At 71.9% G+C, this 56,244-nt stretch carries 52 protein-coding genes (1 of these 52 only partly in view); 24 read left to right on the forward strand and 28 right to left on the reverse strand.

Translation table 11 applies throughout. From position 1 onward, the window contains the following. Positions 1-344, forward strand: a 344-nt coding sequence (locus tag ACIRR8_RS15750) for a nucleotide disphospho-sugar-binding domain-containing protein (RefSeq protein WP_404064367.1), incomplete at its 5' end; no start/stop codon positions are given. A 523-nt stretch (positions 345-867) separates the two neighbouring features. Here ACIRR8_RS15750 and lanKC read toward each other — a convergent pair. Together lanKC and ACIRR8_RS15760 are read right to left on the reverse strand one after the other, a co-directional pair. Then, positions 868-3,525 (reverse strand): class III lanthionine synthetase LanKC, encoded by a 2,658-nt coding sequence (gene lanKC, locus ACIRR8_RS15755; protein ID WP_404064369.1) that lies wholly within the window; start codon positions 3,523-3,525, stop codon positions 868-870. Positions 3,526-3,577: 52 nt separating this feature from the next. Then, positions 3,578-4,273, reverse strand: coding sequence for a GNAT family N-acetyltransferase (locus tag ACIRR8_RS15760; protein ID WP_404065470.1), 696 nt, complete (start codon positions 4,271-4,273; stop codon positions 3,578-3,580). Positions 4,274-4,502: 229 nt separating this feature from the next. Here ACIRR8_RS15760 and ACIRR8_RS15765 point away from each other — a divergent pair, with 229 nt between their 5' ends. Next, positions 4,503-5,282, forward strand: a complete 780-nt coding sequence (locus ACIRR8_RS15765; RefSeq protein WP_404064372.1) for a TylF/MycF family methyltransferase — start codon at positions 4,503-4,505, stop codon at positions 5,280-5,282. Positions 5,283-5,485: 203 nt separating this feature from the next. Here the strand turns inward: ACIRR8_RS15765 and ACIRR8_RS15770 are convergent, their stop codons facing one another. The 5 genes from ACIRR8_RS15770 to ACIRR8_RS15790 form a co-directional block, all read right to left on the reverse strand. Then, positions 5,486-7,234, reverse strand: coding sequence for a fatty acyl-AMP ligase (locus ACIRR8_RS15770; RefSeq protein WP_404064375.1), 1,749 nt, complete (start codon positions 7,232-7,234; stop codon positions 5,486-5,488). Continuing rightward, the gene (locus ACIRR8_RS15775) at positions 7,231-9,135 is read right to left on the reverse strand and encodes an ABC transporter ATP-binding protein (protein ID WP_404064378.1); all 1,905 of its coding nucleotides are present in this window, start codon (positions 9,133-9,135) and stop codon (positions 7,231-7,233) included. Before ACIRR8_RS15775 ends, ACIRR8_RS15770 begins: the two co-directional genes overlap by 4 nt. Next, positions 9,116-10,648: an aromatic amino acid lyase gene (locus ACIRR8_RS15780; protein WP_404064381.1), complete on the reverse strand. Its 1,533-nt coding sequence runs from the start codon at positions 10,646-10,648 to the stop codon at positions 9,116-9,118. The genes ACIRR8_RS15775 and ACIRR8_RS15780 overlap by 20 nt, the downstream gene beginning before the upstream one ends. A 1-nt stretch (position 10,649) precedes the next feature. Next, positions 10,650-11,765, reverse strand: coding sequence for a hypothetical protein (locus tag ACIRR8_RS15785; RefSeq protein ID WP_404064383.1), 1,116 nt, complete (start codon positions 11,763-11,765; stop codon positions 10,650-10,652). Between the two features lie 73 nt (positions 11,766-11,838). Continuing rightward, complete coding sequence (locus ACIRR8_RS15790; protein WP_404064386.1) at positions 11,839-12,096, reverse strand: acyl carrier protein; 258 nt, start codon at positions 12,094-12,096, stop codon at positions 11,839-11,841. Positions 12,097-12,751: 655 nt separating this feature from the next. Between ACIRR8_RS15790 and ACIRR8_RS15795 the strand changes: the two genes are divergently transcribed. The 5 genes from ACIRR8_RS15795 to ACIRR8_RS15815 all read left to right on the forward strand — a co-directional run bounded on the left by ACIRR8_RS15795 (position 12,752) and on the right by ACIRR8_RS15815 (position 17,552). Next, entirely contained in the window at positions 12,752-13,312 is a 561-nt protein-coding gene (locus ACIRR8_RS15795; RefSeq protein ID WP_404064389.1) for an LmbU family transcriptional regulator, read from the forward strand. After that, on the forward strand, positions 13,309-14,418 hold the full coding sequence (locus tag ACIRR8_RS15800; RefSeq protein ID WP_404064392.1) for a DegT/DnrJ/EryC1/StrS family aminotransferase: 1,110 nt from the start codon (positions 13,309-13,311) through the stop codon (positions 14,416-14,418). Before ACIRR8_RS15795 ends, ACIRR8_RS15800 begins: the two co-directional genes overlap by 4 nt. 52 nt (positions 14,419-14,470) lie before the next feature. Beyond that, positions 14,471-15,811 carry an NDP-hexose 2,3-dehydratase family protein gene (locus ACIRR8_RS15805; protein WP_404064395.1) on the forward strand — a complete coding sequence of 447 codons (1,341 nt, stop codon included), beginning with the start codon at positions 14,471-14,473 and terminating at the stop codon, positions 15,809-15,811. Between the two features lie 71 nt (positions 15,812-15,882). Further along, positions 15,883-16,518, forward strand: coding sequence for a dTDP-4-dehydrorhamnose 3,5-epimerase family protein (locus tag ACIRR8_RS15810; RefSeq protein ID WP_404064398.1), 636 nt, complete (start codon positions 15,883-15,885; stop codon positions 16,516-16,518). Further along, a complete protein-coding gene (locus ACIRR8_RS15815; RefSeq protein ID WP_404064401.1) occupies positions 16,515-17,552 on the forward strand; it encodes an NAD-dependent epimerase/dehydratase family protein in 1,038 nt (345 codons plus the stop codon). Before ACIRR8_RS15810 ends, ACIRR8_RS15815 begins: the two co-directional genes overlap by 4 nt. An 18-nt stretch (positions 17,553-17,570) precedes the next feature. Here ACIRR8_RS15815 and ACIRR8_RS15820 read toward each other — a convergent pair whose 3' ends face one another. From ACIRR8_RS15820 to ACIRR8_RS15830, 3 genes are all read right to left on the reverse strand, one after another. Then, the gene (locus ACIRR8_RS15820) at positions 17,571-18,275 is read right to left on the reverse strand and encodes a beta-ketoacyl-ACP reductase (RefSeq protein ID WP_404064404.1); all 705 of its coding nucleotides are present in this window, start codon (positions 18,273-18,275) and stop codon (positions 17,571-17,573) included. Positions 18,276-18,493: 218 nt separating this feature from the next. After that, positions 18,494-19,075 carry a hypothetical protein gene (locus ACIRR8_RS15825; protein WP_404064406.1) on the reverse strand — a complete coding sequence of 194 codons (582 nt, stop codon included), beginning with the start codon at positions 19,073-19,075 and terminating at the stop codon, positions 18,494-18,496. Between the two features lie 175 nt (positions 19,076-19,250). Further along, positions 19,251-20,861: a family 20 glycosylhydrolase gene (locus tag ACIRR8_RS15830; RefSeq protein WP_404064408.1), complete on the reverse strand. Its 1,611-nt coding sequence runs from the start codon at positions 20,859-20,861 to the stop codon at positions 19,251-19,253. A gap of 406 nt (positions 20,862-21,267) precedes the next feature. On the opposite strand from ACIRR8_RS15830, the gene ACIRR8_RS15835 reads away from it, so the two are divergent. The 10 genes from ACIRR8_RS15835 to ACIRR8_RS15880 all read left to right on the forward strand — a co-directional run bounded on the left by ACIRR8_RS15835 (position 21,268) and on the right by ACIRR8_RS15880 (position 29,000). Further along, a complete protein-coding gene (locus ACIRR8_RS15835) occupies positions 21,268-21,891 on the forward strand; it encodes a 2-oxo-4-hydroxy-4-carboxy-5-ureidoimidazoline decarboxylase (RefSeq protein WP_404064411.1) in 624 nt (207 codons plus the stop codon). Positions 21,892-22,189: 298 nt separating this feature from the next. Continuing rightward, positions 22,190-22,570, forward strand: coding sequence for a succinate dehydrogenase, cytochrome b556 subunit (gene sdhC / locus ACIRR8_RS15840; RefSeq protein ID WP_078625614.1), 381 nt, complete (start codon positions 22,190-22,192; stop codon positions 22,568-22,570). A gap of 5 nt (positions 22,571-22,575) precedes the next feature. Next, complete coding sequence (locus ACIRR8_RS15845) at positions 22,576-23,058, forward strand: succinate dehydrogenase hydrophobic membrane anchor subunit (RefSeq protein ID WP_404064415.1); 483 nt, start codon at positions 22,576-22,578, stop codon at positions 23,056-23,058. Between the two features lie 30 nt (positions 23,059-23,088). Next, positions 23,089-24,843: a succinate dehydrogenase flavoprotein subunit gene (sdhA, locus tag ACIRR8_RS15850; protein ID WP_404064418.1), complete on the forward strand. Its 1,755-nt coding sequence runs from the start codon at positions 23,089-23,091 to the stop codon at positions 24,841-24,843. Next, entirely contained in the window at positions 24,843-25,610 is a 768-nt protein-coding gene (locus ACIRR8_RS15855) for a succinate dehydrogenase iron-sulfur subunit (protein WP_364784215.1), read from the forward strand. The genes sdhA and ACIRR8_RS15855 overlap by 1 nt, the downstream gene beginning before the upstream one ends. A gap of 149 nt (positions 25,611-25,759) precedes the next feature. Continuing rightward, a complete protein-coding gene (locus ACIRR8_RS15860) occupies positions 25,760-26,398 on the forward strand; it encodes a hypothetical protein (protein ID WP_404064421.1) in 639 nt (212 codons plus the stop codon). Between the two features lie 16 nt (positions 26,399-26,414). Beyond that, complete coding sequence (locus tag ACIRR8_RS15865; protein ID WP_404064424.1) at positions 26,415-27,236, forward strand: hypothetical protein; 822 nt, start codon at positions 26,415-26,417, stop codon at positions 27,234-27,236. A gap of 93 nt (positions 27,237-27,329) precedes the next feature. Further along, a complete protein-coding gene (locus tag ACIRR8_RS15870; RefSeq protein ID WP_404064427.1) occupies positions 27,330-27,770 on the forward strand; it encodes a hypothetical protein in 441 nt (146 codons plus the stop codon). After that, positions 27,767-28,198, forward strand: coding sequence for a thiol-disulfide oxidoreductase DCC family protein (locus ACIRR8_RS15875; protein WP_404064429.1), 432 nt, complete (start codon positions 27,767-27,769; stop codon positions 28,196-28,198). The genes ACIRR8_RS15870 and ACIRR8_RS15875 overlap by 4 nt, the downstream gene beginning before the upstream one ends. 10 nt (positions 28,199-28,208) lie before the next feature. After that, a complete protein-coding gene (locus tag ACIRR8_RS15880; protein ID WP_404064430.1) occupies positions 28,209-29,000 on the forward strand; it encodes a TetR/AcrR family transcriptional regulator in 792 nt (263 codons plus the stop codon). 22 nt (positions 29,001-29,022) lie between these two features. Here the strand turns inward: ACIRR8_RS15880 and ACIRR8_RS15885 are convergent, their stop codons facing one another. The 3 genes from ACIRR8_RS15885 to ACIRR8_RS15895 all read right to left on the reverse strand — a co-directional run bounded on the left by ACIRR8_RS15885 (position 29,023) and on the right by ACIRR8_RS15895 (position 32,476). Next, entirely contained in the window at positions 29,023-30,576 is a 1,554-nt protein-coding gene (locus ACIRR8_RS15885) for an ABC transporter substrate-binding protein (protein ID WP_404064431.1), read from the reverse strand. Positions 30,577-30,853: 277 nt separating this feature from the next. Then, positions 30,854-32,197: a metallophosphoesterase gene (locus ACIRR8_RS15890; protein ID WP_404065473.1), complete on the reverse strand. Its 1,344-nt coding sequence runs from the start codon at positions 32,195-32,197 to the stop codon at positions 30,854-30,856. A gap of 30 nt (positions 32,198-32,227) precedes the next feature. After that, a complete protein-coding gene (locus tag ACIRR8_RS15895) occupies positions 32,228-32,476 on the reverse strand; it encodes an SCO4848 family membrane protein (protein WP_404064434.1) in 249 nt (82 codons plus the stop codon). A 133-nt stretch (positions 32,477-32,609) separates the two neighbouring features. Here ACIRR8_RS15895 and ACIRR8_RS15900 point away from each other — a divergent pair, with 133 nt between their 5' ends. Beyond that, on the forward strand, positions 32,610-33,872 hold the full coding sequence (locus ACIRR8_RS15900) for a D-alanyl-D-alanine carboxypeptidase family protein (RefSeq protein ID WP_404064436.1): 1,263 nt from the start codon (positions 32,610-32,612) through the stop codon (positions 33,870-33,872). A 12-nt stretch (positions 33,873-33,884) separates the two neighbouring features. On the opposite strand, the gene ACIRR8_RS15905 is transcribed toward ACIRR8_RS15900, so the two are convergent. Further along, positions 33,885-34,826, reverse strand: a complete 942-nt coding sequence (locus tag ACIRR8_RS15905) for a YihY/virulence factor BrkB family protein (RefSeq protein ID WP_404064439.1) — start codon at positions 34,824-34,826, stop codon at positions 33,885-33,887. Positions 34,827-35,012: 186 nt separating this feature from the next. On the opposite strand from ACIRR8_RS15905, the gene ACIRR8_RS15910 reads away from it, so the two are divergent. Both ACIRR8_RS15910 and ACIRR8_RS15915 read left to right on the forward strand, forming a co-directional pair. Beyond that, positions 35,013-36,362 (forward strand): FAD-binding protein, encoded by a 1,350-nt coding sequence (locus ACIRR8_RS15910; RefSeq protein WP_404064442.1) that lies wholly within the window; start codon positions 35,013-35,015, stop codon positions 36,360-36,362. A 36-nt stretch (positions 36,363-36,398) separates the two neighbouring features. Continuing rightward, positions 36,399-37,154: a decaprenylphospho-beta-D-erythro-pentofuranosid-2-ulose 2-reductase gene (locus tag ACIRR8_RS15915; RefSeq protein ID WP_404064444.1), complete on the forward strand. Its 756-nt coding sequence runs from the start codon at positions 36,399-36,401 to the stop codon at positions 37,152-37,154. Positions 37,155-37,170: 16 nt separating this feature from the next. Here the strand turns inward: ACIRR8_RS15915 and ACIRR8_RS15920 are convergent, their stop codons facing one another. Both ACIRR8_RS15920 and trpS read right to left on the reverse strand, forming a co-directional pair. Continuing rightward, positions 37,171-37,761, reverse strand: a complete 591-nt coding sequence (locus ACIRR8_RS15920) for a 2'-5' RNA ligase family protein (protein WP_404064447.1) — start codon at positions 37,759-37,761, stop codon at positions 37,171-37,173. A gap of 102 nt (positions 37,762-37,863) precedes the next feature. After that, positions 37,864-38,856, reverse strand: coding sequence for a tryptophan--tRNA ligase (gene trpS / locus ACIRR8_RS15925; protein ID WP_404065476.1), 993 nt, complete (start codon positions 38,854-38,856; stop codon positions 37,864-37,866). Between the two features lie 322 nt (positions 38,857-39,178). Here trpS and rocD point away from each other — a divergent pair, with 322 nt between their 5' ends. Then, a complete protein-coding gene (gene rocD, locus ACIRR8_RS15930; RefSeq protein WP_404064449.1) occupies positions 39,179-40,384 on the forward strand; it encodes an ornithine--oxo-acid transaminase in 1,206 nt (401 codons plus the stop codon). A 15-nt stretch (positions 40,385-40,399) separates the two neighbouring features. On the opposite strand, the gene ACIRR8_RS15935 is transcribed toward rocD, so the two are convergent. Beyond that, entirely contained in the window at positions 40,400-41,587 is a 1,188-nt protein-coding gene (locus ACIRR8_RS15935; protein WP_404064453.1) for a glutathionylspermidine synthase family protein, read from the reverse strand. Positions 41,588-41,592: 5 nt separating this feature from the next. Beyond that, positions 41,593-41,868: a hypothetical protein gene (locus ACIRR8_RS15940; protein WP_404064456.1), complete on the reverse strand. Its 276-nt coding sequence runs from the start codon at positions 41,866-41,868 to the stop codon at positions 41,593-41,595. A 143-nt stretch (positions 41,869-42,011) separates the two neighbouring features. Between ACIRR8_RS15940 and ACIRR8_RS15945 the strand changes: the two genes are divergently transcribed. After that, complete coding sequence (locus ACIRR8_RS15945; protein WP_404065479.1) at positions 42,012-42,845, forward strand: hypothetical protein; 834 nt, start codon at positions 42,012-42,014, stop codon at positions 42,843-42,845. A gap of 30 nt (positions 42,846-42,875) precedes the next feature. Here the strand turns inward: ACIRR8_RS15945 and ACIRR8_RS15950 are convergent, their stop codons facing one another. Beyond that, positions 42,876-44,279, reverse strand: a complete 1,404-nt coding sequence (locus tag ACIRR8_RS15950) for a PLP-dependent aminotransferase family protein (protein ID WP_404064459.1) — start codon at positions 44,277-44,279, stop codon at positions 42,876-42,878. A gap of 47 nt (positions 44,280-44,326) precedes the next feature. Here ACIRR8_RS15950 and ACIRR8_RS15955 point away from each other — a divergent pair, with 47 nt between their 5' ends. Further along, on the forward strand, positions 44,327-44,851 hold the full coding sequence (locus ACIRR8_RS15955) for a carboxymuconolactone decarboxylase family protein (RefSeq protein ID WP_404064461.1): 525 nt from the start codon (positions 44,327-44,329) through the stop codon (positions 44,849-44,851). A gap of 31 nt (positions 44,852-44,882) precedes the next feature. On the opposite strand, the gene ACIRR8_RS15960 is transcribed toward ACIRR8_RS15955, so the two are convergent. From ACIRR8_RS15960 to ACIRR8_RS15990, 7 genes are all read right to left on the reverse strand, one after another. Next, positions 44,883-45,815: a serine/arginine repetitive matrix protein 2 gene (locus tag ACIRR8_RS15960; RefSeq protein WP_404064463.1), complete on the reverse strand. Its 933-nt coding sequence runs from the start codon at positions 45,813-45,815 to the stop codon at positions 44,883-44,885. A gap of 3 nt (positions 45,816-45,818) precedes the next feature. Next, the gene (locus ACIRR8_RS15965; RefSeq protein ID WP_404064465.1) at positions 45,819-46,229 is read right to left on the reverse strand and encodes a hypothetical protein; all 411 of its coding nucleotides are present in this window, start codon (positions 46,227-46,229) and stop codon (positions 45,819-45,821) included. After that, the gene (locus ACIRR8_RS15970) at positions 46,226-48,085 is read right to left on the reverse strand and encodes a hypothetical protein (RefSeq protein ID WP_404064468.1); all 1,860 of its coding nucleotides are present in this window, start codon (positions 48,083-48,085) and stop codon (positions 46,226-46,228) included. Before ACIRR8_RS15970 ends, ACIRR8_RS15965 begins: the two co-directional genes overlap by 4 nt. A gap of 266 nt (positions 48,086-48,351) precedes the next feature. Further along, positions 48,352-49,341, reverse strand: coding sequence for a malate dehydrogenase (locus ACIRR8_RS15975; RefSeq protein ID WP_404064470.1), 990 nt, complete (start codon positions 49,339-49,341; stop codon positions 48,352-48,354). Positions 49,342-49,562: 221 nt separating this feature from the next. Then, positions 49,563-50,864 (reverse strand): helix-turn-helix domain-containing protein, encoded by a 1,302-nt coding sequence (locus ACIRR8_RS15980; protein ID WP_404064472.1) that lies wholly within the window; start codon positions 50,862-50,864, stop codon positions 49,563-49,565. A gap of 406 nt (positions 50,865-51,270) precedes the next feature. Then, positions 51,271-51,906, reverse strand: coding sequence for a DUF3017 domain-containing protein (locus ACIRR8_RS15985; RefSeq protein WP_404064475.1), 636 nt, complete (start codon positions 51,904-51,906; stop codon positions 51,271-51,273). A 23-nt stretch (positions 51,907-51,929) separates the two neighbouring features. After that, positions 51,930-52,811: a bifunctional methylenetetrahydrofolate dehydrogenase/methenyltetrahydrofolate cyclohydrolase gene (locus tag ACIRR8_RS15990; RefSeq protein ID WP_030561694.1), complete on the reverse strand. Its 882-nt coding sequence runs from the start codon at positions 52,809-52,811 to the stop codon at positions 51,930-51,932. A 219-nt stretch (positions 52,812-53,030) separates the two neighbouring features. On the opposite strand from ACIRR8_RS15990, the gene ACIRR8_RS15995 reads away from it, so the two are divergent. Beyond that, on the forward strand, positions 53,031-53,663 hold the full coding sequence (locus tag ACIRR8_RS15995; RefSeq protein ID WP_404064478.1) for an RDD family protein: 633 nt from the start codon (positions 53,031-53,033) through the stop codon (positions 53,661-53,663). A gap of 73 nt (positions 53,664-53,736) precedes the next feature. Here the strand turns inward: ACIRR8_RS15995 and ACIRR8_RS16000 are convergent, their stop codons facing one another. Further along, on the reverse strand, positions 53,737-55,263 hold the full coding sequence (locus ACIRR8_RS16000) for a DUF2079 domain-containing protein (protein WP_404064481.1): 1,527 nt from the start codon (positions 55,261-55,263) through the stop codon (positions 53,737-53,739). A gap of 196 nt (positions 55,264-55,459) precedes the next feature. Then, positions 55,460-56,244: the 3' portion of a bifunctional phosphoribosylaminoimidazolecarboxamide formyltransferase/IMP cyclohydrolase gene (gene purH / locus ACIRR8_RS16005; protein ID WP_404064484.1), read on the reverse strand. It continues 769 nt past the right edge of the window; 785 of the gene's 1,554 nt are visible here — the last part of the coding sequence; the start codon falls outside the window, past its right edge — the gene reads right to left on this strand; it ends in the stop codon at positions 55,460-55,462.

Below are 56,244 nucleotides of genomic sequence, written 5' to 3' on the forward strand. Positions count from 1 at the left end.
TGCCGCTGGCCGCGCTGGTCCCGACCTGCCGGGTGATGGTCCATCACGGCGGGTTCGGCACGATCGGCACCACCGCACTCCACGCCACCCCCCAGCTCCTTCTCGCCGAGGAACTCGACGCCCCGATCCTCGCGAGCCGGGTGGCCGCGTACGGGGCGGGGATCAGCCTGCCGGTGGAGGGGGTGTCGGGGAAGGCGGTCGTGGCGGGGGTGGAGCAGCTGCTGGAGGACCCCTCGTTCACGGTCGGGGCCCGGCGGCTCCAGGCGGACCTGCACGCGATGCCCTCCCCGGCCGACGCGGTCGGCCGCCTCGTCGAACTCACCGCACGACACCGCGGACGCTGAACGGCGGGTGGGGGAGCCCTTCAGCGGGCTCCCCCACACCTCCGGGGCGGACGATCTCCCCGGTTGGCGGCCGCGGTCTCTACCGTTCGGCCCTGTCGGTCGGACGGGGGGTGGTTCTCAGGGGTCAGCAGCCGTTGCTGACGGTGCTGATGAGCAGCTCGGCGTCGGGCGCCGGCGTCCCCATCTCCTGAAGGTCCAGAACGTTCATCACGAATCACCTCCCCTCAACTCGTTCACCTGCGGATACGCGATCCCGGCAGTCTCCCGCCGGGACAACCCGGGTCAGCAGCCGTTGCTGACGGTGCTGATGAGCAGCTCGGCGTCGGGCGCCGGCGTCCCCATCTCCTGGAGGTCCAGAACGTTCATCACGAATCACCTCCCCTCAACTCGTTCATCTACGGATACGCGATCCCCGCGGTCTCCCGCCGGGACATCCCAGGTCAGCAGTTGGAGCTGACGGTGCTGATGAGCAGCTCGGCGTCGGGCGCCGGCGTCCCCATCTCCTGAAGGTCCAGAACGTTCATCACGAATCACCTCCCTCTCTCCCGCCTCGGTATCGCTCCCCCGCCGGTGTCGCCAGTCGGTGCGCGACCCGGGGTTCGAGGAACGGAAGCACAGGGTGGCCGCCCTCCTGGACGGAGGAGAGGGCGCTGAGGACCCCGGCCGATCCGGTGGCCAGGTCCATGGACAGCCGCAGTCCTCCCGCTCCGGGGAAGGCGAGGTGGCCGTCGAACGCGAGGGCGTTCCAGTGCAGGTTGGCCAGGTGCTCGCGCACATGGTCGCCCGGTACGTCGGTCAGGTGGCGCCGCAGCGAGTGGACCGCCGCGAGGAGACCGGAGCGGCCGTTGAACAGCTGGCTCTCGATCACGTACGGCGTGCAGGCGGCACGGGCGAGGGCGGGCAGCGCCGCGGACAGCCGCTCGTCCGCGAGGTGCGCGTCCAGCAGGTCGGCGACCAGGCCGATGCCCGCCGAGCCGATCTCCAGGTACGTCAGCGCCCGGATGCCGCCCTTGACCCGCAGGACGTCGTCGGTACTCGCGTCGCACAGGTCGAGGTCGCGATGGACCGCCCGTACGGCGTCGGTCAGGTAGTCCTTGTCCCCGGTGGCCTCGTAGCAGCGCAGCAGGAACAGGGCCGCGCCGGACCAGCCGCGCAGCAGCCCGCCGCGGGTGCCCGCGCCACCGGGGGCACGGTCGATCCCCCGGGGCGCGGGGCTCCGCACGGCGTCGCGTACGCGTTCGGCGAGTGCGAGGGCCTCGTGGCGCGCGGGGTGTCCGGCCTCGCCCCGGGCGAGGTGCAGCAGGTTGAGGCCGATGCCGGCCAGACCGCTGTGCAGGGAGACGTCGGTGACCTCCGCGAGCCCCGGCCGGACGCGTTCGACGAGCTCGGCCGCGGCCTCGCGGTGGCCCAGGTGGTCCAGGGTGAAGGCGACACCGTGGGCTCCGTCGTAGAAGCCCGGCCGCAGGTGCGGTGCGCGGGCGGCGCGCAGCAGCCATTCCTCGTGCCGGGGGTCGCGTACGCCGGCCGCCACCGAGAGGGCCCACAGCACCCCGGCCGCTCCGTGGGCGAAGGAGCCGGGCTCGACCTGGAACTGCTGCGGATCGCCCGGGAAGAGCCGGTCCGTGCGCTCCGGGGTCGCGGTGGCCGCGATACCGCGCGCCAGCGAGGCTCTGGCCGCCGCCCAGTCGACCGGCGCGCGGTCGATGCGGACCTCGGACCGGGCGGTGGTGCGGGCGGCGGTACCGGTGCGCGGCAGCGCTTCCGGGGCCAGCCGGTCGCGCAGCCCGGTGGCGAAGTCCGGCGGAGGCCGGAAGAGGCGGTCGGCTTCGGTGATCAGGTCCTCCGCCTTCTCCTGGGAGAGGCCCAGGACCGCGGTGTTGGGCAGGTACAGCCACAGCCGGAGCACGGCCAGGGCGTGCAGGTCGACAGCGGTGCCGGTCCTGGCGCGGGCGGTGAACCCGGGGTGGCCGAGAACGGGCCGGATGTCCCGGTCCGCGGGGAAGCCCATCTCGAAGTCGACGAACGCTACCCGGGGTCCGGCTCCGGGCTCGTCCTCCTCGACCAGGATGTTCGCGGGGTGCAGGTCGCCGAAGACCACACCGCGCCCGTGCACCCGGGCGAGCAGCTCGGTGACGGCCGCGTGCACCGCCTCGGCCCGCCGGGTGTACGCGGCCAGCGCCTCGTCCGTGACCTGCCGCCAGGTCAGCATGGGGTGGTTGAGGGCCACCCAGCGTTGCAGGGTGCCGCCCTCCATGCGCTCGACGGCGAGCATGCGGTGCCCGCCGAGGACGGCCTCGCCGTGCACCCGGGGCACGCCCCGCAGCCCGGCGAGCCGGTCCAGGACGCGCCGTTCGTTGTCGAGCCGGGCCACGGCGTCGGTGCCGTCGGGGGCCGCTCCGGCGTACGGCCGGGCCTCCTTGAGCACCACGGGCCGGCCGTCGGACCGGCGTACCGCGGTGTAGACGCCCCCGGCGTTGGAGAAGTGCAGGGCCTGTTCCACGTCGTAGTCGAACGCCCCGCTGGGCGCGGTGCGCCGATCGATGTGCGGGCGCAGGAACTCCGGTGGCTCCACCCAGGCGGGGGTGCTGAAACCGGGGCGTCTGAGGTCGGGGACCCGGCTGCCGTCGGACCGCAGGAAGGCCGGGACCAGTTCACCGTCCTCGGTCCAGCACCAGTGCTCGCGGAACGCGCCGTAGCGGAAGTGGACGGGACCCTCGCCCCAGCGGCAGTCCGTGAGCACGTAGGGGCCGCTCTGCCCCGCCAGGCGCTCGGCGAGGATCTCCGCGGTACGGCGGAACTCCTCTGTGTCGCGCGGATACAGGGCGAGGAACTTGCCGCCGGCCGAGCGGGGCGCGTACTTGGAGTTCATCGCCTCCAGCAGCTGGGTGCTGCCCAGGTGCTTGAAGGCGATGCCCGCCGACCGGCAGTGGTCTGCGGTGATCTCCAGCACCTGGGCGGCGTTCGCCGTGGTGGCCGAGACGTGGATCTTCCAGCCCAGCTCGGGCAGGGGCGGCACTCCGGGGCCTTCCGGGGTGTACACCTCCCAGAACCGCCGCCGCTCCCGCCGCCAGCCGGTGACGGCCGAGGCGAACGCCGGGGGCACCAGGAGCGTCTGCTCCGCCGTCTTCTCCGGGGACTCGAAGAAGACAGGGTCGGCCAGGGCGTATATCGACCAGTCCACGGCCACGGGAATCCTCCATCAGCACGCCGGGGGCAGCAAGGGATAAGGAGAGCTATCCGACGGTTTCGGGTTGATAGGCGGTCAGGGACGTCCGAACTCCCGAACGCAGGTAGTTCGTCAGCATCTCCCGTACGAGTTTCCGCTCGGGGTCCGTCTCCGAGGATTCGGGGCCGACTGTGGGGCGGCTCTCCCATTCTCCCCGGATGAAGAGCGCTTCGTACTCGTCGCGCAACATGGCCCACACCAGAAGATCATGGCGCTCACCATTGACGAGCTGACGGTCCCGAAGAATTCCCTCAAGCATGAAGAAACGCAACCGGATCACCATGTCCAGCATGGCCCTGTTGTGCGAACCGACCCGGAACTGGAGCCGGTGTGCTCCCAGGTCGGCGAAGAGGTGCTCGATCAGCAGCCCGAACCCCTCGGCGCCGAACCCCCTGGTCCAGAGCCCGTCCTCGCCGATGGCCCCGCTGATCTCGTAGGCGTCGGGGCCGATGCGGAAGAACTTGACCATGCCCACGGGCCGTCCGGCCAGCGTACGGATCGTGCAGTAGCGCGATCCGTTGACCTCGACCTCGCGTCGCAGCGCCGCGATCGTGACCTGCTCGCCCGCGTCCCCGGTCAGCGCGGCGACGCGCCCTCCCGGACTGAGCCATTGCACGAACAGTTCGTAGTCCGCATCGGTGGAATGCGTGATCCGGACGATGCGGCCGGAGCGTAGCTCCTTGCCTGCTTCTTCCGTGTCGATGACGGGACCTCCTCATTCCGGTAACTCTTCGCGGCAGCCGTCATCGTGGCGCATGGAATGGAGCCGGTCAACCGGAAGGAAACCACTTCTTGACTGTCGTTAATTACCTGGGATTCTTTTTCCACCTCTGTCCCGCCGGCGGGACAGGCACACCGCCAACGACGGGTCGGATCAACGACGATTCCCACCCTTTCGGGCATCCGCCGTCGTTCGAGCAAAGGTTTCCGACATGGCAGATACAGCCCAGGCTCTCTATCTGGATCTGATGAAGAGAGTCGTCTCCAACACCATCTATCAGGACGCCGCCCACGGCTGGGTCCAGGACCGGGACTTCGACGCCGGGCTGCCGAGGATCGGTTACGACGCCGAGCTGCGGGCCGGCGGGCGGGACATCCCCCTGGTCGCGCACACGATGATCGGGCGCAAGAGGCTGGACAACGTGCACGACTGCGTCGAACGGGTCCTGCTCGACGGGGTCCCCGGGGACCTCGTCGAGACGGGGGTCTGGCGAGGCGGCACGACGATCTTCATGCGGGCCCTGCTCAGCGCGTTCGGCGTCACGGACCGCACGGTCTGGGTCGCCGACTCCTTCGAGGGCATCCCGCAGGGCGACCCGGAGAAGTACCCGGGGGACGAGCTCGCGCCGCTCCACCGGTACAACGACGTGTTCGGCGTGCCGTTGGAGACCGTCCAGGAGAACTTCCGGCGCTACGGCCTGCTGGACGGCCAGGTGCGGTTCCTGAAGGGCTACTTCCGTGACACCCTGCCCACCGCCCCGATGGAGCGGATCGCGGTGCTGCGGCTGGACGGCGACCTGTTCGAGTCCACGATGGACGCCCTGGTCCACCTCTACCCCAAGGTGCCGGTGGGCGGCTACGTCATCGTGGACGACTACCGGGCCCTCCCGCCGTGCCGCATCGCCGTGTACCAGTACCGCAGGGAGCACGGCATCACCGATCCGATCGAGGAGATCGACGGTGTCGGGGTGTTCTGGCGCCGTACCCGGTAGGGGACGCCACCGCCCTGCGGCGGGGGGGGGGCCCCCCCGGCCCCGCCCCCCCCCCCCCCCCCCCCCCCCCCACAACCCCCCCCCCCCCCCCCCCCGGGCGCGGCGGCGGCGGGGGGGGGGGGGGGGGGGGCCGCCCCGGGGGGGGCCCCCCCCCCCCGGGGGGGGGGCCCCCCCCGGGGGCCCCCCCCCCGCCGCAGGGCGCCCTATTCTCCGAACTCCCCTGCCGCGTAACGCTCCCTGGCCAGGCGGCGCTGGATCTTCCCGCTGGTGGTGCGCGGCAGCACCCCCCTGCGCAGCAGCACCAGGTCGCTGACGGCGAGACCGTGGTGGCGGCTCACCGCCTGCCGGACCCGCTCCTTCAGCGCGCTCCGGTCGGTCTCCGGAAGGTTCAGCATCGCCGCCTCGGTCTCGGCCAGGACGACCACCCGCTGCTCCTCCGCGCCCTCCATCGCGATCGCCGTGGCAGAGACCGGGGCGGCTCCCTCCACGGTCTGCTCGATGTCCTCGGGGAAGTGGTTGCGGCCCCGCACGATGATGACGTCGTCGATACGGCCCACCACGAAGAGCAGGTCCTCGTGGAGGAAGCCCCAGTCCCGGGTGTGCAGGTGGCCGTCCGCGAAGGTGCGGGCGGTGCTCCCGGGGCGGTCCCAGTAGCCGTCGGTGACGTTCGGCCCGGCGACGAGGATCTCCCCCACCCGCCCGGTGACGTCCTGTCCGGTCTCCGGGTCGACGATCCGTATCGCGGCCCCGGCCACCGGCCTGCCACTGCTCACCAGCGTCGTGGCGTCCGGGCCCGGCGGGCTCGGGACCACCTCGCCCGCGGCGAGCGCGGCCCGGTCGAAGTGGCGGCTGACCGCGCCCTCACCCGCGGGCGTCATGGCCACCGACAGGGTCGCCTCCGCCAGCCCGTAACACGGCACGGGCACCGAGGCGTTCAGGCCCGAGGCTCCGAACGCCGCCACGAAGGCCTCGACGGACCGGGCGTGCACCGGTTCGCCCCCGATCGCCAGGGCCTCCAGGGAGCTGAGGTCGAGCCCGGCGGCCTCCTCGGGGCTGATCCGCTGTACGCAGTGCGCCATGCCGAAGTTCGGCGTCACGGTCCACTCGGCACGGTGGTCGGAGATCGCGCGCAGCCAGCGGTAGGGGTTGTGCAGAAAACCCATGGGGCTCAGATGCACCATGTGCAGCCCGGCGCTGAGCGGGGCGGCTATGCCGCAGATCAGCCCCATGTCGTGGAAGAACGGCACCCAGGAGACCGCGGTGCGCGCCGGCATGAACCGTGCTCGCATCTGGTAGGCGGCCGCCGCGAGGTTGGCGTGGGTGACCCGGACGCCCGAGGGGGAGCCGGTGGAGCCGGAGGTGTACTGGAGGTAGGCGACGTCCTCGGGCCGCGCGGCGGGCACGTCCGGCTCCGGGGCCTCACCGGTGGACGCGGTGTCCACCAGGAGGACCCGGTCGCCCTTCCAGTCGGCCTCGGCCAGGGCGGCCCGCACGTCGGCGTCGGTGTGCGAGGTGGTGAGGACGCACAGGGGCGCGCTGTCCTGGACGACGGACCGCAGCCGGGTCTGGCTGCGGAACAGCTCGGGGGCGTACAGCGGTACGGCCACCACCCTCGCGTACAGGCACGCCAGGAACGCGACGATGTAGTGCTCGTCGTGCCGGCACAGCACCGCGGCGCGCTCGCCCGGCGGGCAGACCTGGTGCAGCTCGGCCGCCACCGCCCGTGCCCGTTCGTGCAGTTCGCGGTAGCTGAGCGTGGTGACGGTCTCCTGGCGTCCCGCGACGCCGGGCACCTTGCGCCGGTCGAGCACGGTGAGGGCCGGCCGCTGGGCCGCCTCCTCGGCCAGCCGGGCGACGCTGTCGGCGAGGAACTCCAGGCGGACCGGCTCCTCGTCCCCGAAGGGCAGGAGCATGCCGTCCGGGACGGTGCGGGCGGGAACGTCGGTGGTCATGGTGTCCTTCCCAGGTCCCCGGCGGGGTGCACCGCGGACGGGTCCAGGGTGTTGGCCGGCAGCAGCAGCTGGGTGGCCGCCAGTTCGCGGTAGAGGGCGTCCCTGCTGAGCAGCTGTTCATGGGTGCCGGTCGCCCGGACGCGTCCGGCGTCCATGACCACGATCCGGTCGGCCATGGAGACCGTGGACAGCCGGTGGGCGACGACGACCACGGTGGTCCTGCCGCTCACCTCGGTGATGACCTCCCGCAGCGCGTTCTCGTTGCGGGCGTCGAGCTGGGAGGTCACCTCGTCGAGCAGCAGCAGACGGGGCTTGCGCAGCAGGGCCCGTGCCACGGCGACCCGCTGACGCTCACCGCCGGAGAGCTTGTTCCCGCGGTGGCCGACCTCGGTGTCGAGGCCCTGGGGCAGCCGGGCGACGACCTCTTCGAGCCGGGCCTGCCGGACCACGTCCCAGATGGCCGCGTCGTCCGCGTCGGGGACGCCGATGGAGAGGTTCTCGCGCAGGGTGCCGGCCAGGACGGGGGCGTCCTGCTCGACGTAGCCGATGGAGGCGCGCAGGTCGCCGAGCGGCCAGTCGGTGACGTCCCGCCCGTCCAGGGTCACTTGGCCGCGCTCCACCTCGTAGAAGCGCTCGATCAGGGCGAAGACGGTGGACTTGCCCGCGCCCGAGGGGCCGACGAAGGCCGTCATGCCGCCGCGGGGGATGTCGAAGCTGACGTCGTGGTGGACGACGGTGTCGTTCCCCGGGTAGCGGAAGACCACGTTCTGGAAACCGACCGAGGCGGGCTCGGCCGTCCGGTCCGGGGTCCGCGGGGTGGGCGGCTCCTCCGGCTCGGTCCGCAGCCGGAGCATCTCGTTGACCCGGCCGAGCGCGGCGGCGACCACGTTGAACCGCATCATCGCCGTGACGAGCGCGCCGAGCGGGGGGACCAGGTAGAAGAGGTAGAGCAGGAACGCGATGAGGCTGCCCAGGCTCATGTCGCCGGAGGCCACGCGTGCGCCGCCGACCCCCAGCACGGCCAGGAACGAGATCTGGATCATGATGGTGATGAAGGCGCCGATGAACGCCTCCAGCCGGGCCACCTTCAGACTGGACTGCCAGGCGCGCCGGGCGCCCCGCTCGGCGATCTCGGCCTCCCGGTGCTCGGCCCCGGACGCCTTGATGGTGCGGAAGGTGCCGAGGACGCGTTCCAGGGCGGTGCTCAGTTCGGCCACGCCCTCCTGGACGCGACGTGAGCTGTTCTCCAGCTGCGGGAGGCCGATGCCGATGACGATGGCGCCGAGCAGCAGCACGCCGAGCGTGGTGAGGAGCAGCACCCCGTCCATGAAGCCCATGAGGACGACGATGGTGGTGAGCATCACCGCCCCGTTGACGGTCTCCACGATGGTCGTGGTGACGGCGCTGCGCAGCAGCGTGGTGTCCGCCGTCGCGCGGGACATCAGGTCGCCCGGCGGGAACTTGTCGGTCTCCGAGACCCGCAGCCAGAGCACCTTGCGGATGACCTCGCGGCGGGAGTTGAGCACCACGGTCTCCGAGACCCGCATGAGCAGGAAGGTCCCGAAGGCACCGAACACCGCGGAGAGCAGGACCAGACCGCTCAGCAGCAGCAGGGTGCGGGTCACCGAGGACTGGCTCTGCAGGTCCTCCACGACGCTCTTGGCCATGATCGGCTGAATCAGCCCGGACAGGCCGCCGAGCAGGGTCAGTCCGCCGCCCAGGAGGATCACGCCACGGTAGGGGCGAAGGTAGCGCAGCATGTCGCGCCAGGCGTCGCGGCGCAGCACCGCGGGGAGCCGGTGGTCGCCGCCGGCCCTGCCCCCGCCTCCGGTCTCCGTGGCGGTGGTGGGCGCGGCGTCGTCGGCGGGCCGGGTCACCGGGTCAACGTGTGTGTCCGTCATCTCCGACCTCCTCACGGCTGATGAGATCGGCGGCGGTGGCGGCGAGGATGTCGCGGGCCGCCCGGACCTCGGCGGCCAGCGGGCGGTCGGTGCTCAGCGGCGGTGAGACGCGGGCCAGTTCGGCCCACACTCCGGCCTCCTCCGGCTCCCGGCCCTCGATCGCGGCGAACTGCGTCACGCCCAGGCCCAGCGACCCGACGACCAGCCAGGCCAGTTCCAGTGCCTCACCGACGGAGTTGGCACCGTTGAGCGCCATCGGTACGTGGTCCTGGTTCCAGCCGTTGGTGGGCAGCGAGGTCAGCCCGGAGGGGTAGACCAGCTGGCGGATCCGGGAGACGAACGAGGTGGCGCTCAGCTGGACGCCGGCCAGGCCGCTGTTGCTGCCGGGGTTCGGGGTGAGCATGGGCGGCCGGTCGCTGTTGGTCGCCGGCGTGCACAGCAGCGCCAGCTGCCGTTCGGCGAGGAAGGCGACCTGCTGGAGGCAGAGACCGATCTGGTCGGACGCCAGACCCACCGGCATCGCGTGGAAGTTGCCCGCGTGCAGGAACTCGCCCTCGAAGTAGAGCGGGTTGTCGGTGCAGCCGGTCGCCTCCCGCACGAGGATCTGCTCGGTCGACGAGAGCTGGTCCAGGACCGCTCCGATGACCTGGGGGGCGCACCGCAGGCTGTAGGGCTCCTGGAGCGGGCGGTGCGGGGCGCGCCGCATCCCGGGCGGCAGCCCGTCGCGTATCCACTGGGCGGCGAGGATCTGGCCCGTCTGTCCCCGGATGTGGCCCACGGCCGGGTGGTAGGCCTGGGGGCTGGACCCCAGCAGCGTCACCGCCCTGGACGTCAGGAGCGCCACCGCCCGGCAGAGGCGGAGCAGTTCGCGGTGGTTGAACATGGTCGCGGCCAGGCCGACGCTGGTGCCGTTGACGAAGGAGAGGGACTCCCGGGCGCGCCAGGTGATGGGCTCGGCCCCGAGGGCGGCGAGCGCCTCTGCGGCGGGCACGATCGACCACCCGCCGTCCTCGTCGAGCTGCCAGGCCTCGCCCTCGCCGGTGAGGGCGAGGGCGGCGTGGGCCAGTGGCTGGAGGTCGCCGCTGGCGCTGACGGTGCCGTCGCGCGGGATGACCGGGGTGAACCCGCGGTTCCACAGGTCGGCGAGGCGGTCCCAGAACTCGGGTGCGACGGCCGAGTGCCCCTTGCGGATGCTGTTCAGCCGCAGCCACACCACCAGTCGGCTGACCTCGGGAGGCAGCGGTCGGCCCTGCGCGCTGGCCAGGTGGGCGATGAGCCCGCTCCCCTGGTCCTCACCCGCGCCCGCGGCCGGGTAGACGACGAGCGGCCCGAATCCTTGGGTGATGCCGTACAACTGCCCGTCCGATGCGAGCAGTTCGTCCAGGGCCGTGACCCCCTCCCGCATCCGTTCGGCGTCCGCGGCGTCGCACGCGTCGAGCCGGGCGCCCGGCCGGGCCTGGGAGAGGAGGTCGGCGAGCCCCGCCTTCGGGGATTCCACTGTGTCAACGATCACTTCACGCTCCTGCTCGGGTGGTCAGAGGGGGCTGTACGTGGCGGAGCTTCCCGGTGTCGGACCGGTCGATCCGGTCGACGAAGTGGACCCGCCGGGGGCGGACGACGAGCCCGGCCGAGGCGAGGACGGCGCGGACCCCGCCCGTGTCGAGCGCCTCGCCGGGCGCGGGGACGACGAGCAGGTCGAGGTTCTCGCCGCTGACCGGGTCCGTGACGGGCAGGCAGGCCAGGTCCGCGCAGTGCACGACATCCCGCAGCAGCCGCTCCAGTTCGTCGAGGTTGACCCGGCGCCCGTTGACCTTGACCAGTCGGCCCCGGCGCCCCGAGAAGCGGAAGCGATGGTCCGGTCCGACCCGGATGTAGTCGTCCGTGAGATGGCTGGACGGCGGTGGACCGCCGGGCCGGGCGGCGAGCCGGGGGCTGCTGACGGACAGCAGCACGTCGCCGGTGGAGTCGGGTTCACCCCAGGCGGGCCGGACGTCGGGCAGGAGCTCCCACAGGGGCTCTTCGGGTGCCCACACCCGGCTGGCGACGCCGCCGGTCTCCGTGGAGCCGAACACCTCCGTGACGGAGACCCGCTCGGCACCCTGCTCCTGGACGAGCCGGGCGGCCGTCGTCGGGAGCATCGCGGTGCTGTGGAGGACGGCCACCTGCTCGGCCGCGCGGACCCACTCACCGTGCCGGAGCAGCACCGAGAACGTCCACGGGACGCCGACCACGGCCCAACGGCGGTGCTCCGTGAGGGGCATGGCGCCGTAGTACTGCGGCCGATACCAGACGGGCACTCCCAGCCGCGCCGGGAGCAGCACGGTGGCGAGGGCGCCGAAGAGGTGGCGGGCGGGGGCGCAGGCCAGCAGGGCTTCGGGCCGCCGGGGGGCGAGGAGACCGGCGAGCAGCCCCGCCTCGTCCCAGAGCTGCTGCCCGGTGCGGACCCACCTCTCCTGGGGGCCGGTCGTCCCCGACGTGCGGAACTCCACGGTGTCGGGAAGGAGCCCGGTCACGAGCGCCTCGGGGTCGCGCACCTCGTCCCACCGCACGAGCCAGGGGGTGTCGTTGATCTCCGGAGCGTCATTCCCGGCAGCCAGCAACTCATGCGGCGACAGTTCGTGGTAGCGCACGTGTTGACCTCACGTCAGGGGCGCGGGTGTCCGGAAAATACTGACACTCCGCAACATGAACCGGACAAATTGGCTAGAAGGAGCGGTCCGCCGGCAGGAGGTCGACGAGGTCCGCGACGCTGCGGACTCCGGCCATTTCCTCTTCGGGGATCTCCACGCCCGCCGCCTTCTGGAGCGTGAAGGTGATTTCTACCAGGGAGAGCGAGTCAATTCCCAGCTCGTCCACCAGAAGCTTCTCGGGCGATGCGTCGGAGGCCGGAACCCCAGATACCTCTTCAATGGTTCGGGCCACAAACGCGAGGTGATTGCTCTCTTGCTCGGAAGTTTTCATGAGTATCTCCTATTACCTCCCGCCCTTAGCCGTCAAGTAATTCACCGGACCACCCCGGGAATCCGCCCCAAGCGCCGCGCACCTTCATGGCGGGCGGTACCGGTGAAGGGCCGCCGGCGGACGGAGGCGGGGGGGGGGGGGGCCCCCCCGGCCCCGGGGGGGCCCCCCCCCCCCCCGCCCGGAGTCCCGGTGAGGCCGCGATGGGCCCCCGGTGGATGCCCGGTGGATGCCGGGTGGAACGGCCGACAGGAGCGGGTGCCGGCCTCTCGGAGGTGACCCCCGGACGCCCTCGCAGGACCGACGGCATCGGAGCCGCAACCCGGCCCCGCCACCCCTCGGAAGGTTTCACCGCAAGCCTCACGGATACCGCGCGGTAGCGGCCCGCCGAATAATTTCTCTGCATTAACAGACACTGGACGCCACTCGCCACGTGAGGCAGACTGCGCCACGATTGGATCAACGATCTCGCCCAAGATCATCGTGAACCGGGGGTTTCACAAATATGGAGCGTATGTTACCGAATAATCCGAACAGACACACACGCCTTACTACCCGCGAGACCCCGGAAAAAGGGAACCGGAATTCTGGGGACTTCCCGGCAGGACGTACCGGAGCGGCACGCACCGGCAGAACCTCGCTCACACTTCCGACACATATGCCGATAGATCAGTGGCGTGATCTCGGTCAACACATTTACGTCATCAACGATTCGTCCGGATGGTGGTTCGGCGATTGGCTGATTTACGGCCAACAGCACTACCCGGACCGCTACAAACACGCCATCGCCGAGACGTCGCTCAGTTACCAGACGCTACGGAACTACGCGTGGGTGGCCGGACAGTTCGGCGTGGACCGCAGACGGGACCGGCTGAGCTTCCAGCACCACGCCGAGGTGGCGGGCCTCAACGTCGAGATGCAGGACAACTGGCTCAACCAGGCCGAACGGTTCGGCTGGTCGCGGAACGAACTGCGTCGGCGCATCAAGGCGGGGCTGCGCCCGCCGTCCGAGAAGCTGCCGGCCAACGTCCGGGTGGATGTCACCGCCGAACGCCGCGCCCGCTGGGAACGGGCGGCGGCCGACCGGGGCCAGGAACTCTCCGCCTGGATCATCTCCGTGCTGGACGAGTCCGCGAGCGTCTGGCAGACGGAACCCACCCCGCAGCTCGCCCCGGCCCCCGCCGAGCACCCCCAGCAGAACGGAGCCCCCCTGCCATGACACTCGCTGTCTGGGACTACCTGAACGAGTTCGAGGCGGAGCGCGACGACATCCTCGACGCCGTGGAGAGCGTGTTCCGCTCCGGACGGCTGATCCTGGGCGACAGCGTCCGGGGGTTCGAGAGCGAGTTCGCCGCCTACCACGGCGGCGGGCAGTGCGTCACCGTGGACAACGGGACCAACGCCCTGGTGCTCGCGCTCCGCGCGGTGGGCGTCGGACCCGGTGACGAGGTCATCACCGTCTCCAACACGGCCGCCCCCACCGTCGTCGCCATCGACGCGGTCGGAGCCGTGCCCGTGTTCGTCGACGTCGACCCGGACACGTATCTGATGGACGTGGACCAGGTCCCCAAGGCCGTCACCGAACGCACCCGCGCCCTGCTGCCCGTCCACCTCTACGGGCAGTGCGTCGATCTGGCCCCGCTGGAGGAGTGCGCGCGCGCGGCCGGCCTGGCGCTCGTCGAGGACTGCGCCCAGGCCCACGGAGCCCGCCGCGACGGCCGGATCGCCGGGACGACCGGTGACGCCGCCGCCTTCTCCTTCTACCCGACGAAGGTGCTGGGCGCCTACGGGGACGGCGGCGCCGTTCTCACCGGCCGGGACGAGACCGCCGACGCGCTGCGCAGACTGCGCTACTACGGCATGGAGAACCGCTACTACGTCGAGTCCACGCCCGGTCACAACAGCAGGCTGGACGAGGTGCAGGCGGAGATCCTGCGGCGCAAACTGACCCGGCTGGACACCTACCTGGCGGGGCGGCGCGCCGTGGCCGACCGGTACGCCGAGGGCCTGGCCGGCACCGGTCTGGTGCTGCCCGCCGTCGCGCCGGGCAACGACCACGTGTACTACGTGTACGTCGTGCGCCATCCGCAACGCGAGGTGATCATGCGGGAGATGGAGCGCAGGTCCATCTCCCTCAACATCAGCTACCCGTGGCCCGTCCACACGATGCGGGGATTCGCGCACCTGGGGTACCGGCCCGGTGATCTGCCGGTGACCGAACACCTGGCGGAGGAGATCTTCTCCCTGCCGATGTACCCGTCCCTGCGCCCGGACGACCAGGAGCGCGTCATCGAGGCCCTGCGCGAGGTGACGGACCGGCTGTGACCCCCCTGCCCCCGGCAACCCCCCGTCCGCCCGCCCCGAGGAGGCAGCCGTCGTGGAGGAGCCCGTTCCCCGCCCGCACCCCTCCGTGACCGGCGCCTTCGGCCGCTGGTGGGAGGAGCGCCGCCGTGCGGCTCCGCTGACGGCCACCCCCGTCCCCTTCGCCGACCTGCACCGGTGGCACTTCGCACCGGAGGGCGGAGACCTGGTCCACGCGACGGGCGGGTTCTTCGCCGTCACCGGAATGCGCCGGTACGAGGCCGACGGCACCGTGCGGGACCAACCGGTCATCTCCCAGCCCGAGATCGGGATGCTGGGCATCCTGGTCAAACGGTTCGGCGGCGTACCGCACGCGCTGATGCAGGCTAAGGCCGAACCCGGCAACGTGGGCTCGGTCCAGCTGTCGCCGACGGTGCAGGCCACCCGCAGCAACTACACGCGTGTGCACCGCGGCCACGGCACCCGCCATCTGGAGCACTTCTCCGGGGACCGGCGGGGCCGGGTGCTGGTGGACTCGCTCCAGTCCGAGCAGGGGGCGTGGTTCTGGCGCAAACGCAACCGCAACGTGCTGGTGGAGACCACGGCCGAGGTGGCGGACCACCCGGACTACCACTGGGTGGAACTGGACGAGCTGCGGCGGCTGCTCCGTACCGACCACCTCGTCAACATGGACGCCCGGTCGGTGCTGGGCACCGCTCCGCTGTTCCGCCCGCCCCCCGACAGCGGCGATCCGTTCGTCCGGGCGCTCGCCCGCTCCTACGCCGGGTCGCCGGCCGGACACGACGACGAGCAGGAGGTGCGCACGTGGCTGAACGACGCCAAGAGCCGGTGCGCCTCGCACGCCCGGCTGCTGCCGCTCTCCGGCATCGGCGGGTGGACCCGCACCGACGGGGAGATCGGCGACGACGACGGCACCGCCTTCCGGATCATCGCCGTCCAGGTGACAGCGGTCGGCCGGGAGGTTCCGGGCTGGTCGCAGCCGCTGCTCGCGCCCCGGAGCGAGAGCGTGGCGACCTTCCTGGCGCGCGAGATCGACGGGGTGCTGCACCTTCTCGTCCAGGCAAGGGCCGAGCCGGGACTCCACGATCTGCTGGAGCTGGCGCCGACCGTGCACCGGCACTACCCCGATGAGGCGCCCGGCCCCTTCGACGCGCTCGCGGAGAGCGAGGACCCGGCGCGCGTCCGGTACGACGCCCGGCACTCGGAGGAGGGCGGCCGGTTCCACCGGGCGATCACCCGCCACCGGGTGATCGACGTCGGCGCCGAGGTCCCGGTCGACGTACCCGAGTCGTACCGGTGGCTGACCGTCCACCGCCTGCGGACGCTGGCGCGGCAGGGCTACCACGTCAACGTCGAGGCACGCAGCCTGCTGGCCTGCCTGCACAGCCTGTGGTGAGCGCCCGGACCGGCGGACCGGTCCACGGCCTCCGCCGGCCGCAGTACCGCACCGACCGAGAGGACCACTCCGTGCAATGGAAGAGCCTGGGCGTGCAGGGGGCCCGCGTCTTCACCCCGACCGTCTTCCCGGACGAACGAGGTCTGTTCGTCGCCCCGTTCCAGCGCGATCCGTACGCCGGGGCGGTGGGCCTCCCGCCCTTCCCGCTCGCCCAGACCGCGCACAGCCGCTCGCGGCGCGGAGTGGTGCGCGGCGTCCACTACACCGCCGCGCCACCCGGCATGGCCACGTACGTGTACTGCGCGCGCGGCCGGGCCCTCGACATGGTGGTCGACGTACGAGTGGGTTCCCCCACGTTCGGCCGGTGGGACTCCGTGGTGCTCGACGCGGAGGAGTTCCGCGCCGTCTATCTGCCCCTGGGCGTCGGGCACGCCTTCACCGCCCTGGAGGACGACACCGTGATGTCGTACCTGCTCTCGGGCGGGTACTCGGCCGAGGACGAGAAGGCGGTCTCGGTGTTCGACCCGGCGCTGGGGCTGCCCCTCGCGCCGAGCCCGCCCCCCGTGCTGTCCCCCCGCGACCGGTCGGCCCCCACGCTCGCCGAGGCACGGGAGGCCGGAATGCTGCCGGACTACGCCACCTGCCTGGAACTGGAGGCCGAACTGTGCTCCGCGGTGCCCGGCCCGATGTCGGGACCGGCCCGATGAGCGCGGCTCCGGGCGGAGCGGCGGCGAGCCCGACGGCGGGGCGTACCCCTCTGATCACCGTGCTGGGGGCCTCCGGGTTCCTCGGTTCCGCGGTCGCGGCCATGCTCGCGCGCACCCCGGTCCGTCTCCGGCTCGTGGCTCGGCGGGCCGGCTCGGTGCCGCCCGGCGTCGCCGAGGTGGAGACCCGGGCCGCCGACCTCACCGACCCCGGCAACCTGCGCGACGCCATCGCGGGCGCCGACGCGGTGGTGCACCTGATCTGCCACCGCACCGACAGCCACGCCTGGCGCACGGGGAACGATCCGATGAGCGAACGGGTCAACGTGGGCATGGTGCACGACCTGATCGACGCGGTGCGCGAAAGGGCCGGGGGGCCGCCCCCCGTCTGCCTGTTCATCGGCTCCACGAGTCAGGTGGGCCTGACGTCCGCCGACTGCATCGACGGCACCGAGCCGGACCGCCCGGCCAGCGTCTACGACCGGCACAAGCTCCTGGCGGAGCAGGCACTGCTGTCGGCCACGGCGGAGGGCGTGCTCCGGGCCCTCTCGGTGCGGCTTCCCACCGTGTTCGGGGACTGTCCGGTCCCGACGGCGGTCGACCGCGGGGTCGTGACCGCGATGGCCCGGCGGGCCCTGGCGGGTGAGCCCCTGACGGTCTGGCGGGACGGGGAGATCGCCCGCGACATGCTGTACGTGACCGATGCCGCCCGGGCGCTCGTCACCGCGCTGGGCCACGCCGACGAACTGGCGGGGCGCAGTTGGGTGGTGGGCACCGGGCGGCCCACCCGGCTCAGGGACCTGTTCACCTCGGTCGCCGAGATCGCGGCGGCGCTCACCGGCGGGCCACCGGTCCCGGTCGTCACCGTCGATCCGCCCGCCCATGCCACGCCGCCCGACTTCCACAGCTACACCGTGGACGCCTCGGCGTTCCGCGCGGTGACCGGGTGGACGCCGGACGTGCCGCTGCGAACGGGCCTGGAACGCACGGTCCACGGCCTCGCTAAGGACCGCCGGGGGCAGCCCGCGGGAGGCTGAGGCAGGTGCCGCCCCGGGTCAGTGCCCCATGCCCAGCCCGCCGTCCACGGGGATGACCGCGCCCGTGACGTATCCGGCGTCGGGGCCCGCGACGAAGCGCACCACCCGCGCCACCTCGTCGGCCGTGCCACTCCGCCCGAGTGGCACGGCCCCCCGCATCTCCTTCTGGCGCGACTCGGGTACCGCGGCGGTCATATCGGTGTCGATGATTCCCGGCGCGACCACATTCACGGTGATGTTCCGCGAGGCGACTTCGCGCGCCAGGGAACGGGCAAATCCGATCATGGCCGCCTTCGAAGCAGCGTAATTCGTCTGCCCTGCGGACCCCATCATTCCGGATACAGACGAAATGAGAACGATGCGCCCCTTCCGGGCCCGCATCATCGGATACAGGGCGCGACGGGAAACCCGGAAGGCGCCACCCACATTGGTGTCGTAGACGGAGGAGAAATCGTCGTCGCGCATCACGGCCAGCAGTTTGTCCCGAGTGATGCCGGCATTGGCCACGAGCACCTCGACAGGCCCGTGCTCCTCCTCCACCCGCTGAAACGCCTGGTCCACCTGGTCGGTGTCCGTGACATCGCACGGGACCCCGAGAACCCCCTGCGGCGGTGTGCCCGACCGATGAGTGACGGCGACCCGGTCCCCCGCCTCGGCGAAGGAAAGCGCTATCGCCCTCCCTATTCCCCGATTTCCCCCGGTGACGAGAACCGAACGCCCCATGACATGCCCCCTGAATTCCCTTGAATTCCCGGCGAACCCGACGGGCAACACGCCCCCGACCGCCCTTGGGAAAAGAGCCAAGCACAGCACTCTGAACTGTTCAAGGGTGAATCCGTTCCGAGAACGGAGGCACCGCGGCCGACGGAACCGGGACGCCTTTTCGCCGTGCTGTTCCGGGGCGCGGCCGCCCCGGAACGCCGAAAGAGCCGCTCCCGCCGTCAGCCCCGGACGCGGGCCCGGCGCGACATCACCGCGCGCAGCACCCGGCGCCCCTCCGTCGACAGGTCCAGGGCCTCGCGCACCCCGGCCCCGCTGCCCGCCGTGCCGGTCGTCTCCGCGAGGATCTCCAGGATCCGGATCTGGCGCTCCAGCTCCCCCGCCACCAGCGGCCCGGCTTCGGTCGGCTGCCCGTCACGTGCGGCCTTCAGGAGGTCGGCCCCGTTCACCGGGACCTCCCCGTCCGGGACGTCGAAGCGGCCGTGGATCTCCAGCGCGACCAGCGAGCAGGCGTCGGCCCACTCCCGTAGCGGCGCGGGAGCGAAGTCGGAGGGCGCGGCCCCCAGCATCGCGCGCACCCGTGCGGCCGGGCCGTCACTGACGGCCTCGTCGTCCATCGCCGTACGGACGGCCGCGAGGCGGATGGCCCATTCCCGCCCGTCCTCGCAGCTCGCCCAGAGCGGCCGCAGCGGCTCGGTCCCGGCCGGGCCCGCCAGCAGCGGCAGGCACCGGTCCAGGCAGGCCACGGCAGTGGCGGCGAGCGCTCGCTCGTCGGCGCGTTCGATCAGTTCCAGCAGACTCATCGACGTCTCCCTCGGTCTACCGCGTACTGCGCCGATTGGCCGAAAAGCGTCACTTCTGAGCGGCTGTCAGCGGTGCGCGCCCGGGACCGCCGGGGCCGGTCGTTGCGGGTGCCAGGCGGTCGGGCAGCGGCGGCCGGGTGCCGGGGCGCACGGCCCGCCGGCGGCCCGGGTTCCGTCAGCCCGCGCTGCCCGTCCGGCCCGCCAGCTCCTGGAACTGCGCCCAGGTCAGCTCCGGCTTCCGCGGGTCCCACAGCTTCTGCGAGGTCGCGACGAGCGGCATCCTGATGCCGTCGGCCACCTGCTGGGTCGTCTGCGCGTTCGGCAGGTCGCCCCAGACCGCGAACCGGCCGCCGAGGATCTGCGGCGAGTAGCGCTGCGCCACCGGTTCGGTGCCGCGCAGGACCATCGGCGTCCACTGCTCGTAGATCCGCTTGCCGGTCGGGTAGACGAACTCGTTCGGCTCGCCGAGCACGTAGTACAGGAACTCGTCGTTGAGGTTGAGCATCTTGTAGCCCTCGGCGAGGTACTCCTGCGGCGGCCGGGCGCCGATCTCCTTGCCGGTCCAGTACTCGATCTCGATGTTCTTGGCCGCCTTGACCTTCGAGTCCCGGAAGAGGCCGTCGTTCCACGCCTTGGCGGTGCGGCCCTTGGGCTCGACCACCTCGGCCCGGTCGTTCAGCCAGCCGGTGGCGAGGTCCTCGATGGTGGCGCCGGAGCCGTGCTTCTGCTCGGCGGCCCGCTGGAGCTGCGGGTACGAGGCGGCCGGGTCGCCGACCATCAGCGCCTGGTACTCGTCGGCGCCCAGGTGCCAGTACTTCCCGGGGAACAGGTCGGTGTACTCGTCGAGCAGCTCGTCGATCAGCTTCGCCGCACCCGGCTTCGAGATGTCGATGGACCCCGGCGACTGGCGGCCCTGGGTGTTGCGGAGCTGGAGGTCGGGGTGGGCGCGCAGCACCGCGCCGAGGTGTCCGGGCGAGTCGATCTCGGGGACGACCTCGATGTGCAGGCTGTTGGCGAGGCCGACGATACGGCGGACCTCGCCCTGGGTGAGGGCCTCCTCCGAGACCACCTCGGGATGGGTCTTCGACTCGATCCGGAACGCCTGGTCGTCGGAGAAGTGCAGGCCGAGCTGGTTGAGCTTGAGGTCGCCCATCTCCCGTATGCGGTCCTCGATCCACTCCGCGCTGTAGTGCTTGCGGGCGATGTCGAGGTTCAGCCCGCGCTGCGGCCGGTCCGGCCGGTCGTTGACGACGCCTTCCGGGACCGTCCTGTCGGCCTTGAGCGACTGCTTGAGGGTCCGGGTGCCGTAGAAGACGCCCGACTCGTCGGGTCCGGTGATCCTCACCTTCCGGTCGCGGACGGTGAGCGTGTACGACTCGGCCGGCCCCTGGTCCTTCGCGCCGAGCGCCAGCTCGACGTCCCCCTCGCGCGGCGCCTCCGCTCCCCGGTAGGGGAGCTTCAGCTCCTTGGCGAGCAGCTCGGCCTCGTCGGCGAGCACCTGGCTGCCCTTGGCTATGACGATCGAGCTGTCCTTGCCCGGCTGCCAGCCGGGACCGCGCGCGGCGGCGTGCTCGCGGACCGCCGGGATCGTGCTCGGGGTGGTGGAGAGCGGGTAGCTGCGGGACGGCGACGGGGCGGCCGCGGTGGCGGAGGTCCCGGACGGTGAGGCCGCGTCACGGGAGGGGTGGCTGCCGGAGCCTTCCGGCCAGACGACGACGGTGAGGACGACGGCGGCCGCGGCCGTGACAGCCGCGCCGGTGACGAGGGCACCACGCGAGGGCGACATCGGTCAGATTCCTCCGGAGTAGGAGCCAGTGGGGGGATGTGGAGGGCGAACGGTCGGGGGGTGAGCCGGGTAAGCGAATAGGCTGAAAGGTTGACATTTGTGGCGGCGATCCGCTCACCGAGGACGATCGCGGAGCGTACAGAACGCCAGATCTCGCAGGTCAGGCGGCCGTCAAACGTTCCGTAACTCTCCCGTTCGGGTGATTTTTGGCCGTTCCCCCGGACGGCCCCCGACAGATCTCGCTAGCGTTGCTGCACATTCGTCTCTCTCTTCACTTCCACCCCGGGAACATCTTCGCTTCCACCCGGGACCGTCACACTTCCACCCCGTGTCCGTCCCGGTTTCACCTCGCGTACGCCCCCGTCGGGCAACCTCGTTGCCCTCCTGCCCGTCTTCCGTGGCACAGATGTCATTGATCGAGGAGTCCACGCTGTCCAGGTCCAGCGAGTCCCCCGCCGGCCTGCCCGAGCAGTCCGCGCCCCCGGCCGGGTCCTCCGCCATACCCGTGCAGCTCCGCCGCCCGCCGCAGGTCAGCGGCGGAGCCGGAGCGTCCCCCGCCACCCTGGCGGCCGGTCTCGCCCGGTTCAACGAGGCACCGTTCACCACCGCGGAGGCCGCGCTCCTGGAGTGCTGCGGCAGCGGGCGCTGGGCCCACCGGATGGCCGCCCACCGGCCCTTCCACGACCTGGCGTCCCTGCTGGCCGCCTCCGACGAGGCGGGGTACGACCTGGCGCCCCGGGACATCGCGGAGGCGCTCGCCGCCGAGCCCGCCCCCTGCCTGCACCACGACGCGCCACGCGCCGCGCACCTGGCGCTGCGGGCCGCGCACGCGGCGTACGAGAGCAGATTCGGCCATTCCTTCGTGATCTGCCTCGACGCCTGCCCGCCCTCGCAGGCGGTGGACCAGGTCCTGGCCTCCATCCGGGTCCGGCTGGCCCACGAGGTGGACGAGGAGCGGGCCGTCACCGCCGACGAACTGCGGCGACTCGCCCGGAGCCGACTGGTCGAGCTGGTCACCGAGGGCTGGTGATCCGGAGCCGGTGACCGGGAGCAGGTGACCCGGAGCCGGTCACCCGGGCGGCGGGCAGGCCGCCCGTGAAGGGCCCGTTCCAGGGGGCGTCCTGCCGATCGAGCCCGCCATGATCGGCAAGACACCCCCTAGCCCGTACGTGCCTGTTTGATTGCCACTTTGATCACACCAGAGGCCCCGGCGCGAACGAACCGACAATGCGTCGCTACGATGGCCGGGGCCGGTGGACCGTACCCGGCCGGGTCAGACCGACAGTCAAGCCGGCCGACCCCAATCCCCGCTCCCGGAGGGTTCTTCCGTGCCGGCTGGAACGCTGTACCGCGGCCGGGAAGGCATGTGGTCCTGGGTGGCTCATCGAGTCACCGGTGTCCTCATTTTCTTCTTCCTGTTCGTACATGTCCTGGACACCGCTCTCGTCCGCGTCTCCCCCGAGGCCTACGACGAAGTCGTGGCCACGTACAAGACGCCGATCGTCGCGCTCCTCGAATACGGCCTCGTGGCCGCGATTCTCTTCCACGCGCTGAACGGTCTCCGGATCATCGCCGTGGACTTCTGGGCCAAGGGCCCGCGACTCCAGAAGCAGATGCTCTGGACCGTGATGGGCATCTGGATCGTGCTGATGGTCGGGGCCCTGTACCCCGTCCTCGGTCACGCCGTACGCGACGTCTTCGGGAGCTGAGGCCCATGTCCAGCGAGACTTCTTCCGCAGCCGCGATCGGCGACGTGGAGAGCGTGAGCCTCTACGACGTCGACAACCCGGCCCCGGTGATCGAGCCGCCGCGCAAGCGGACCGGCAAGACGCCCAAGGGATCGCGCACCAACTTCGAGATGTACGCCTGGCTCTTCATGCGCCTGTCGGGCATCCTCCTGACCGTCCTCGTCATCGGCCACCTGCTGATCCAGCTGGTGCTCGACGGCGGCGTCTCCAAGATCGGCTTCGCCTTCGTGGCGGGTCGCTGGGCCTCGCCGTTCTGGCAGGCCTGGGACCTCATCATGCTGTGGCTCGCCATGCTCCACGGCGGCAACGGCCTGCGCACGGTCATCAACGACTACGCCGAACGGGACAGGACCCGCTTCTGGCTGAAGATGCTCCTGTACACCGCCACGGTGTTCACCGTCCTGCTGGGCACGCTGGTGATCTTCACCTTCGACCCGAACATCCGCTAGGCGCCGGGACAGAGGGACCAGAGGAAAACCATGCAGATCCACAAGTACGACACCGTCATCGTCGGCGCCGGCGGCGCCGGCATGCGCGCGGCCATCGAGTCGACCAAGCGCAGCCGTACCGCCGTGCTGACGAAGCTCTACCCCACCCGCTCCCACACGGGCGCCGCGCAGGGCGGCATGGCCGCCGCGCTGGCCAACGTGGAGGAGGACAACTGGGAGTGGCACACCTTCGACACGATCAAGGGCGGTGACTACCTGGTCGACCAGGACGCCGCCGAGATCCTCGCGAAGGAGGCCATCGACGCCGTCCTCGACCTGGAGAAGATGGGCCTGCCGTTCGGCCGCACGCCCGAGGGCAGGATCGACCAGCGCCGCTTCGGTGGTCACACCCGAAGCCATGGCGAGGCCCCGGTCCGTCGCGCCTGCTACTCGGGCGACCGCACCGGCCACATGATCCTCCAGACGCTGTACCAGAACTGCGTCAAGGAGGGCGTGGAGTTCTTCAACGAGTTCTACGTCCTGGACCAGCTGATCACCGAGGTCGACGGGGTCAAGAAGTCCGCCGGCGTCGTCGCGTACGAGCTGGCGACCGGCGAGATCCACGTCTTCCAGGCGAAGTCGGTCATCTACGCCTCCGGCGGCACCGGCAAGTTCTTCAAGGTGACGTCGAACGCGCACACCCTGACCGGTGACGGCCAGGCCGCCTGCTACCGGCGCGGTCTGCCGCTGGAGGACATGGAGTTCTTCCAGTTCCACCCGACGGGCATCTGGCGCATGGGCATCCTGCTGACGGAGGGCGCCCGTGGTGAGGGCGGCATCCTCCGCAACAAGGACGGCGAGCGCTTCATGGAGAAGTACGCGCCCGTCATGAAGGACCTCGCCTCCCGTGACGTCGTGTCCCGCTCCATCTACACGGAGATCCGTGAGGGCCGCGGCTGCGGTCCCGCCGGTGACCACGTCTACCTGGACCTGACCCACCTGCCGCCGGAGCAGCTGGACGCCAAGCTCCCGGACATCACCGAGTTCGCGCGGACGTACCTCGGCATCGAGCCCTACACGGACCCGATCCCGATCCAGCCGACCGCGCACTACGCCATGGGCGGCATCCCGACCAACGTCGAGGGCGAGGTGCTGGCCGACAACACCACCGTCGTCCCGGGCCTGTACGCCGCCGGCGAGGTCGCCTGTGTCTCCGTGCACGGCGCCAACCGCCTGGGCACCAACTCGCTGCTCGACATCAACGTCTTCGGCAAGCGCTCCGGCATCGCGGCCGCCGAGTACGCGGCGAAGAGCGACTTCGTCGAGCTTCCCGAGAACCCGGCCCAGCTCGTCGCCGACCAGGTGGAGCGGCTCCGCAACTCCACCGGCACCGAACGGGTCGCCGCCCTGCGCACGGAGCTGCAGGAGTGCATGGACGCCAACGTGATGGTGTTCCGCACCGAGCAGACCATCAAGACGGCGGTCGAGAAGATCGCCGAGCTGCGCGAGCGGTACCTCAACGTGTCCATCCAGGACAAGGGCAAGCGGTTCAACACCGACCTGCTGGAGGCCATCGAGCTGGGCAACCTGCTCGACCTGGCCGAGGTCATGGCGACCTCGGCGCTCGCCCGCAAGGAGTCCCGCGGCGGTCACTACCGCGAGGACTACCCCAACCGCGACGACGTCAACTTCATGCGCCACACCATGGCGTACCGCGAGGTGGCCGCCGACGGCGCCGAGTCGATCCGGCTCGACTACAAGCCGGTCGTGACGACCCGCTACCAGCCGATGGAGCGTAAGTACTGATGGCTACCCCCACCCTGGACAAGACCGGCAACGCCGAGGCCGGCTTCGCCGACTCGCCGTTCATCACGGCCACGTTCCGGATCCGCCGCTTCAACCCCGAGGTGTCGGACGAGGTCCAGTGGCAGGACTTCCAGATCGAGATCGACCCGAAGGAGCGTGTCCTCGACGCCCTTCACAAGATCAAGTGGGAGCTCGACGGAACCCTGACGTTCCGCCGTTCCTGCGCGCACGGCATCTGCGGTTCCGACGCGATGCGGATCAACGGCAAGAACAGGCTCGCCTGCAAGACGCTGATCAAGGACATCAACCCGGACAAGCCGATCATGGTGGAGGCCATCAAGGGCCTCACGGTCCTCAAGGACCTCGTGGTCGACATGGACCCGTTCTTCCAGGCGTACCACGACGTCATGCCCTTCCTCATCACCAAGGGGAACGAGCCGACCCGCGAGCGTCTGCAGTCCCCCGAGGACCGCGAGCGGTTCGACGACACCACCAAGTGCATCCTGTGCGCCGCGTGCACGTCCTCGTGCCCGGTGTTCTGGAACGACGGCCAGTACTTCGGCCCGGCGGCGATCGTCAACGCGCACCGCTTCATCTTCGACTCGCGCGACGAGGGCGGCGAGCAGCGGCTGGAGATCCTCAACGACCGTGACGGCGTGTGGCGTTGCCGTACGACGTTCAACTGCACGGACGCCTGCCCGCGTGGCATCGAGGTCACCAAGGCGATCCAGGAGGTCAAGCGCGCGCTCATCACGCGTCGCTTCTGATCCCCGCGCGCATCCCGGCGCACCGCCTTCACGGGCCCCGTCCGCCGTCGTCGTCATGACCTCGGCGGGCGGGGCCCGTTGCTGCGTCCGGGCGATATGGGCGGTACGGTCGTGCGGAGCTGAAAGCCGCGCAGAGAACGGGGATCCCCATGAGCGAGCCGAATCCGTACGCGGGCGACGCGTACAAGTGGGGTCCTCCCCAGCAGCAGCCCGGACACCCACAGCACTCCGGCCATCAGCAGCACCCCGGCCACCCGCCGACGGTGGCCGACGGCCAGGCGTACGGGTATCCGCCGCCGGGTGCCACGCCCGCGTACGGCTATCCGCAGCCGCTCCCCGAGTCGGCGACCGAGCCGGGGCCGGGGTACGGGTATCCGTATCCGGGCCGGCCGACGATGCCGGGCCAGTACCTGCCCGTGGCCCAGGGGGTGCCGGGTCAGGGTGGTGTCCCGGTGCTGTCGATCGGCGACATCACCGTCATGAGCGACGCGATCGTCACGCCGTCGGGGACGATGCCGCTCCGGGGCGCGGTCTGGACGGCCACCGACATGTCGCGCACGGAGGAGAAGATCCCGGCGCACGCGATCGTGCTGGCGATCGTCTTCGCGCTGTTCTGCCTGATCGGCCTGCTCTTCCTGCTGATGAAGGAGAAGCGGACCGTGGGCTTCGTGCAGGTGACCGTCACCAGCGGCGGCCGCCACCACGGCACGATGATCCCGGCGATGGGCCCGCACACCTTTCCCGCCGTGATGGGCCAGGTCAACCAGGCCCGCTCGATGAGCGCCTGAGCGGCGGCCCGGCGTCATGGCACGTTTCGAGCACACCGTCACCGTCGCCGCGCTGGACCGCCACTGGTTCGAGGAGGCCGCCGGCCATGTGGTGGACCTCTTCGACGCCTCCCGGGAGCGGGACGGCGCGATCCTGCTGCCCGACGGCCGCCCGATCCACGGCCTCCGGCTGCTGAAGGGGCGTCATCTGGAGTCGGGGGCGCGGTACGGGGAGATACCCGGGACGGACCGGGACGGCGCCCCGGAGGCCACCGTCCTGCGGGAGTGGCGGCCCTCCCGGACCGTCGAGCTGGAGAGCCTGGTGGCGGAGGAGGGCATGTCCATGCGGGTGGGCGTGCGGGTGCGCGAGCCCCGGACGCCCAGGGAGCTGGAGGTGTCTCTCGACGGGCACAACCCGCAGGGCGGTTCGCTGTACCGCTTCTCGGGCCGCGCCAAGGTCGACCTGCGCGCCTGGTGGGCGGCGCTGGACCAGCCGCTCTCGGCGCCTCCGGCGGCCCGCGCGCCGGTCGTCGGCCGGGCGGTGCACCGGCTGGCCGAGGCCCGTCTGACGGTGACCCCGCGCCCGGCCGAGGACGGCTCCTGGCAGGTCTCCGTCGTGCTGACCGTGCGCGGGCGGTGGCTGCTGCGGCCGGTCGCCGGGGTGGCGCTGGCCTTCGCGCGGAGGCCGGTCGATCGGGGGTTCCGGGAGGCGGTGGACTCCTCGGTGGAGGGGTGGGCCGAGATGCTGGCGGAGGCGGTGCCGCTGCGCGGTGAGGCGCTGCGCGCGGAGATCGCGGACGCGCTGACCGAGCCGCCGGAGCCGGTGGAAGAGCCCGCGCCGCTCCTCAAGGCGCTCTGACGGACACCCTGTAGCCCCCTTCTTGAACATGTTCAAGAAGGGGGCTACAGTCATGCCCGAGAGTAGTTTTGAACACGTTCAAAGGAGTCGGGCATGGACCTCACCGTGGTCGCGTACGTCCTCTACCTGCTGATCAGCGTGGCGCTCACCGTCTGGGTCGCCCGCACCCTCAGCCGTAACGGCAGGGTCTTCCTCGCCGACGTGCTGCACGGCAACGAGAAGCTCGCCGAAGCCGTCAACCACCTGCTCGTGGTCGGCTTCTACCTGGTCAACCTCGGCTTCGTCACGCTCTACCTCAAGAACGCCGACGGGGTCGCCGACGCCCGCGAGCTCTTCGAGGCGCTCTCGGTGAAGGTCGGCGTGGTCCTGCTGGTGCTCGGCGTGATGCACCTGGGCAATGTGTACGTGCTCAGCCGCATCCGGCGCCGCAGCGCACTGGAGCGCGAGCAGACCCCGCCCGTACCGCCGCAGGGCTGGACCAGGCCGGGGGCGCCGGGCCCGTGGGCAGCGCCCGCGCCGACGCCGGGGCAGTGAGCCCGGTGACAGCCGCCGCTCCGGTCCGCCGGCTCACCGTCCTCTACGACGCGCGGTGCCCGCTCTGCACGCACCTGCGGCACTGGCTCGGCCGCCAGCGCCAGCTCGTCCCGCTGGACCTCGTACCGGCCGGATCGGCCGAGGCGCGGCGGCGGTTCCCGGAGCTGGATCCGGTCTCCACGTACGAGGAGATCACCGTGGTCGGCGACCTCGGGCAGGTCTACCGGGGGACCTCCGCCTGGATCGTCTGCCTCTGGGCGCTGGCGAAGTACCGTTCCAAGGCCCACTGGCTGACCACGCCGGCCGGAGCGCCGTTCGCCCGGGGGACCGTGCTCGCCGCCGCGAGATACCGGGCGGCAACGGCTCCGCGCTGCGGTCCGGGCCAGGCGTGCCCGGTGCCGCCGGGTGCTCAGTGGGCTCCCCGCTAACCTTGGGCCCGTGGTGAAGGAAGAGAAGAACGTGCAGGAGAACGGGGCCGCGAAGCCCGCCAAGGCGGCCAAGACCGTCCCGGCCGGCAAGGCGGCGAAGAGCGAGCAGACCCGCACGCTGATTCTCGAAACGGCGCTCCGGCTCTTCGCCGAGCGTGGCTACGACAAGACGACGATGCGGGCCATCGCCCAGGAGGCGGGCGTCTCCACCGGGAACGCCTACTACTACTTCTCCTCCAAGGAGCACCTGGTCCAGGGCTTCTACGACCGCATCGCCGGTGAACACGCGGCGGCGGTGCGGCCCGTCCTGGCGGACGAGGCGGAGCTGGCCGGGCGGATCCGGGGCGTACTGCTGGTCTGGCTGGAGGTGGCGGAGCCCTACCACCGGTTCGCCGCCCAGTTCTTCAAGAACGCGGCCGACCCGGACAGTCCGCTCTCGCCGTTCTCCGACGACTCGGTGGCGGCCCGCGATGCGGCGATCGCCATCCACCGCCAGGCCCTCGCCGGTTCTGACACCAAGAGTGATCCCGAACTGGCGCCGCTGCTCCCCGAGTTGCTCTGGCTGATGCAGATGGGGCTGGTGCTGTTCTGGGTGTACGACCGCTCACCGGGCGCCGAGCGCAGCCGACGGCTCGTCGAGCGCACCGCGCCGATCGCCGCACGCGCGATCGGGCTCTCCCGCTTCCGGGTGCTGCGACCGCTCGTACGGCAGGTCCACGCGTTGCTGGTGGAGTTCATGCCGGGCGGTGAGGCCAAGGCCTCCGCCGCCGCGGACGGGACGCGGCCCGGGGCGGCCGGCTGACCGGCCGCCCCGGGCGGGTGCGTCAGATCCAGCTGAGCTCCCACAGGCGCCAGAAGCCGGTGCCGTCGGAGAGGTACTGGGAGCCGGCGACGTCCGTCTTGGCGACGACGTAGTCCTTCTTCTGCCAGAGCGGCAGCAGCGGTACGTCCTCGCCGACCAGCTTCTGCATCTCCTTGAAGTCGTTGGAGGTGCGGCCGCGGTCGCTGAACTGCTGCGTGGCGGCGATCAGCCGGTCCATCTTCTTGCTGGAGTAGCCGCTGTGCAGGACGTTTCCGGTGCCGACGAGCGGCTGGCTGAAGGTGTCGGGGTCCGGGAAGTCGGGGAACCAGCCGACGGTGTACATGTCGTACTCACCGGCCGCGTACCCCTTCTGGTACCGCGTCCACTCGACGGCCTTGACCGAGACCTCGAAGAGGCCGTCCTTCTCCAGCTGGCGCCGGAGCTCGGCGGTCTCCTTGGTGTACATGTCGCCTTCGCGGTAGGCGAAGTTGACGGCCACCGGCGTCTGGATGCCTGCCTCGTCGAGGAGCTTCTTGGCGCGCTTGGGGTCGGAGGACGGGTAGGCGTCGAAGAAGGGGGTGCTGTGCCCGATGTAGCCGGTGGGGATCAGCGAGTACAGCGGCTCGACCGTGCCCTGGTAGACCTTGCTGACCAGCGGGCCTCGGTCCAGGAGCGCGGCGACGGCCTGGCGGACCTTCTTCTCGCCGAACGGCGAGTCCTTGCGGGTGTTGAAGATGATGTTGCGGATCTCGGCGCTGGCCGCCTCGGTCACGCGCAGCTCCGGGTCGCCCTCGTCCAGCTCCGCGAGCTTGGAGGACGGCAGCTGGCGGTGGGCGATGTCGACGTCGCCGCTGTTCCAGGCCGCCAGCAGGTCCTCGGACGCGGTGAAGTAGCGGATGTCGACCGCTTCGCCGATCTTCTTGAGCGCGCCCTTGTACTTGAGGTTCGGCACCAGCTCGGCGCGGGCGTTCGGCTCGTACGACTTGAGGACGTACGGTCCGGAGCCGTCGACCTGGTTGCCCTTGCGGAGCTCGTCCTTGGGGTACTTGGTCGAGTCGACGATCGCCGCCGCGCCGGTGGCGAGCTTCTGCGGGAAGGTCGCGTCCTTGCCGGACAGGTTGAACGTGATCGTGCGGCCCTCGGTGGAGACCGTGTCGAGCGTCGGGAAGAGGCCCGAGGGGCCGACGTCCGACTTGATCGCGAAGATCCGGTCGAAGGAGTGCTTGACGTCCTTGGCGGTGATCTTCCGGCCGTTGGAGAACGTCAGGTCGTCACGGAGCTTGCACTGGTACGTCTGGAGCTTCTGGCCCACGAACGCGCAGCTCTCCGCCGCGTCCGGCTCCGGCACGATGGCGCCGGGCTTGAAGGTCATCAGCGACTGGTAGATGTTGCTGTAGATCGCCCAGGAACCCGCGTCGTACGCGCCGGCCGGGTCCAGCGAGGTCACGATGTCCGATGTCCCGACCGTGATCGCGTCGGTCTTCCCCTCCCCTGAGGGGAGCAGTTGCCAGGCGCCGACGCCTGCGATGACCAAAACCGCGAAAATCGCGAGAATCCGTACCCGGACCGACCGCATTGCCGTGCTCTCCCTTACCAGCCCCACCACGGCAGTTGCGCTCAGACACGCACACTGCCGCACGTTCGCGCTTACCCAATCACACGATTTTCACATCTGGAAGAGTAAATGGGGCACTCACAGCCTTTTGTTGGACACGTTCGACTCGGCGTGTCCGAAAAGGCTGTTTCCCGCCTCTCACCTGCGGATTCACGTAGCGGAGCGTGACGTTACGGTTCGGTTTAGTTGAAGATCGCATGATCGCAACCGCAACGCCCGCAGAGGCGGAAGCCGGGATTCAGGCCTGGCGCGAGGCGAGTTCGACGACGGTGATGTCGGCCGGAGCACCCACCCGTACCGGCGGGCCCCAGGCGCCCGCGCCGCGCGAGACGAACAGCTGCGTGTCGCCGTACTGTTCGAGCCCGGCGACGGTCGGGTTGGCGAGTTCGGCGAGGTAGTTGCCCGGCCAGAGCTGGCCGCCGTGGGTGTGGCCGGAGAGCTGGAGGTCGACGCCGTGCTCGACGGCGTCGTGGATGACGACGGGCTGGTGCGCGAGGAGGACGGCGGCCCGGGAGCGGTCCCGGTCGCCGAGCGCGCGGACGAAGTCGGGGCCCTGGCCCTCGGTCTCGCCGGCGATGTCGTTGACCCCGGCGAGGTCGAACCCGCCCATCTCCACCCGGGCGTTCTCCAGCGGGATCAGCCCCAGCTCGCGGACGTGGTCCACCCACTGCTCGGCGCCGGAGAAGTACTCGTGGTTGCCGGTGACGAAGAAGCTGCCGTGCGGTGCGCGGAGCCCGGCCAGCGGTTCGGCGGCGGAGCCGAGGTCGGCCACGGAGCCGTCGACGAGGTCGCCGACGACGGCGACCAGGTCGGGCGAGGTGGAGTTGATCGTGTCGACGATGCGCCGGGTGTGGGCGCGGCCGAGGATCGGGCCGATGTGGATGTCGCTGACCACGGCGATCCGGAAGCCGTGGGCCGCGCGCGGCAGTTTGGCCAGCGGCACGGTGACGCGCTTGACGCTCGGCCCGCGCAGCACGTTGGCCGTCCCGTACCCGACGGTGGCGAGCCCGGCGGCGGCCGCGGCACCGCCGACGACCCGGGAGACGAAGAGGCGGCGGGAGGGGAGGGCGATCGCGGAGGTGGGCGTGGGGCCGGCCGGTGCCGGGTCGGCGGGCGGAGTGGGCGTGGGCGCCGGATCGGCCGAGGTGGTGGCGGTGTCCTGGCCTGCCGGGACGAGTTCTTCGGTACGGATGTGGCTTCCGCTCGCCGTCGTCGCCACGGCCTCCTGGGGCGGCGCCACGGCGGTCCCCGCGGCGGCCGCCGCGTCGCGCCGGGCGAGCACACGGGTCAGGAGCGGGCGGACGACCTCGCCGACCAGCAGGGCGAGCGTCAGGTACATCAGGCAGGCCAGCCACAGGAACCCGGGCCAGGCCAGCACCTGCTGGAGCCAGAAGGGCGCGCCCATCCGGCCGGAGGTCATGGCTCCGACGCTCAGGAGCGGCAGCACGAAGGCGGCGACGGTGCCCACCTTGCGCAGCGTGCTGCCGGGTGCCGTCGTGTCACCGACGAACCGGCGCCACACATAGCGGTGCACGGTCGCGAGCAACGCCAGCACCACGAGCGCCACCAGGACGAAGATCACTGCTGCCATCCGTGCCTACCTACGTTCTTCTCATCGTGCGCGCTCGTCGCGCAAAGCCCGGACGCCACGCAACCCGATCGCACCGACCACCGTCCCCAGAAGAAAGGACGTGATGGCGAGCAGCAGGTGCACCCAGAAGTACCCGGTCGGCTCACCCGCGTCGTCGAACGCGAGCCCGCTGCCGTCCTGCCACAGGTTCTTGACGAAAGAGATCCAGATGAACCAGCTCCACACCCCGAAGACGAGCAGGAACCAGGAGGCGGGGCGGCTGAGCTTCATGGGTCCAGTATCGCCACCGCCCTCCGGGGCCCTCGCCCGGGGTGGCGTCCGAAAGGGGCAGTCCCGGCCACTGCTCCGGCGGGTCAGCCGGTCCGGGTCCTCATCCACATCTTCGCCCTGTACTTTTTCGACCGTGCCTGCTCTGAAAAAGATCGCTTCAACGGTCATCTCCGCCGCCCTGCTGTCGAGTCTTGCCCTCACTCCCGCGCACGCGGCCGACAAGGACAAGAAGGACGACAAGCAGCCCAAGCCGCCGAGCACGATGTCGAGCCTGGGCGGGGAGCAGCTCGCCAAGACGGGTGACCAGGTGAATCTGGGCCCCGGCGCCCCGGTGCTGCCGAAGAAGCTGTCCGGCCGCTCATGGGTCGTCGCGGACGCGGAGAGCGGCGACATCCTGGCGGCGCACAACGCTCACTGGCGGCTGCCGCCCGCCTCCACCCTGAAGATGCTGTTCGCGGACACGGTGCTGCCCGCGCTCCAGCCCACCTCCCTGACCCACACGGTGAGGGAGAGCGACCTGGCGGGGGTCGGCGAGGGCAGCAGTCTGGTGGGCATCAAGGAGGACCACACGTACTCGGTCCACGACCTGTGGCTCGGCGTCTTCCTGCGGTCGGGCAACGACGCGGTGCACGTGCTCTCGGAGATGTACGGCGGCGTCCCGAAGACGGTGGCCGCGATGCAGAAGCACGCCGAGGAGCTCCAGGCGCTGGACACGACGGTGGTCTCGCCGGACGGGTACGACGCGCCGGGCCAGGTCTCCAGCGCCTACGACCTGACGCTGATCGCCCGCAGCGGCATGCAGAAGAAGGACTTCCGCGAGTACGCGGCCACGGCCTCCGCCGACTTCCCCGGTCAGAAGAAGAAGGGGAAGAAGCGCGAGAGCTTCGAGATCCAGAACACCAACCGGCTGATCACCGGGGACATCGGCGTCGACCCGTACAAGGGCATCGCGGGCGTCAAGAACGGCTACACGACCCACGCGGGCTCCACGTTCACCGGGGTCGCCGAGCGCAACGGCCGGGTGCTGCTGGTCACGGTCATGAACCCGTCGGCGGAGGAGAGCCACGCCGTCTACAAGGAGGCCGCCCACCTGCTCGACTGGGGCTTCGCCGCGAGCGGCAAGGTGACCCCGGTCGGCCAGCTGGTGCCGCCGAGGTCGCTGGACACCGGGAGCGTGAACGGCGGCAAGGACGTGCAGCCGGCGGCCGGGGCGGACCAGGGCTCCGGCGGCCAGGCGAAGGCCGCGCACGCCGCGACCGCGGGGCAGGAGTCCGGCGGGGCCGGTATCGCCCTGGCGGTCGTCGGCGGCGTGCTGGTGGTCCTGGCGGGCGGGGTGTTCCTGGTCAACCGGCGCTGGCCGGTGCCGGGGCTGAGCCGCCGCCCGCCGCAGGACTGACGCGGGACCGGCTCAGGAGGCCCGGGTGGAGCCGCCGGCCTCCTGAGCGGCCTCCGGCTCCGCCTTCGCGTCCTCGTCGCCCCCGCCGTCGCCCAGTTCCTCCGCCTTGGAGCCGGTCGCGGTCCAGGCGGCGCAGAACAGCAGCAGCTTCGCGGAGAAGTTGATCCACAGCATCAGCGCGATCGGGACGCCGAACGCGCCGTACATGCTCTTGCCCGCGACCCCCTTCATATAGCTGCCGAGCAGCAGCTTGAGCAGCTCGAAGCCGACCGCGCCGATCAGCGCCGCGACCACCAGCCGGCGCCGGGGCGGCTCGACGCCGGGCAGCAGCGTCAGCAGGTAGAGGATCAGCAGGAAGTCGGCGAGGACCGCGACCACCAGGGCCGCCAGCCGGAGCAGGATGCCGCCCGCGCCGCCCTCGGGGATGCCGAGCTGGTCGGCGGTCCAGCCGACGGCCGTCGTGCCGACGGTGGAGACCGCCAGGGTGGCGAGCGCCGCGCCGCCGAGGCCGACCAGCAGCACGGCGTCCTTGAGCTTGGCGACGACCGGGTTGGCCTCCTGGACGTCGTCCAGCTCCCAGACCGCGCGCAGGCACTCCCGCATCGAGCCGATCCAGCCGACACCCGTGAAGAGCAGCAGCGCACCGGCCACCAGTCCGACCGTGCCCGCGTTGGCCACCAGGGTGTCGATGCCGAGCTGGTCGGAGATGCCCGGCACCTGCTCGGCGAGCTTGTCCTTGATGGTGTCCAGCTGTTCGTCGCTCAGCAGCGCGGCCGCGATCGCCGCGCCGACCGCGATCAGGGGGAAGAGTGCCAGGAAGCTGATGAAGGTGATCGCGGCGGCGAGCCTGGCCCAGTGGACCTTCTCCAGCCGCTCGTAGGAGCGCCAGGCGTGCGTCTCCATGAGCCGGGAGACGAGCGGCCCGACGACGGGGAGTTTCTTGAGCCAGTCCATGGACCTACGCGTACCCTCCCGGGCCCGGAAAACCTGCGGGCCGCACCGGGCGCTCTTCCGGACGCGTCCGGAAGGCCCATCGCCCGTGCCGCTGACCCGCGATCCCTCACCCGTTCCGGTGAGTGGTGTAACAAAAGGTACGAATAGGTTTTCGCGGACGATACGCCCGGGGCTACGGTCACGGGCATGTCCGTCGACACGGTGTCCTTGACCGGCTGGGGCCGCACCGCCCCGACCACCGCCGTACGGTTCCGCCCCCGTACGTACGAGGAAGCGGCTGCCGTGGTCCGGGGCCGCGGGCCCCGGGGCGCGCTGGCCCGGGGGCTCGGGCGGGCGGCCGGTGACGCGGCGCAGAACGCGGGCGGCTCGGTGCTCGACATGACCGGCCTGGACCGCGTCCGCGCACTGGACGAGGCGGCCGGGACGGTCCGCTGCGACGCGGGCGTGACCCTGGAGCGGCTGGAGCGGATCCTGCTGCCGCGTGGCCTGTTCCCGCCGGTCGTGCCGGGTACGGGCCGGATCACGGTCGGCGGTGCGATCGGCTCCGACGTGGACGGCCGCGACCACCCGGCCGCCGGTTCGCTCGCCCGGTACGTCGAAAGCCTGGAGCTCCTCACCGCCGACGGCGAGGTGCGTACGGTGAGGCCCGGCACCGCCCTCTTCGACGCGACCACCGGCGGCCTCGGGCTGACCGGTGTGATCCTCTCCGCCACCCTCCGCCTGCGGCGCGTGGCCTCGCCGCTGATCGCCGTCTCCACCGAGCGGGCGGTGGACCTGGACGACCTGCTGGCCCGGTTCACGGCGGCCGGCGGCGACCGTACGCCGTACGCCTCCGCCTGGATCGACCTCCTCGCCCGGGGCCGGGCCGCCGGACGCGGCATCCTGACCCGAGGGGAGCACGCGCCCCCTTCCGTGCCACCGGCGCACGCCCGGCGCACGATGCGCGCCCCGCGCACGGATCCCCGCCCCACGGCACCGCTCCTCCCCGCCGGGCTGCTGGGCCGGACCTCCGCCGCCCTCCTCAACGAGGTGCGCTACCGGAGTGCGCCCCGCTCACGGACCGGCGAGCTCCGCACCACCACCGCCTTCTTCCACCCGCTGGACGCCCTCCCCGACGCCGGCCGGCTGCACGGCCGCGCCGGGCTCGTGCGCTACCGGTTCACGGTCGGGTACGGGCAGGAGGAGACGCTGCACCGCGTCGTGCGGCGGATCGCGGCCCGGCGCTGTCCTGCCTTCGGCGCCGAGCTGCGGCGGTTCGGCGCCCCGTCGCCCGGCTGGCTGTCGTTCCCCGCGCCCGGCTGGACGCTCGCCGTCGACCTGCCCGCCACCCTGCCCGGCCTCGGCCGCTTCCTGGACGGGCTGGACGAGGAGGTGGCGGCGGCCGGGGGCCGGGTCTGCCTGGCGCAGGACGCGCGGATCCGGCCGGAGACCGCGGCCTCGATGTACCCGCGCCTCACGGAGTTCCGGGAGCTGCGGGCGGAGCTGGACCCGACGGAGGCGTTCCGCTCGGATCTGGCGCGCCGGCTCTCCCTCTGACGTACCTGGCTTACCCCCCTTGAACAGGAGTGTTCCGTGAAGGACGCCTTCGGTGCCCCGCAGTCCCTGCTCGTCCTCGGCGGCACCTCCGAGATCGCCCTCGCCACCGCGCGCCGCCTGGTCGCCCTGCGCACCCGCCGGGTCTGGCTGGCCGGCCGCCCCTCCCCCGCCCTGGACACGGCCGCCGCCGAGCTGCGCGACCGGGGCGCCGACGTGCGTACGGTCGCCTTCGACGCGCTGGACCCCGGCACGCACGAGGAGGTGCTCGGCAAGGTCTTCGCGGAGGGCGACATCGATGTGGTGCTGCTGGCGTTCGGGATCGCCGGGGACCAGGGCCGCGACGAGGAGGAGCCGCTGGCCGCCGTGCGGGTCGCGCAGACCAACTACACCGGGGCGGTCTCGGCCGGGCTGGTGTGCGCGGGCGCACTCCAGGCGCAGGGGCACGGGTCGCTGGTGGTGCTCTCCTCGGTGGCCGGTGAGCGCGCCCGGCGGGCCGACTTCATCTACGGCTCCAGCAAGGCCGGGCTCGACGTCTTCGCGCAGGGGCTCGGGGACGCGCTCCAGGGCACCGGCGTACAGGTGCTGGTCGTCCGCCCCGGAACCGTACGGACGCGGGCCATGGCCGGACAGCCGGAGCAGCCGTTCGCCACCACTCCGGAGGCGGTGGCCGGAGCGATCGTGACGGGACTGCGACGGCGCTCGGAGACGGTGTGGGTGCCCGGCTCGCTGCGGGTGGTGATGTCGGCGCTGCGGCACGTGCCGCGGCCGCTGTTCCGGCGGCTGCCGGTGTGATCACCGGGCCCGGGGATCAGGGGCGCAGCGACGGTGCGTCGACCGAGTAGCCGCCCTGGGCCGGGACGGCGGGGGTACCGCCTCCGGACCCGAACGGGAAGTCGCGGAGCTTGCGCCAGACCGCGTCGGCACCCTGTTCGTACAGCGCGAAGGAGCCGCAGGTCCAGGCCGCCTCGTAGTCGGCGAGCTCCGCGTACGCCCGGTCCATCGCCTCTTCGGAGATGCCGTGCGCCACGGTGACGTGCGGGTGGTACGGGAACTGGAGCTCACGCACCAGCGGCCCGGAGGCGTCCCGGACCCGCTTCTGGAGCCAGGAGCAGGCCGAGGCGCCCTCCACCACCTGGACGAAGACCACCGGCGAGAGCGGCCGGAACGTGCCGGTGCCGGAGAGCCGCATCGGGAAGGGGCGGCCGGCCGTGGCGATCCGGTCGAGGTGCGCCTCGATCGCCGGCAGGTCGGCCGCCTCCGCCTCGGTCGGCGGCATGAGGGTGACATGGGTGGGAATGCCGTACGCGGCAGGATCCCCGAAGCTCGCGCGCCGCTCCTGGAGCAGGCTGCCGTAGGGCTCCGGGACCGCGATCGAAACGCCGAGCGTTACGGTCCCCACGTCGTTCTCCTCCATCGTCGATGGTCGATTTCCGGCCTTGCGCCGCGACCCGCCGCCGCAAGTGTGGCCCCTTCGGCCGTGATCTCGCCAGAGTCCTTGGACTCAGTGCTTGGCGGGCAGGAAGCCCATCCGGTCGTACGTCTGCGCCAGGGTCTCGGCGGCGACGGCTCTGGCCTTCTCCGCTCCCTTGGCCAGGACGGCGTCCAGCGTCTCCGGGTCGTCCAGATATTCCCGGGTGCGGACCTGGAACGGGGTGACGAATTCCACCATGGCCTCGGCCAGGTCGGTCTTCAGCGCCCCGTACCCCTTGCCCGCGTAGGTGTCCTCCAGCGCCTCGACCGTGCTGCCGGAGAGGGTGGAGAGGATGGTGAGCAGGTTGCTGACGCCCGGCTTCTTCTCCTCGTCGAAGCGGATCACCGTGTCGGTGTCGGTGACGGCGCTCTTGACCTTCTTGACCGTGGCCTTGGGGTCGTCGAGGAGGTTGATGAGGCCCTTCGGCGTGGAGGCCGACTTGCTCATCTTGACCGCCGGGTCCTGGAGGTCGTAGATCTTCGCCGTCTCCTTGAGGATGTACGGCGCCGGGATGGTGAACGTCTGCCCGAACCGGCCGTTGAACCGCTCCGCCAGGTCCCGGGTCAGCTCGATGTGCTGGCGCTGGTCCTCGCCCACCGGGACCTGGTCGGCCTGGTAGAGCAGGATGTCGGCGACCTGGAGGACCGGGTAGGTGAAGAGGCCGACGGTGGCGCGGTCGGCGCCCTGCTTGGCGGACTTGTCCTTGAACTGCGTCATCCGGGAGGCCTCGCCGAAGCCGGTGAGGCAGTTCATCACCCAGCCGAGCTGGGCGTGCTCGGGCACATGGCTCTGGACGAAGAGCGTGCACCGCTCCGGGTCCAGTCCGGCCGCGAGCAGCTGCGCCACGGCGAGCCGGGTGTTGGCGCGCAGCTCGGCGGGGTCCTGCGGCACCGTGATCGCGTGCAGGTCCACGACCATGTAGAAGGCGTCGTGCGTCTCCTGGAGCGCCACCCACTGGCGCACCGCGCCCAGGTAGTTGCCGAGGTGGAACGAGCCGGCGGTGGGCTGGATCCCGGAGAGCACACGGGGCCGGGCGGGCGCGCCGGTGCGGCCCGTCTGCGGCTGGTCGGTGGAGAGCGCGGAGCGATCAGAGGCCATGGGCCCATTGTCTCAGGTGCGGGGGCGATCCCCGGCAGCCGGTGCGGGGCGCAGCGGGGGCGCACCCGCTCGGGTGCCGGTCCGCTCACGCCCCGGGAGCGCGCGCCTGAGACGAAGCACACATTCCGGCCGCCGGAGCGTACGCGGGCGGGCGCGCCGGAGAGTGAAGGTTTCCCCGCGCCGGATGCGACCGACGATACAAAGTGGGCACCACCCCCGCCCACGCCGTACGACGAACGGAGATCCCGTGTCCGCCACGGAAACCGCCATCGCCTCCGCCGAGGCGCACAGCGCGCACAACTACCACCCGTTGCCGGTCGTCGTGGCCTCGGCAGAGGGCGCCTGGATGACCGATGTCGAGGGCCGCCGCTACCTCGATCTGCTCGCCGGCTACTCGGCGCTCAACTTCGGCCACGGCAACCGCCGTCTGCTCGACGCGGCCCGCGCCCAGCTGGAGCGGGTGACGCTGACCTCGCGGGCCTTCCACCACGACCGGTTCGCCGACTTCTGTACGGAGCTGGCCGAGCTGTGCGGCATGGAGATGGTGCTGCCGATGAACACCGGCGCGGAGGCGGTGGAGACGGCGGTGAAGACCGCCCGGAAGTGGGGCTACCGGGTCAAGGGCGTCCCGGACGGGATGGCGAAGATCATCGTGGCCTCGGACAACTTCCACGGCCGCACGACGACGATCATCAGCTTCTCCACGGACCCGGAGGCGAGGGCCGACTACGGCCCGTACACCCCGGGGTTCGAGATCGTGCCGTACGGGGATCTCACCGCGCTCCGGGAGGCGATGACGGAGAACACCGTGGCGGTGCTGATCGAGCCGATCCAGGGCGAGGCGGGCGTGCTGGTGCCGCCGGCCGGATATCTGGCCGGCGTGCGGGAGCTGACGCGGGAGCGGAACGTGCTCTTCGTCGCGGACGAGATCCAGTCGGGTCTGGGACGTACCGGGAAGACGTTCGCGCTGGAGCACGAGGGCGTGGTGCCGGACATGTACGTGCTCGGCAAGGCGCTCGGCGGCGGCGTGGTGCCGGTGTCGGCCGTGGTCTCCTCGGCGGAGGTCCTCGGGGTGTTCAGGCCCGGCGAGCACGGCTCCACCTTCGGCGGGAACCCGCTGGCGTGCGCGGTGGCGCTGGAGGTGATCGCGATGCTGCGGACCGGCGAGTACCAGGAGCGGGCCGCCGAGCTGGGTGACCATCTGCACCGGGAGCTGGGGCTGCTGGCCGGGGGCGGTGCGGTGGAGACCGTACGGGGCCGGGGGCTGTGGGCGGGCGTCGACATCGCGCCCGCCCTCGGCACCGGCCGGCAGATCTCGGAGCGGCTGATGGCGGAGCGGGTGCTGGTGAAGGACACGCACGGCTCGACCATCCGGATCGCGCCGCCGCTGGTGATCTCCAAGGAGGACCTGGACTGGGGGCTGGACCGGCTGCGGACGGTGCTCAGCGCCTGAGCCGTTCAAAAAGGGTCAGAGGATGACGTGGGGCAGGAAGCGGGCGTACTCGTCCGTGACCGGCCCCGCCGATTCCCGGATGCCGAGCCCGGCCGCCTCGTCCTCCACCATCCAGGCCCCGAGCACCACCCGGTTGCCGTCGATGTCGGGCAGCGGCGCCAGCTCCTGGTAGCAGCACGGCTCGTCGCGCAGGACCGCCGGGGCGCCGGGCCCGTGCAGGTCGACCCCGGCGCCCTCGCGGCCGAGCAGCGGCTTGGAGACGTACCCCGCGCCGCCGGGCCCGGCCAGCTCGCGCGGGCCGTCGAGGTAGGCGGGCAGCAGGTTCGGGTGGCCCGGGTACAGCTCCCAGAGGATCGCGAGGAGCGCCTTGTTGGAGAGGAGCATCTTCCAGGCGGGCTCGATCCAGCAGGTGGTGCCGGAGCCGCCGCCGTTGTCGAGGGTCTCCAGCACCTGCGGCCCGAACCGGTCCGTGGTCAGCCACTCCCACGGGTAGAGCTTGAAGCAGCTGCGGAGGAAGCGGAGCCGGTCGTCGACGAACCGTCCGCTCAGCCGGTCCCAGCCGATGTCCTCCACACAGAGCGCCTCGGTGTCGAGCCCGGCCTGCTGGGCGGTCTCGCGCAGGTACGCGACCGTCATCAGGTCCTCGCCGGCCTCGTCGCCCTCCGAGTGCGCGAAGTGCAGCGGGCCCGGCGGCAGCAGCCGGGCCTGCCGCTTCCAGGCGTCGACGAGCCGCTCGTGCAGCGAGTTCCACTGGTCGGCACCCGGGAACCGCTCCTCCATCCAGAACCACTGCGGGCTGGCGGCCTCCACCAGGGAGGTCGGGGTGTCGGCGTTGTACTCCAGCATCTTCGCCGGGCCGCTCCCGTCGTAGCGCAGGTCGAACCGCCCGTACAGGGAGGGCAGTTCGTCGCGGCGGCGCCAGGACTCGGCGACCAGCGAGGCCAGGCGCGGACCGGTGATACCGAGGTCGGCGAAACGGTCCTGCTCCACGATGTGCGCGGCGGCGGCCAGGCACATCGTGTGCAGCTCCTCGACGGTCTCCTCCAGGGCCTCGACCTCGGGCAGCGAGAAGACGTAGTAGGCGCTCTCGTCCCAGTAGGGGCGCAGCGAACCGTCCGGGTGGCGGGTGAGCGGGTAGACGAGCCCCTGCGACTCGACGGTCCGCTGCCAGCCGGGGCGCGGCTCGATGGTGCGGCGCTCCACCGGGCTCAGCCTCCGCCGGACTTGGTGCAGCCGAAGCCGCCCCGGTCGACCGCCGACTTGTCGAAGCTGCCGCCCTGGACCTTGCCGTCGCCGCTCCTGCCGCCGCCGTAGTAGTACGAACCGCTGCCGCCGCTGCGGCACTCGGAGCTGGGCAGGGTCCTTTGGGTCGTCCGGTCGGCGCAGCGCCTGTCCGGCTCCGAGCCGCACGATGTGATCGTCAGGGCGAGCAGCCCCATGCCGCCGAGCACGACCGTGCTCGACCTCAGCCTCCGCTTGGCCATGCTTCGGTTCTCCCCCGTGGTACGTGACGCGGTCCGGCACCCCGTTCCTCGCCGGACGGCTTGTCAGACTAGTTCGCCGTTCCGCCGGATCGAAACCCACGGGATGAACCACCGCCCGGTACATTCCTTTTGTGCTCCTGGGGATGATCTGCGCGCTCGGTGCCGCCCTCTGCTACGGGACGGCCTCCGTCCTCCAGGCGATCGCCGCACGGGCCGCGAGCCGGCCGGACTCCGGGGCGGGCGTGGATCCCGCCCTGCTGCTGCGGGCGGTGCGGCAGTGGCGTTACGTCGCCGGACTCGCCCTGGACGGCCTGGGCTTCGTGCTCCAGATCGTCGCCCTGCGCGCGCTGCCGATCTACGCCGTGGGGGCCGCGCTCGCCGCGTCGCTCGCGGTCACGGCGGTGGTCGCGGCCCGACTGCTGGCGGTCCGGCTGAGCAGGGCGGAGTGGGCGGCGGTGGCGGTGGTCTGCGCCGGGCTCGGGATGCTGGGACTGGCCTCGGGCAAGGAGGGCGAGCTGGCGGGCCCGGAGTGGCTGCCGTGGGCGGTGCCCGCCGCGGCGCTGGGGGTGCTGGTGCTCGGTGCGGTGGGCGGGCGGCTGCCGACACGGGCCCGGTCGCTGGCGCTGGGCCTGGGGGCCGGGTTCGGGTTCGGGGTGGTGGAGGTGGCGGTGCGGCTGGTCGACGAGGTGTCGCCGGGCGCGCTGGTGCGGAACCCGGCGGCGTACGGGCTGCTGCTGGGCGGTGCGGCGGCGTTCCTGCTGCTGACGTCGGCGCTGCAGAAGGGGTCGGTGACGACGGCGACGGCCGGGATGGTGCTCGGCGAGACGGTCGGCCCGGCGCTGGTGGGGGTGGTGTGGCTGGGCGACGGGACGCGGGCCGGGCTGGGGTGGCTGGCCGTCACCGGCTTCGTGGTGGCGGTGGCGGGGTCGCTGGCCCTGGCCCGGTTCGGCGAGGCGCCGGAACCGGAGCGGCCGTAGCCGTAGGTGTAGCCGTCGCTGTAGGGCCTGTTACGGCAGCACCCGGCACAGCGCGTCCAGCGCGCCCGTCCAGGCGCTCTCCGACGGCGAGCCGTAGCCGATCACCAGCGCGTCGCGGCCGGGCGTGGCGTCGGGGTGGCGGTAGCGGGACAGGCCGTCCAGCGCCAGGCCCTGGAAGGCCGCCGCCTGGATCACCGATCGCTCGGCACCCGGGGGGAGTTCGAGGACCGCGTGCAGCCCGGCCGCGATGCCGCTGACCTCGATGCCCGGCGCGCGTTCGGCGAGCGCCGTGACGAGCTGGTCGCGGCGGCGCCGGTAGCGCAGCCGCATGGAGCGCACATGCCGGTCGTACGCTCCCGAGGCGATGAACTCCGCCAGCGTCAGCTGGTCGATGGCGCCGGACATCCAGTCGGCCGGCCCCTTCGCCGCCACGACCTCCCCGACCAGCCCGCGCGGCAGCACCATCCAGCCGAGCCGCAGGCCGGGCGCGAGCGACTTGGAGGCGGTGCCGAGGTACACGACGCGTTCGGGGTCGAGCCCTTGAAGGGCACCGACGGGTTGCCGGTCGAACCGGAACTCCCCGTCGTAGTCGTCCTCCAGGATCAGGCCCCCGGTGGCGCGGGCCCAGTCGACGGCGGCGGCCCGCCGGTCCGGATGGAGCGGTACGCCGGTGGGGAACTGGTGCGCCGGAGTCAGCAGCACCGCTCCCGTACCGCGCATCCCGGCCAGCTCCCCGGTCCGCGAGCCGAGCCCGTCCAGCGGCAGGCACGGCGTGGCGAGACCCGTTGCGGTGACGAGGTCGCGGTGCAGGTCGAGCCCGTACGACTCGACGGCCAGCTCCCGCACCCGGCGGCCGCGCAAAACCGCGCCCAGCAGCTTCAGCCCGTGGACGAAGCCGGCGCAGACCACGATGCGCTCCGGGTCGGCGTGGACACCGCGGGCGCGGGCCAGGTACTCGGCCAGCACCGTGCGCAGCTCGACGCGCCCGAGCGGATCGCCGTAGTCGAACGCCTCGTCGGGTGCGGCGGTGAGCGCCTTGCGGGCGGCCCGGAGCCAGGCGGTGCGCGGGAAGGCCGACACGTCCGGGGAGCCCGGCTTCAGGCTGTGGCCGGTACGCGGACGGGCCGGCCGGGTACGGGCCGCCACCGGGTCCGCCGGCCGGCGCGGTGCGGCCCGCTGCGCGACCCGGGTGCCCGAGCCCTGGCGGGCGGTGAGCCAGCCCTCGGCGACGAGTTCGGCGTAGGCGTCGGCGACGGTGTTGCGGGCGATACCCAGGTCGGCGGCGAGCGCCCGGGAGGACGGCAGCCGGGTGCCCGGGGCCAGCCGCCCGCTGCGCACCGCCTCGCGCAGCGCCGCCATCAGCCCGCTGCGCAGCCCGGTGCCGACCAGCTCCAGATGGAGGTCGGCACCGAAAGCGGCCCAGGAATCCGTCATGGAAATGGACCATACCGGTGCGCCACCGACCCCGTAGCGTCGTCCCCATGACCACCGCACACGAACACCCCGCACCCACCGCCCACCCGGCCGACCGCGCCGCAGAGCACCCGCGGCGCCTCTCCGTCTCCGAGCTGCTTCCCGATGTCTACAAGGCGATGGTCCGCCTCGACATCGCCGCCGGGAAGGGCCTGGACCCCGTCCTGGTCGAACTGGTGAAGATCCGCGCCTCGCAGCTCAACAGGTGCGCGTTCTGCCTGGACATGCACACCAAGGACGCCCTCGCGGCGGGCGAGTCCGTCGAGCGGATCGTCCAGCTGAGCGCCTGGGAGGAGTCGCGGCACTTCTACACCGAGAAGGAGCTGGCGGCGCTCGCGCTGACCGAGGCGGTGACCGTCCTCACCGACGGTTTCGTCCCGGACGAGGTGTACGCGGAGGCCGCCGAACACTTCGCGGAGACCGAACTGGCCCAACTGGTCGCGGCCATCACGGTGATCAACGCCTGGAACCGCTTCGGCGTGACCGGCCGGCTGACACCGGGGCACTACACACCGGGCGACTTCAAGCACTGATCGCTCGCCCCGTCGGAACGGGCCACCTCCGTCAGAACGGGCTGCCGTACGGGTCGAAGTGCGTCACGGCGGTGGAGAGGATCTCCTCGTGGCGCGGCCACTGCTCGTCGGGCGCGGCCACCAGCACCGCGTAGAGGCGGCCGTCCGACGCGGTGAAGACCCGCTCCACGACCCGGCGGCGGCTGCCGGTCTCCTCGCTGTCGTACGCGTACACCAGCTCGGCGGCCTCGCCTCCGAGCGGGTTGTCGACGGCGCCGATGCGGACCTCCTCGAAGCCGGGGCTCACGCCGCGCTCCTCCGAGGCCGCGCGCACCGCCTCCAGCGCGGTCATGCCGGGCTCGGACACCCGGAAGACCTGGAGGAGTTCGCCGGAGCCGAAGGGCGCGTAGAACACCCCGCCGGTCCTCTCCGTACGTTCGCTCCACTCCTCGGGCACCGCGATCCGGAAGCCCTGCGCGTCGTCCTGGACGACGAATCCGGGCGGCGGCTCGCCAGGGTCCGGGGACTCGGTGCCGGTGGCGTCGGAGGTCTCGGACGCGGTGTCCTGCGTGCCGTCGGCGAAGCCGGTGTCCGGGTCGGTGGCCTCGTCGGCCGGGGCGCTCGCCGTACGGTTGCGGGCGTCGTCCCGGCCGTCGTCACCGCCCCCACCGGCGCCGGCCGTGAACCAGAGCGCCGCCGCACCGGCCGCGAGCACGGCCACGGCGAGCCCGGCGGTCAGCGGGGTGATCCGCTCCCGCACCGTCCGGGCAGCGGTCTCAGGACGGTGGGGGTCGGTGATGTCCCGGTGGGTGCCGGTGATGTTGTTGTACGGGCCCGGCGGCGCGCCGGGGTCCGCCGACGGCATGGGCGGCACCACCGGGGCGGCGGCAGGCGGCGGAGGCGGTGGCGGGGTGTGGGCGCGCCGCGGCTCGGTCTCCCAGCTCTGGGTCTCGTCGTTCCAGCGCGCACCACCGCCCCCGGTCACCGGTCAGCCTCCCAGCAGCGCGCGCAGCGCCTCGGCCACCGCGACACCGGACGCCAGGGTTCCCGTGACGGTCCCGGCGGCGGTCAGCGCCTGCTGGAGCCGGGCCAGCCGGCCCGGCTCGGCGGCGCCCGACGTCTCGATCTCGTCCGCCACCGAGACCAGTTCGGCGTCCAGCACCTCCGTGGCGTCGGAGGTGACGAACCGGGCGAGGTCGGCACGGAGCTCCCGCACGGCCTGCAGCAGCTCGGCCTGGGCCTCGCCGGCGGGTCCGGCGTGCTGGTGCTGGGTGACGGTGTTGTGGTCGCCGACGGCGAAGGCGCTGCCGGTCACCGAACCGATGTGGACCGTGCGCTGCGGCTGGGGCTGCTGCCGCGGCTCGTCGGAGGGCGTTCCGGAGGGCGGGGCGGGGCTCATTTCTCTCCTGCTTTCCGCTGGGGGCCCGGGGCTGCGGCAGGGCCCTTCGTGGCGCCGGGGCCCTTGCCGGTACCGGGGCTCTTGCGCGCGCCGGGGGCGGCCGGGGCCGACGGGCCGGTGCGCCTGATGTCGTTGTGGTCGCCGATGCCGATCGCGCTGTCCTTCGCGGACTCGATGAACACGCCGCCGGCACCGATGTTGACGATCTTCTGCTCGAACTCGTCGGTCTCGAAGCCCGCTTCCCGCAGGGCGAGGCGGACGCCGCCGGTCACCCGGTCCTCGATGCTCTTCAGATACCGGTTGACGTCCATGTCCTGGAAGAGCGAGGCGCTCTCGTCGGCGCCCAGCTCCCGGACGGAGAACACGGGGCCCTCGGCCGGCGCACCGCTGTTCCCGGCCGTGAGGAGCTTCCAGCCGCTCTCCGCACCGCGGCCCAGGGTGACGAGCGAGCGCGCCAGCGAGGCCGGGGTGCGGGTCAGCGCCCAGACCGCCTTGCCGAACCAGTGGTTGTTGCGGTGCCGGTGGGCGGCCCGGTCGGCGTCGCGGAACAGCGGGTGCACCGGCATCAGGACGTGCGGGGCCACCTCCAGCATCAGCATCCCGCCCTGGGTGTGGACCCGGACGAAGACGGTGACGACGACCTCCTCGCTCCAGCCGCCGACCCGGATGCGCAGGAAGTGCCGCCTTCCCTCGCCGCCCTCCTCGACGGCGCGGTCGCGGTGCTCCTCGAACGCGCCGGGACCGTACGGGGCGCTCTCGCGCCGGGGCAGGCCGGTGGCCGGCAGGAAGACGCACTCGTCGACCACCAGCTCGCGCAGCCGGTCCCGGACGGCGGCCGCGCTCTCGGCGGAACCGTGCGAGGACGGCACCCGCAGGCCCTCCAGCAGCGGCACGATCCGGCGCAGGATCCGGGCGTTGTCGAGCGGCTCCGTGGGGCCCTCCGCGCTCGGCCGGAGTTCGACGGTGAGGTTCCAGGTGCCATAGGGCGTGCCCATGCCGCAGAACGGGTTCCGCTCGCCGTACAGGATGACAGGCGCGTGCTGCTCCAGCCGGATCCGCTGCTGGAGCCGCCGGAAGCGGGCGCCCGGCGCGTGCTCGGCCTGGTCGGCCGCGAGGTCGGGGAAGTTCTCCCGGGACAGCTCCTCGGTCATCACCCGGGCGAACTGGCCGCGCTGGAGGCCGACCAGGCCCGCGATGACGGCGACGAAGAAGAGGACCACCCAGGCGGCCCCGGTGGCGGACCCGTCGGAGAAGCTGCCGGTGATCAGGGCGAAGCCCAGGTCGGAGGCGTCCGGCAGGGCGTCGGCGAAGCTGTCGGACCCGGAGGATCCAGGCCCGTACGCGTCGGAGAAGCCGTCCGGTTCGAGGTCGCCGCCGAACAGGCCGAGCGCCGAGGCCAGCACCCAGAACCCGAGGAGGAACAGGAAGAGCCGCCCGTACCAGCGCATGAGGAACGCCACGACCCGCCGGAAGACCGGCGGATTCGGCGCGGAACCGCGGACCCAGGGCGCGGCGGCCAGCAGGATGCACGGGAAGAACAGCGTGGCGACGACGCCCCCGGTGAGGACGGCGCCGAGCAGCCAGGCCGCCAGGATGCCCGCCGCCCACGCCAGTTCGGTGCGGCGGGCGCGGAGCGCGTGGGCGAGGACTCGGGCGGCGTCGAAGCCCGTCGACGGGGCGACGACGCACTGCTCCTGGACGTACAGCTGGTCGATGACCGCGTTCCGGTAGCCGTCGTGCAGATGGACCCCGGCGCACAGCAGCCTGCCGGCCTCGCTCGTGGCCGGGTGCACGGGTGGCTTCCCGAGCAGATCGTCCTGACCCTGCGACGGCCGCGGCACGGCACTCCCGGTCACCGGTTCCTCTTTCCCCTGCTGCCTAGCGACGGCCACGCCCCTGCGGGGACCGAAGATCGAAAGGGGCCAATGTAAGCGGGCCCGGGACCGCCCGGGGAGTCGATTGTCGGCCATATCGATCCGGGGAGACGGGGTGGTGGGCCGGGCGGGGAAGCCGAGCGCCCCCGGTGGCCTGAGCAGGCTGCCGGGGGCGCTCGGTGCACTCGGTGCGGGTGCGGGTCGGACCGTGAATCAGATCAGGCCCGTGAATCTGATCAGGCCGTGGATCAGATCAGACCGAGCTCGCGGACCGCGTCGCGCTCCTCGGTGAGCTCCTGGACGGAGGCGTCGATGCGCTTGCGGGAGAACTCGTTGATGTCCAGGCCCTGGACGATCTCGTACGTGCCGCCCTTCGTGGTGACCGGGAAGGAGGAGATGATGCCCTCCGGGACGCCGTAGGAGCCGTCCGACGGGATGCCCATCGAGGTCCAGTCGCCGGCGGCGGTGCCGTTGACCCAGGTGTGGACGTGGTCGATGGCGGCGTTGGCGGCCGAGGCGGCGGAGGACGCGCCACGGGCCTCGATGATCGCCGCGCCGCGCTTGGCGACGGTCGGGATGAAGGTGTCGGCGAGCCACACCTCGTCGTTGACGGTCTCGGCGGCGTTCTTGCCGGCGATCTCCGCGTGGAAGATGTCCGGGTACTGGGTGGCCGAGTGGTTGCCCCAGATCGTCAGCTTCTTGATGTCGGAGACGGCGGCACCGGTCTTGGCGGCCAGCTGCGAGATCGCGCGGTTGTGGTCCAGGCGGGTCATCGCGGTGAAGCGCTCGGCCGGTACGTCCGGGGCGGCGGCCTGCGCGATGAGCGCGTTGGTGTTGGCCGGGTTGCCGACGACGAGGACCTTGATGTCGTCCGCCGCGTGGTCGTTGATGGCCTTGCCCTGCGGCTTGAAGATGCCGCCGTTGGCGGCGAGCAGGTCACCGCGCTCCATGCCCTTGGTACGCGGGCGGGCGCCGACGAGCAGGGCCACGTTCGCACCGGCGAAGCCGACGTTCGGGTCGTCGGTGATCTCGATGCCCCGCAGCAGCGGGAAGGCGCAGTCGTCGAGCTCCATCGCGGTGCCCTCGGCGGCCTTGAGGCCCTGCGGGATCTCCAGGAGGCGCAGGTTGACCGGCACGTCCGGGCCGAGCAGGTGGCCGGAGGCGATGCGGAAGAGCAGCGCGTAGCCGATCTGGCCGGCAGCGCCGGTCACGGTGACATTCACGGGAGTGCGGGTCATGGCGGTCTCCGTTAGACAGCTGGCGGTGGGGGTCCCGGCCCCTGGTGCCGGACCCTGGTGCGGGAGACCCCTTCGCGCCCGACGCGTCGTCCGACGAATCTTGACGTGAAGAGATTTCCGGCGGCCAGGCTATCGGACCCGGCAGGTGCGGACCGCCCGGCCCCCTGTGGCACCGGGCACAACCCGTCACTCACCGCAGGCGGGCCACCTCTTACGTGTGGCTACGTGGTGCAGCCCTTCGTGCCGGAGGTGAGCGTCGCGCAGGCCTTCGCGTCGGCCGCCGTCCTCACCGCGACCATCGGCGTGTAGGCCTCGGTGACCGTGACCTCGCCGTTCTGCCCGTCCGCCGCCGCGCTCCCGGTGATCGTCACGGTGTCGCCCGGACCCGCCTCGGTGAGCCGGGCCCAGGCTGCGGAGCAGACCTCGCTGTACCGGACCTCGACCCGGGAGGCGCCGATCCCGGTGGTGGTGACCGTACGGGCGTACTCGCCGCCGCAGCCCATCTCGTCGGGGTTCTGCCCGGTGCAGTCGTCGCCCTGGCACTCGACACCGGCCGGGGGTGCGGGCGCGGGCTCCTCGGTCGCGGGATCGGGGGCCTGGCTCGTGGGGGCGGCCGTCGGGGCCTGGCTCGTAGGGGTGGGCGGTGCGGCCTCGGCGGGCTCGTCGCCGCTGGGCGCGAGCATCAGCGCACCGACGACGACGATGACCGCTCCGGCCGCACCGACGGCGAGCATGATCACCCTGCTGCGGCCGCTGGTGGACACGCCGCCGCCGCGCGCGCCGTTCGCCGGCCGTCCGGCCTGGCGCTGCGGCGGGACCGGAGGAACGGTTCCGCGCTGGGTGGGGACGGAGGGGGCGCGTCCGTCGGCGCGGTGGAGATCGGAGTCGTACGCGTCAAAGCCGTACGGATCAGGGCCGTACGCACCGGAGCCGTACGCGTCGGGGCCGTGCGCATCGGGGTTGTGCGCGTCACGGCCGTACGCACCGGGGCCGTAGGCGTCAGGGCCGTACGCGTCGGGGCCGTGGCCGTCCGGGCGGGCGGTGTCCGGGCGCCCGGTGTCCGGGCCGTGGGCGTCGGCCGTTCCGGTCGCGGTGGCGCCGCGGCCGGCGGAAGCGGAACCGGACGCGCTGTGCCGGCCACCGGCGGACCGGCCGGCTCCGTTCCTGCCGCCGTCCGCCGCGTCGCTCGCGCCGAGCGCCTCGCGCGCCTGGCTGACGCGGATGGCCTCGATCGTCATGTCGTGGCGCATCTCGGCCCGGCTCCAGGCGCGCTCGGCCAGCTCCCACATGGTCGTGAGGTGGTGCTGCTGAGTGCCCGTCACATCGGCGAGGGCCACGACGGCACGGCGCGGAGGGAGGAGCCGGCCGTTCAGGTACCGCTCCCAGGATGTCTTGCTGAACCCGGTACGGTCGGCCACCGCGGTGGTGTTCAGACCGCTGCGGTCCACGATCCTGCGCAGCTGGCTCGTGAACTCCCTGATCTGCGGGTCGAGTTCCTCGGGCAGTGCCCTCCAACGAGGCATCGCGCCTCCCCCTCCGTTCTCCCCGGTGCATCCCCCGGACGTGCTTCCTGTGCCCCCGCCGCGGCCGGTACCGCCGACCGGTGCGTCCCCCGGACCGGTCCGCTCCTCGTCCGTCGCCGTGTCAGTCTGCCATCGTTGCGCGGCGATCACACCGTGCCGGAATGGTCACTTCCGTGCCACAGGCCCCGGGCGCACCTTGTAGCGGGCCTTCCATGTCCATGACGCTGGAGTGGGAACGGGGCGAGGCCGCTCCTTCCGCCGTGAGCCGGGGCCGCCCCCGGACCGGGCTGTCCGTCCCTCCTCGGGGGTGGGGACGGGCGCACCGGGCGGGCACCTCCTGACGGGTGCCCGCCCGGGCCCACGCACGAGCCCGGCATGATCGGCAGGACACCTCCTACGACGGGCCCTAGCGGATCGTGAAGCGGACCGCGTCCTCCAGGATCGGCACGTCCAGCCACGGCCTCGGCTGCGCGACCAGCGCGAGCAGCACGATCAGGGTTCCCATCAGCCCGTACGTCACCAGGTCGGTGAAGCGGGAACGCACCGCGAGCATGCCGACCGACGGCACCACCCAGCGCAGCACCGCTCCGGCGATCAGGGCCACGCCGATCAGGATGGTGCCGATGCGAAACGCCTCGGCGAACGGGTCCAGCGCCACGACCAGCAGCCCGACGCCCGCCGCGCCGAGCACGGTGAGCAGCGGCCACTGCCGGGCCGGCGCGGGCGCGTCACGCGGAGCGGCCCGGCCGCCGCCCTCGGGACGGGCGGTGTCGCGCGTGAAGAGCGGGAACCGCCGGGTCCTGCGGGGGGCAGGCGCCTCGCCACCCGGTTCGGCGGCGGTGGAGCCGCTGTCCGGTTCTGCGCGATCGGGCCCGGTGGAGCCGCCGCCCTGTTCCGTCGAACCGCCGTCCGACTCCTCCCGTACGGACTCCTCTTGGACGGACTCCTCTTGGACGGACTCCTCCTGGACGGACTGCTCCCGTACGGACTCCGCGGCGCCGCCCGCCGGGGCCGGGTCGGCCGGACTCGTACCAGCACCCATGGGGTTCCCTCCGGATCCGGCCGTCAGCCCGCGGCAGCCGCGTCGGCGGCCTCTGCCGCGGTCCGCTCTGCCGCCTCGACCACGTTGACCAGGAGCTGGGCGCGGGTCATCGGGCCGACACCGCCGGGGTTCGGGGCGACCCAGGCCGCCACCTCGCGGACGCCCGGGTGCACATCGCCGACGATCTTGCCGTTCTCGTCCCGGCTGACGCCGACGTCGAGCACGGCCGCGCCCGGCTTGACGTCCTCGGGCTTGATCAGGTGCTGCACGCCCGCCGCGGCGACGATGATGTCGGCCTGGCGCAGGTGCGAGGAGAGGTCCCGGGTGCCCGTGTGGCACTGGGTCACCGTGGCGTTCTCCGACTTACGGGTCAGCAGCAGCGGGATCGAGCGGCCGATGGTGACGCCGCGTCCGACGACCACGACGTGCGCGCCGTTGATCTCCACGCCGTGCGCGCGCAGCAGCTGGACGACGCCCTGCGGGGTGCACGGCAGCGGGCCCGTCTCGTTGAGGACGAGGCGGCCGAGGCTCATCGGGTGCAGCCCGTCGGCGTCCTTCTCCGGGTCCATCAGCTCCAGGACCCGGTTGGTGTCGATGCCCTTGGGCAGCGGCAGCTGGACGATGTACCCCGTGCACTCCGGGTCGGCGTTCAGCTCCCGTACGACGTCCTCGATCTCCTCCTGGGTGGCGGTGTCGGGGAGTTCGCGCTGGATCGAGCCGATGCCGACCTCCGCGCAGTCGCGGTGCTTGCCGTTCACGTACCAGCGGCTGCCCGGGTCGTCCCCGACGAGCAGGGTTCCGAGGCCGGGAGTGATCCCCTGCGCCTTGAGGGCCGCCACACGGACGGTCAGGTCGGACTTGATCGCGGCAGCGGTGGCCTTGCCATCGAGAATCTGGGCAGTCATGGCCCCATCCTCGCGGATGACCCCGCCCGCATACCAATTTCCAATGCCTCACCTGTGGCCGAGATTGCACTTGCACAACGTCCTGCGCTCTGGACTGGACAAACGCCGGTCGCGCTTATAACGATGAAGGCCGCGGTTGTACGGGGGGCGGGCCGCTGAACGTCGTCCTTCCTCCGTGTGGCCATCCGTCCCCACACGTCTGTTGAAGGAACACCCCTTATGAGCTTCGGCGACCCCAACAACCCGTACGGGCAGCAGCCCGGCCAGCCTCCGCAGGGCCCGCCGCAGGGGCAGCCGGGCTACGGCTACCCGCAGCAGGCTCCGCAGGGCGTCCCGCAGCAGGGCTACGGCTACCCGCAGCAGCAGCCCCCGGGATATCCGCAGCAGCCCGGCCAGCCCTACGGCGGCGGCTACCCGCAGGGCCAGCCCGGCTACGGCGGCGGGATGCCGGAGCTGGCGCACTGGGGCCTGCGGGCGGGCGGGCTGATCATCGACGGCCTCATCATCGGCGCCCCGTACGTCCTCCTCGTCGGCATCGGCGGCGCCATCGGGGACGCGGCGGGCGGCGCCATCGCCCTGATCGGCGTCCTCGTGATGATCGGCCTCGCCCTCTGGCAGCTGTACCAGGAGGGCACCACCGGCCAGACGATCGGCAAGAAGGCCGTCGGCATCCGGCTGCTGCGCGAGGCCGACGGCCGTCCGGTGGGCTTCGGCATGGCCTTCGTGCGCCGCCTGGCCCACTTCCTGGACAGCATCGCCTGCTACATCGGGTGGCTGTGGCCGCTGTGGGACGAGAAGAAGCAGACGTTCGCGGACAAGGTCTGCTCGTCGGTGGTCATCCGCTCCAAGTGACCCCGGCCCGCGTCAGGTTCGAAGGCCGCACCCGTACGGAACGGGTGCGGCCTTCGCGCGTACGACAGCGGGCTCAGCCCTTGCCCACGCCCGGGATCTCCGCCGGCTCCGGCGTCGTCCGCTCCATCACCACGAAGGTGCCGCCCCGGTGCTTGAGCCGGTAGCGCGCCTCCGGGTGGAGCTGCTCGGCGTACGCCACGGGGTCCTGGATCGGGCGTGACCAGCCGAAGTCCAGGTTGATGGCGACGATGTCGGGCGCGGTGCCCGGGGCGCCGCCGATCCAGTAGACGGTCCGGTCGGAGGTGAGGTGGGCCATGAGCGTGATGTCCGTCTCGACCCGCGCGCCGGCCGGGATGGCCTTCAGCGCCTCCCGGGCGGCTTCCGTACGGGCGTCGGTGCGGTAGGAGTCCGGGCGCAGCAGGTCGCGCAGCGGCAGGTGCTGGGTCATCGCCACGGCGATCGCGACGGAGACCGGGACGACGACCTTCGCGTACGAGGAGAGCCAGGGCCGCTCCGACGCGCGGCTGCGGCGGACGCCGTCGGCCATCGCCAGGAAGAGGACCGGCATCAGGATCGCGCTGTAGTGCCAGACCATGCCCCAGTGGTTGCTGTCCTGGGAGAGCAGCCGCCAGCCGAGCGTCGGGATGATCAGCAGCGTCAGCGGCGAGCGCAGCGCCATGAACGCGGTGATGCCGACCAGGAAGACCAGCATCTCGATCTTGGTGGAGGAGTTCAGGACGCCGAGGACGGAGTCCAGCATCGAGACGTCCTGCTCGCCGTTCTTGTCGATCTTCTGCCAGTAGTCGTACGTCCCCGCGCTGGAGGCCGCCGGGATGAGGACCATGAGCGTGACCACGAAGGCGGCCACGCCGAACGCGGCGAGCAGCGCGCCCTGGAGGCGGCGCCCGTACACGAAGAGCAGGAAGCCGACGACGGCGACGGTCGCGCCGAGGTCCTCCTTGACCAGGACCAGCGGCAGCGACCAGAGCAGCGCGGCCGTCCACCGCTTCAGGAGCAGCGCGCGGCAGACGAGGGCGAGGAGCGGGACGGCGAAGGCGATCTCGTGGAAGTCGGACTTGACCGCCTCCTGGATGCCCCAGGAGAGTCCGTACGCGACGGTGACGCAGAGCCCCGAGCGGCCGCCGAGCAGCTGCTGCGTGGTGCGGCCGACGATGACCGCGCCGAGCGCGAAGAACGCGGCCTGGGCGAAGAGCAGGGACTCGGCGGAGGGCCAGAGCCAGTAGAGCGGGGCCAGCAGCGCGACGATCGGGGAGAAGTGGTCGCCGAGGATCAGATAGCCGGGGCCCTTGATGTCGACGACCGGCGCGCGGAGGTCCGCGTACGCCCGGACCTCCTGCTCGAAGATCCCGAGGTCCCAGGAGGGCGAGCCGAAGCGGGCGTACTGGAGGTAGGAGTAGAGGAAGTAGAGCCCGCACAGGATCGCGCCGACGATCAGATACGGCCGCAGCGGTACGCGTTCGGCGGTGGCGTTCCCCGGGGCCGGTGAGCCGTCCGCCGGGCGGCCGTCCGGCCCGGTGTCCTGGGCGGGCAGTCGGCCCGGCTCCGACCGGTCCGGTGCACTCTTGTTCAGCTCAAGCACGGTGACTGCCCCCGCTAGGGATTCCTGCCGGTCTTCGGATACGGCCGCTGCTCATCGGATACGGCCGTTCATTAGAACAGAGCGGCGAGGAGATTCCGTACGCCGGACACGGGCGGTCATGGCGGAGGCCGCGTTCCGGTGCACCGGAACGCGGCCTCGTGTCCTGCTCGGTATCAGTGGAAGAACCTGATCGGTGTCAGTGGAAGAAGTGGCGCGTCCCGGTGAAGTACATCGTGACGCCCGCCTTCTTCGCCGCCTCGACCACCAGCTCGTCGCGGACCGAGCCGCCGGGCTGGGCGACCGCCTTGATGCCGGCGGCGGTGAGGATCTCCAGCCCGTCGGGGAACGGGAAGAACGCGTCGGACGCGGCGTACGCGCCGGCCGCCCGCTCCTCGCCCGCCCGCTCGACGGCGAGCTTCGCGGAGTCGACGCGGTTGACCTGGCCCATGCCGACGCCGACCGAGGCGCCGTCCTTGGCGAGCAGGATCGCGTTGGACTTGACCGCGCGGCACGCCTTCCAGGCGAAGGCCAGCTCCTTCAGCTCGGCCTCGGAGAGCGCGTCGCCGGTGGCGAGCGTCCAGTTGGCCGGGTCGTCGCCGTCGGCCTGGAGGCGGTCGGTGACCTGGAGGAGCGCGCCGCCGTCGATCGGCTTGACCTCGGTCGTGGCGGCCGGGGCCCCGGGGGCGCGGAGCACGCGGATGTTCTTCTTGCGGGCCAGCACCTCGACGGCGCCGTCCTCGTAGGCCGGGGCGACGATGACCTCGGTGAAGATCTCCGCGACCTGCTCGGCCAGCTCGACCGTCACCGGGCGGTTGACGGCGATGACCCCGCCGAACGCCGAGAGCGGGTCGCAGGCGTGCGCCTTGCGGTGCGCCTCGGCGACGTCGTCACCGATCGCGATGCCGCACGGGTTGGCGTGCTTGATGATCGCGACGCACGGCTCGGCGTGGTCGTACGCGGCCCGGCGCGCGGCGTCGGTGT

The organism is Streptomyces sp. NPDC101178 (assembly GCF_044767965.1).
In the GTDB taxonomy this organism is placed as follows: Bacteria; Actinomycetota; Actinomycetes; order Streptomycetales; family Streptomycetaceae; genus Streptomyces.

Bases quoted from the DNA above. Each gene is read 5' to 3' on its own strand.
- ACIRR8_RS15765 (WP_404064372.1), top strand. From the start codon at position 4,503: ATGGCAGATACAGCCCAGGCTCTCTATCTGGATCTGATGAAGAGAGTC.
- ACIRR8_RS15770 (WP_404064375.1), bottom strand. From the start codon at position 7,234: ATGACCACCGACGTTCCCGCCCGCACCGTCCCGGACGGCATGCTCCTG.
- ACIRR8_RS15775 (WP_404064378.1), bottom strand. From the start codon at position 9,135: ATGACGGACACACACGTTGACCCGGTGACCCGGCCCGCCGACGACGCC.
- ACIRR8_RS15790 (WP_404064386.1), bottom strand. From the start codon at position 12,096: ATGAAAACTTCCGAGCAAGAGAGCAATCACCTCGCGTTTGTGGCCCGA.
- ACIRR8_RS15795 (WP_404064389.1), top strand. From the start codon at position 12,752: ATGCCGATAGATCAGTGGCGTGATCTCGGTCAACACATTTACGTCATC.
- ACIRR8_RS15800 (WP_404064392.1), top strand. From the start codon at position 13,309: ATGACACTCGCTGTCTGGGACTACCTGAACGAGTTCGAGGCGGAGCGC.
- ACIRR8_RS15815 (WP_404064401.1), top strand. From the start codon at position 16,515: ATGAGCGCGGCTCCGGGCGGAGCGGCGGCGAGCCCGACGGCGGGGCGT.
- ACIRR8_RS15820 (WP_404064404.1), bottom strand. From the start codon at position 18,275: ATGGGGCGTTCGGTTCTCGTCACCGGGGGAAATCGGGGAATAGGGAGG.
- ACIRR8_RS15825 (WP_404064406.1), bottom strand. From the start codon at position 19,075: ATGAGTCTGCTGGAACTGATCGAACGCGCCGACGAGCGAGCGCTCGCC.
- ACIRR8_RS15830 (WP_404064408.1), bottom strand. From the start codon at position 20,861: ATGTCGCCCTCGCGTGGTGCCCTCGTCACCGGCGCGGCTGTCACGGCC.
- ACIRR8_RS15835 (WP_404064411.1), top strand. From the start codon at position 21,268: ATGTCATTGATCGAGGAGTCCACGCTGTCCAGGTCCAGCGAGTCCCCC.
- ACIRR8_RS15845 (WP_404064415.1), top strand. From the start codon at position 22,576: ATGTCCAGCGAGACTTCTTCCGCAGCCGCGATCGGCGACGTGGAGAGC.
- sdhA (WP_404064418.1), top strand. From the start codon at position 23,089: ATGCAGATCCACAAGTACGACACCGTCATCGTCGGCGCCGGCGGCGCC.
- ACIRR8_RS15855 (WP_364784215.1), top strand. From the start codon at position 24,843: ATGGCTACCCCCACCCTGGACAAGACCGGCAACGCCGAGGCCGGCTTC.
- ACIRR8_RS15860 (WP_404064421.1), top strand. From the start codon at position 25,760: ATGAGCGAGCCGAATCCGTACGCGGGCGACGCGTACAAGTGGGGTCCT.
- ACIRR8_RS15865 (WP_404064424.1), top strand. From the start codon at position 26,415: ATGGCACGTTTCGAGCACACCGTCACCGTCGCCGCGCTGGACCGCCAC.
- ACIRR8_RS15870 (WP_404064427.1), top strand. From the start codon at position 27,330: ATGGACCTCACCGTGGTCGCGTACGTCCTCTACCTGCTGATCAGCGTG.
- ACIRR8_RS15885 (WP_404064431.1), bottom strand. From the start codon at position 30,576: ATGCGGTCGGTCCGGGTACGGATTCTCGCGATTTTCGCGGTTTTGGTC.
- ACIRR8_RS15895 (WP_404064434.1), bottom strand. From the start codon at position 32,476: ATGAAGCTCAGCCGCCCCGCCTCCTGGTTCCTGCTCGTCTTCGGGGTG.
- ACIRR8_RS15905 (WP_404064439.1), bottom strand. From the start codon at position 34,826: ATGGACTGGCTCAAGAAACTCCCCGTCGTCGGGCCGCTCGTCTCCCGG.
- ACIRR8_RS15910 (WP_404064442.1), top strand. From the start codon at position 35,013: ATGTCCGTCGACACGGTGTCCTTGACCGGCTGGGGCCGCACCGCCCCG.
- ACIRR8_RS15940 (WP_404064456.1), bottom strand. From the start codon at position 41,868: ATGGCCAAGCGGAGGCTGAGGTCGAGCACGGTCGTGCTCGGCGGCATG.
- ACIRR8_RS15945 (WP_404065479.1), top strand. From the start codon at position 42,012: ATGATCTGCGCGCTCGGTGCCGCCCTCTGCTACGGGACGGCCTCCGTC.
- ACIRR8_RS15950 (WP_404064459.1), bottom strand. From the start codon at position 44,279: ATGACGGATTCCTGGGCCGCTTTCGGTGCCGACCTCCATCTGGAGCTG.
- ACIRR8_RS15955 (WP_404064461.1), top strand. From the start codon at position 44,327: ATGACCACCGCACACGAACACCCCGCACCCACCGCCCACCCGGCCGAC.
- ACIRR8_RS15965 (WP_404064465.1), bottom strand. From the start codon at position 46,229: ATGAGCCCCGCCCCGCCCTCCGGAACGCCCTCCGACGAGCCGCGGCAG.
- ACIRR8_RS15975 (WP_404064470.1), bottom strand. From the start codon at position 49,341: ATGACCCGCACTCCCGTGAATGTCACCGTGACCGGCGCTGCCGGCCAG.
- ACIRR8_RS15980 (WP_404064472.1), bottom strand. From the start codon at position 50,864: ATGCCTCGTTGGAGGGCACTGCCCGAGGAACTCGACCCGCAGATCAGG.
- ACIRR8_RS15985 (WP_404064475.1), bottom strand. From the start codon at position 51,906: ATGGGTGCTGGTACGAGTCCGGCCGACCCGGCCCCGGCGGGCGGCGCC.
- ACIRR8_RS15990 (WP_030561694.1), bottom strand. From the start codon at position 52,811: ATGACTGCCCAGATTCTCGATGGCAAGGCCACCGCTGCCGCGATCAAG.
- ACIRR8_RS15995 (WP_404064478.1), top strand. From the start codon at position 53,031: ATGAGCTTCGGCGACCCCAACAACCCGTACGGGCAGCAGCCCGGCCAG.